At 72.5% G+C, this 55,741-nt stretch carries 53 protein-coding genes and 1 pseudogene (1 of these 54 only partly in view); 26 read left to right on the top strand and 28 right to left on the bottom strand.

Annotation, left to right across the window (positions count from 1 at the left end):
* Positions 1-331: the 5' portion of a 4'-phosphopantetheinyl transferase family protein gene (locus KY5_RS02190; RefSeq protein ID WP_418952733.1), read on the bottom strand. Its footprint begins 395 nt before the window's first position; 331 of the gene's 726 nt are visible here — the first part of the coding sequence; the start codon lies at positions 329-331; the stop codon falls past the left edge of the window.
* Between the two features lie 130 nt (positions 332-461).
* On the opposite strand from KY5_RS02190, the gene KY5_RS02185 reads away from it, so the two are divergent.
* The 3 genes from KY5_RS02185 (at position 462) to KY5_RS02175 (ending at position 4,171) form a co-directional block, all read left to right on the top strand.
* Positions 462-1,088 (top strand): YigZ family protein, encoded by a 627-nt coding sequence (locus KY5_RS02185; RefSeq protein ID WP_098240568.1) that lies wholly within the window; start codon positions 462-464, stop codon positions 1,086-1,088.
* 181 nt (positions 1,089-1,269) lie between these two features.
* Positions 1,270-2,688: a lipase family protein gene (locus KY5_RS02180; protein WP_159072464.1), complete on the top strand. Its 1,419-nt coding sequence runs from the start codon at positions 1,270-1,272 to the stop codon at positions 2,686-2,688.
* Positions 2,689-2,728: 40 nt separating this feature from the next.
* The gene (locus KY5_RS02175; RefSeq protein WP_098240566.1) at positions 2,729-4,171 is read left to right on the top strand and encodes a hypothetical protein; all 1,443 of its coding nucleotides are present in this window, start codon (positions 2,729-2,731) and stop codon (positions 4,169-4,171) included.
* Positions 4,172-4,197: 26 nt separating this feature from the next.
* On the opposite strand, the gene KY5_RS02170 is transcribed toward KY5_RS02175, so the two are convergent.
* Positions 4,198-4,938, bottom strand: a complete 741-nt coding sequence (locus tag KY5_RS02170; RefSeq protein ID WP_098240565.1) for a 1-acyl-sn-glycerol-3-phosphate acyltransferase — start codon at positions 4,936-4,938, stop codon at positions 4,198-4,200.
* 109 nt (positions 4,939-5,047) lie between these two features.
* Between KY5_RS02170 and KY5_RS02165 the strand changes: the two genes are divergently transcribed.
* The 4 genes from KY5_RS02165 to KY5_RS02150 all read left to right on the top strand — a co-directional run bounded on the left by KY5_RS02165 (position 5,048) and on the right by KY5_RS02150 (position 11,051).
* Entirely contained in the window at positions 5,048-5,305 is a 258-nt protein-coding gene (locus KY5_RS02165; RefSeq protein WP_098240564.1) for an acyl carrier protein, read from the top strand.
* Between the two features lie 20 nt (positions 5,306-5,325).
* A complete protein-coding gene (locus tag KY5_RS02160; protein ID WP_324959497.1) occupies positions 5,326-6,504 on the top strand; it encodes a beta-ketoacyl-[acyl-carrier-protein] synthase family protein in 1,179 nt (392 codons plus the stop codon).
* 198 nt (positions 6,505-6,702) lie between these two features.
* The gene (locus tag KY5_RS02155; RefSeq protein ID WP_098240562.1) at positions 6,703-7,866 is read left to right on the top strand and encodes an exonuclease SbcCD subunit D; all 1,164 of its coding nucleotides are present in this window, start codon (positions 6,703-6,705) and stop codon (positions 7,864-7,866) included.
* Positions 7,863-11,051, top strand: a complete 3,189-nt coding sequence (locus KY5_RS02150) for an AAA family ATPase (RefSeq protein WP_098240561.1) — start codon at positions 7,863-7,865, stop codon at positions 11,049-11,051. Before KY5_RS02155 ends, KY5_RS02150 begins: the two co-directional genes overlap by 4 nt.
* Before the next feature lie 21 nt (positions 11,052-11,072).
* Here KY5_RS02150 and KY5_RS02145 read toward each other — a convergent pair whose 3' ends face one another.
* Both KY5_RS02145 and KY5_RS02140 read right to left on the bottom strand, forming a co-directional pair.
* Positions 11,073-11,519 carry an Lrp/AsnC family transcriptional regulator gene (locus KY5_RS02145; RefSeq protein WP_098240560.1) on the bottom strand — a complete coding sequence of 149 codons (447 nt, stop codon included), beginning with the start codon at positions 11,517-11,519 and terminating at the stop codon, positions 11,073-11,075.
* Positions 11,520-11,672: 153 nt separating this feature from the next.
* Positions 11,673-12,413: a S1 family peptidase gene (locus KY5_RS02140; protein WP_234362580.1), complete on the bottom strand. Its 741-nt coding sequence runs from the start codon at positions 12,411-12,413 to the stop codon at positions 11,673-11,675.
* 575 nt (positions 12,414-12,988) lie between these two features.
* Between KY5_RS02140 and KY5_RS02135 the strand changes: the two genes are divergently transcribed.
* Both KY5_RS02135 and KY5_RS02130 read left to right on the top strand, forming a co-directional pair.
* On the top strand, positions 12,989-13,447 hold the full coding sequence (locus KY5_RS02135) for a rhodanese-like domain-containing protein (RefSeq protein ID WP_098240558.1): 459 nt from the start codon (positions 12,989-12,991) through the stop codon (positions 13,445-13,447).
* Between the two features lie 322 nt (positions 13,448-13,769).
* Positions 13,770-14,615, top strand: a complete 846-nt coding sequence (locus tag KY5_RS02130) for an SDR family oxidoreductase (RefSeq protein WP_098240557.1) — start codon at positions 13,770-13,772, stop codon at positions 14,613-14,615.
* Between the two features lie 39 nt (positions 14,616-14,654).
* Here KY5_RS02130 and KY5_RS02125 read toward each other — a convergent pair whose 3' ends face one another.
* Together KY5_RS02125 and KY5_RS02120 are read right to left on the bottom strand one after the other, a co-directional pair.
* Positions 14,655-16,367: a DUF885 domain-containing protein gene (locus KY5_RS02125; RefSeq protein ID WP_098240556.1), complete on the bottom strand. Its 1,713-nt coding sequence runs from the start codon at positions 16,365-16,367 to the stop codon at positions 14,655-14,657.
* Between the two features lie 32 nt (positions 16,368-16,399).
* Entirely contained in the window at positions 16,400-16,915 is a 516-nt protein-coding gene (locus KY5_RS02120; RefSeq protein ID WP_098240555.1) for an Lrp/AsnC family transcriptional regulator, read from the bottom strand.
* Positions 16,916-16,975: 60 nt separating this feature from the next.
* On the opposite strand from KY5_RS02120, the gene KY5_RS02115 reads away from it, so the two are divergent.
* Positions 16,976-18,262 (top strand): trans-sulfuration enzyme family protein, encoded by a 1,287-nt coding sequence (locus tag KY5_RS02115; RefSeq protein WP_098247017.1) that lies wholly within the window; start codon positions 16,976-16,978, stop codon positions 18,260-18,262.
* Here KY5_RS02115 and KY5_RS02110 read toward each other — a convergent pair.
* Together KY5_RS02110 and KY5_RS02105 are read right to left on the bottom strand one after the other, a co-directional pair.
* Entirely contained in the window at positions 18,213-19,670 is a 1,458-nt protein-coding gene (locus KY5_RS02110) for a GNAT family N-acetyltransferase (RefSeq protein WP_098240554.1), read from the bottom strand. The two genes, KY5_RS02115 and KY5_RS02110, sit on opposite strands and share 50 nt — an antisense overlap.
* A 135-nt stretch (positions 19,671-19,805) precedes the next feature.
* Positions 19,806-21,386: an alkaline phosphatase D family protein gene (locus KY5_RS02105; RefSeq protein WP_098240553.1), complete on the bottom strand. Its 1,581-nt coding sequence runs from the start codon at positions 21,384-21,386 to the stop codon at positions 19,806-19,808.
* A 197-nt stretch (positions 21,387-21,583) separates the two neighbouring features.
* On the opposite strand from KY5_RS02105, the gene KY5_RS02100 reads away from it, so the two are divergent.
* Positions 21,584-22,252 carry a maltokinase N-terminal cap-like domain-containing protein gene (locus KY5_RS02100; RefSeq protein ID WP_098240552.1) on the top strand — a complete coding sequence of 223 codons (669 nt, stop codon included), beginning with the start codon at positions 21,584-21,586 and terminating at the stop codon, positions 22,250-22,252.
* Between the two features lie 63 nt (positions 22,253-22,315).
* Positions 22,316-22,726: a VOC family protein gene (locus KY5_RS02095; RefSeq protein WP_098240551.1), complete on the top strand. Its 411-nt coding sequence runs from the start codon at positions 22,316-22,318 to the stop codon at positions 22,724-22,726.
* Between the two features lie 48 nt (positions 22,727-22,774).
* Here the strand turns inward: KY5_RS02095 and KY5_RS02090 are convergent, their stop codons facing one another.
* Positions 22,775-23,605: an alpha/beta fold hydrolase gene (locus KY5_RS02090; RefSeq protein WP_098240550.1), complete on the bottom strand. Its 831-nt coding sequence runs from the start codon at positions 23,603-23,605 to the stop codon at positions 22,775-22,777.
* Positions 23,606-23,778: 173 nt separating this feature from the next.
* Between KY5_RS02090 and KY5_RS02085 the strand changes: the two genes are divergently transcribed.
* Positions 23,779-24,657 carry an RNA polymerase sigma-70 factor gene (locus KY5_RS02085; RefSeq protein ID WP_418952732.1) on the top strand — a complete coding sequence of 293 codons (879 nt, stop codon included), beginning with the start codon at positions 23,779-23,781 and terminating at the stop codon, positions 24,655-24,657.
* Between the two features lie 295 nt (positions 24,658-24,952).
* Positions 24,953-25,714 carry a GntR family transcriptional regulator gene (locus KY5_RS02080; RefSeq protein WP_098240548.1) on the top strand — a complete coding sequence of 254 codons (762 nt, stop codon included), beginning with the start codon at positions 24,953-24,955 and terminating at the stop codon, positions 25,712-25,714.
* 96 nt (positions 25,715-25,810) lie between these two features.
* Here KY5_RS02080 and KY5_RS02075 read toward each other — a convergent pair whose 3' ends face one another.
* From KY5_RS02075 to KY5_RS02065, 3 genes are all read right to left on the bottom strand, one after another.
* Positions 25,811-26,968, bottom strand: a complete 1,158-nt coding sequence (locus KY5_RS02075) for an ROK family transcriptional regulator (protein ID WP_098240547.1) — start codon at positions 26,966-26,968, stop codon at positions 25,811-25,813.
* Between the two features lie 121 nt (positions 26,969-27,089).
* Positions 27,090-27,752, bottom strand: coding sequence for a response regulator transcription factor (locus tag KY5_RS02070; RefSeq protein WP_055544435.1), 663 nt, complete (start codon positions 27,750-27,752; stop codon positions 27,090-27,092).
* Between the two features lie 14 nt (positions 27,753-27,766).
* A complete protein-coding gene (locus KY5_RS02065) occupies positions 27,767-28,984 on the bottom strand; it encodes a sensor histidine kinase (protein WP_098247016.1) in 1,218 nt (405 codons plus the stop codon).
* A 109-nt stretch (positions 28,985-29,093) separates the two neighbouring features.
* Here KY5_RS02065 and KY5_RS02060 point away from each other — a divergent pair, with 109 nt between their 5' ends.
* The 3 genes from KY5_RS02060 (at position 29,094) to KY5_RS02050 (ending at position 31,308) form a co-directional block, all read left to right on the top strand.
* The gene (locus KY5_RS02060) at positions 29,094-30,026 is read left to right on the top strand and encodes an ATP-binding cassette domain-containing protein (RefSeq protein WP_098240546.1); all 933 of its coding nucleotides are present in this window, start codon (positions 29,094-29,096) and stop codon (positions 30,024-30,026) included.
* Positions 30,027-30,028: 2 nt separating this feature from the next.
* Positions 30,029-30,775, top strand: coding sequence for an ABC transporter permease (locus tag KY5_RS02055; protein ID WP_098240545.1), 747 nt, complete (start codon positions 30,029-30,031; stop codon positions 30,773-30,775).
* A gap of 62 nt (positions 30,776-30,837) precedes the next feature.
* On the top strand, positions 30,838-31,308 hold the full coding sequence (locus KY5_RS02050) for a hypothetical protein (protein WP_098247015.1): 471 nt from the start codon (positions 30,838-30,840) through the stop codon (positions 31,306-31,308).
* A 7-nt stretch (positions 31,309-31,315) separates the two neighbouring features.
* On the opposite strand, the gene KY5_RS02045 is transcribed toward KY5_RS02050, so the two are convergent.
* The 5 genes from KY5_RS02045 to KY5_RS02025 all read right to left on the bottom strand — a co-directional run bounded on the left by KY5_RS02045 (position 31,316) and on the right by KY5_RS02025 (position 38,569).
* Entirely contained in the window at positions 31,316-32,362 is a 1,047-nt protein-coding gene (locus KY5_RS02045) for an enoyl-CoA hydratase/isomerase family protein (RefSeq protein WP_199842898.1), read from the bottom strand.
* 47 nt (positions 32,363-32,409) lie between these two features.
* Entirely contained in the window at positions 32,410-33,402 is a 993-nt protein-coding gene (gene meaB / locus KY5_RS02040; protein WP_098240543.1) for a methylmalonyl Co-A mutase-associated GTPase MeaB, read from the bottom strand.
* Positions 33,403-33,423: 21 nt separating this feature from the next.
* On the bottom strand, positions 33,424-35,625 hold the full coding sequence (scpA, locus tag KY5_RS02035; RefSeq protein WP_098240542.1) for a methylmalonyl-CoA mutase: 2,202 nt from the start codon (positions 35,623-35,625) through the stop codon (positions 33,424-33,426).
* A complete protein-coding gene (locus tag KY5_RS02030; RefSeq protein WP_098240541.1) occupies positions 35,625-37,472 on the bottom strand; it encodes a methylmalonyl-CoA mutase family protein in 1,848 nt (615 codons plus the stop codon). Before KY5_RS02030 ends, scpA begins: the two co-directional genes overlap by 1 nt.
* A gap of 296 nt (positions 37,473-37,768) precedes the next feature.
* On the bottom strand, positions 37,769-38,569 hold the full coding sequence (locus KY5_RS02025) for a GNAT family N-acetyltransferase (protein ID WP_098240540.1): 801 nt from the start codon (positions 38,567-38,569) through the stop codon (positions 37,769-37,771).
* Positions 38,570-38,899: 330 nt separating this feature from the next.
* Between KY5_RS02025 and KY5_RS02020 the strand changes: the two genes are divergently transcribed.
* Together KY5_RS02020 and lysA are read left to right on the top strand one after the other, a co-directional pair.
* The gene (locus KY5_RS02020) at positions 38,900-39,319 is read left to right on the top strand and encodes an SAV_915 family protein (RefSeq protein WP_098240539.1); all 420 of its coding nucleotides are present in this window, start codon (positions 38,900-38,902) and stop codon (positions 39,317-39,319) included.
* Between the two features lie 24 nt (positions 39,320-39,343).
* Positions 39,344-40,846, top strand: coding sequence for a diaminopimelate decarboxylase (gene lysA, locus KY5_RS02015; RefSeq protein WP_234362579.1), 1,503 nt, complete (start codon positions 39,344-39,346; stop codon positions 40,844-40,846).
* A 77-nt stretch (positions 40,847-40,923) separates the two neighbouring features.
* Here lysA and purB read toward each other — a convergent pair whose 3' ends face one another.
* The gene (purB, locus tag KY5_RS02010; RefSeq protein ID WP_098247013.1) at positions 40,924-42,366 is read right to left on the bottom strand and encodes an adenylosuccinate lyase; all 1,443 of its coding nucleotides are present in this window, start codon (positions 42,364-42,366) and stop codon (positions 40,924-40,926) included.
* Between the two features lie 157 nt (positions 42,367-42,523).
* Between purB and KY5_RS02005 the strand changes: the two genes are divergently transcribed.
* Positions 42,524-42,745 carry a DUF4287 domain-containing protein gene (locus KY5_RS02005; protein ID WP_098240538.1) on the top strand — a complete coding sequence of 74 codons (222 nt, stop codon included), beginning with the start codon at positions 42,524-42,526 and terminating at the stop codon, positions 42,743-42,745.
* Here KY5_RS02005 and KY5_RS02000 read toward each other — a convergent pair.
* Together KY5_RS02000 and KY5_RS01995 are read right to left on the bottom strand one after the other, a co-directional pair.
* Complete coding sequence (locus tag KY5_RS02000) at positions 42,742-43,521, bottom strand: SGNH/GDSL hydrolase family protein (RefSeq protein ID WP_098240537.1); 780 nt, start codon at positions 43,519-43,521, stop codon at positions 42,742-42,744. The genes KY5_RS02005 and KY5_RS02000 overlap by 4 nt on opposite strands.
* Before the next feature lie 53 nt (positions 43,522-43,574).
* A complete protein-coding gene (locus tag KY5_RS01995) occupies positions 43,575-44,045 on the bottom strand; it encodes a MarR family winged helix-turn-helix transcriptional regulator (protein ID WP_098240536.1) in 471 nt (156 codons plus the stop codon).
* 119 nt (positions 44,046-44,164) lie between these two features.
* On the opposite strand from KY5_RS01995, the gene KY5_RS01990 reads away from it, so the two are divergent.
* The 3 genes from KY5_RS01990 to KY5_RS01980 all read left to right on the top strand — a co-directional run bounded on the left by KY5_RS01990 (position 44,165) and on the right by KY5_RS01980 (position 45,752).
* On the top strand, positions 44,165-44,758 hold the full coding sequence (locus KY5_RS01990; protein WP_098240535.1) for a YczE/YyaS/YitT family protein: 594 nt from the start codon (positions 44,165-44,167) through the stop codon (positions 44,756-44,758).
* A 12-nt stretch (positions 44,759-44,770) separates the two neighbouring features.
* On the top strand, positions 44,771-45,343 hold the full coding sequence (locus KY5_RS01985; protein WP_098240534.1) for an NADPH-dependent FMN reductase: 573 nt from the start codon (positions 44,771-44,773) through the stop codon (positions 45,341-45,343).
* 106 nt (positions 45,344-45,449) lie between these two features.
* Positions 45,450-45,752 carry a holin gene (locus tag KY5_RS01980; RefSeq protein ID WP_098240533.1) on the top strand — a complete coding sequence of 101 codons (303 nt, stop codon included), beginning with the start codon at positions 45,450-45,452 and terminating at the stop codon, positions 45,750-45,752.
* Positions 45,753-46,077: 325 nt separating this feature from the next.
* Here the strand turns inward: KY5_RS01980 and KY5_RS43180 are convergent.
* The 7 genes and pseudogenes from KY5_RS43180 to KY5_RS01945 all read right to left on the bottom strand — a co-directional run.
* Positions 46,078-46,155 (bottom strand): annotated as a pseudogene (locus tag KY5_RS43180) (ATP-binding cassette domain-containing protein); the annotation flags it as partial.
* Between the two features lie 61 nt (positions 46,156-46,216).
* Positions 46,217-47,230, bottom strand: a complete 1,014-nt coding sequence (locus KY5_RS01970; RefSeq protein WP_098240531.1) for a hemolysin family protein — start codon at positions 47,228-47,230, stop codon at positions 46,217-46,219.
* Entirely contained in the window at positions 47,227-48,561 is a 1,335-nt protein-coding gene (locus KY5_RS01965; protein WP_098240530.1) for a hemolysin family protein, read from the bottom strand. The genes KY5_RS01970 and KY5_RS01965 overlap by 4 nt, the downstream gene beginning before the upstream one ends.
* Before the next feature lie 176 nt (positions 48,562-48,737).
* The gene (locus KY5_RS01960) at positions 48,738-49,163 is read right to left on the bottom strand and encodes a GNAT family N-acetyltransferase (protein ID WP_098240529.1); all 426 of its coding nucleotides are present in this window, start codon (positions 49,161-49,163) and stop codon (positions 48,738-48,740) included.
* A gap of 74 nt (positions 49,164-49,237) precedes the next feature.
* Positions 49,238-50,128, bottom strand: coding sequence for an LLM class F420-dependent oxidoreductase (locus KY5_RS01955; protein ID WP_098240528.1), 891 nt, complete (start codon positions 50,126-50,128; stop codon positions 49,238-49,240).
* Positions 50,129-50,242: 114 nt separating this feature from the next.
* Positions 50,243-52,807 carry an ABC transporter permease gene (locus tag KY5_RS01950; protein ID WP_098240527.1) on the bottom strand — a complete coding sequence of 855 codons (2,565 nt, stop codon included), beginning with the start codon at positions 52,805-52,807 and terminating at the stop codon, positions 50,243-50,245.
* A gap of 12 nt (positions 52,808-52,819) precedes the next feature.
* Entirely contained in the window at positions 52,820-53,650 is an 831-nt protein-coding gene (locus KY5_RS01945; RefSeq protein ID WP_098240526.1) for an ABC transporter ATP-binding protein, read from the bottom strand.
* A 165-nt stretch (positions 53,651-53,815) separates the two neighbouring features.
* Between KY5_RS01945 and KY5_RS01940 the strand changes: the two genes are divergently transcribed.
* The 3 genes from KY5_RS01940 to KY5_RS01930 all read left to right on the top strand — a co-directional run bounded on the left by KY5_RS01940 (position 53,816) and on the right by KY5_RS01930 (position 54,919).
* Complete coding sequence (locus KY5_RS01940; RefSeq protein WP_098240525.1) at positions 53,816-54,085, top strand: antitoxin; 270 nt, start codon at positions 53,816-53,818, stop codon at positions 54,083-54,085.
* Positions 54,086-54,088: 3 nt separating this feature from the next.
* Positions 54,089-54,460: a fic family toxin-antitoxin system, toxin component gene (locus tag KY5_RS01935; protein WP_098240524.1), complete on the top strand. Its 372-nt coding sequence runs from the start codon at positions 54,089-54,091 to the stop codon at positions 54,458-54,460.
* Positions 54,461-54,556: 96 nt separating this feature from the next.
* Positions 54,557-54,919 (top strand): VOC family protein, encoded by a 363-nt coding sequence (locus KY5_RS01930; RefSeq protein WP_234362578.1) that lies wholly within the window; start codon positions 54,557-54,559, stop codon positions 54,917-54,919.
* 38 nt (positions 54,920-54,957) lie between these two features.
* Here the strand turns inward: KY5_RS01930 and KY5_RS01925 are convergent, their stop codons facing one another.
* The gene (locus KY5_RS01925) at positions 54,958-55,629 is read right to left on the bottom strand and encodes a class I SAM-dependent methyltransferase (RefSeq protein ID WP_098240522.1); all 672 of its coding nucleotides are present in this window, start codon (positions 55,627-55,629) and stop codon (positions 54,958-54,960) included.
* Positions 55,630-55,741 lie beyond the last annotated feature (112 nt).

Here is a 55,741-nt window from a genome sequence, read left to right as displayed (position 1 = left end):
AGGCGACCTCCGCGGCCCGCGCCACGACCGCGGCACGGTATCCGGCGCAGTGCGTCATGCTGCCGACGACGCCGTCGGGCCAGCGCGGCGCGCCCCGCTGTCCCGGCAGGATCGGCGCGGGCGGTACTCCGATGCCGGCCAGCGCGGTACGCGCGCAGTGCCGCACGGTGGTGAACTCGTCGCGCCGCTTGGCCACCGAGTTCGCGACGACGGCCGCCTCCTCGGGGAAGAGGACCGCGTCGGGCGGGTCGACCCTGGTCTCGACGACGGTGACGGGCACGGCGCTGAGCAGGGCTGCCAAGAGGCCCGAGGAGTCCGGGACTTGGCGCACGGGTATCGAGGGTGACGTCACAAGGGATCACCGTACCCGGCGGCCGTCACGCGCGCGTGAACGGCGGCCCGCACCGCACGGCGGCCCGCCCGGGTCGGGGCGGCCCCTGCCGAGCGCCTACGCTGGCCTGATGCAGGACGAGTACCGCACAGTGGCCCGCGAGGGCGTGCACGAGATCGAGATCAACCGCTCGCGCTTCCTGTGCGCCCTCGCGCCCGCGGCCACCGAGCAGGAGGCCCAGGACTTCGTCGCGCGGATCCGCAAGGAACACCCGACCGCGACCCACAACTGCTTCGCGTACGTCATCGGGGCCGACGCCGCCGTCCAGAAGGCGAGCGACGACGGCGAACCCGGCGGCACCGCGGGCGTCCCCATGCTGCAGATGCTCATGCGCCGCGACATGCGCTACGTCGCCGCGGTCGTGACCCGCTACTACGGAGGGGTCAAGCTCGGCGCCGGGGGCCTCATCCGTGCCTACGGAGGAGCGGTCGGCGAGGCCCTCGACACCCTCGGCACCGTCACCCGCCGCCGCTTCCGCCTCGCCACGGTCACGGTCGACCACCAGCGCGCGGGCAAGCTCCAGAACGACCTGCGCTCGGCCGGGCGCGAGGTGCGCGACGTCAACTACGGGGAGGCGGTGACGATCGAGATCGGCCTGCCCGACGCCGACGTGGACACCTTCCGCGGCTGGCTCGCCGACGCCACGGCGGGCAGCGCGGTGTTCGAGCTCGGGGGAGAGGCGTACGGGGACGCGTGAGCGGGCCCGCGAGATCCACCGGCACACCGGCACCATCACCCCAACCGTGCCGCTGATCCACCGGCTCGACCAGTCCGTCATGCACCCGAACGGCCGCCGCGGCCCTGCCCCTCGGCGGAACACCGGATCTACTGAAAAGGACCTGGTGAAGTCCCCGGCGATCCGGAGCAAGGTGGGCGTGATGACGGCCGATACGGCAGGCGAGGTGGCTGAGCGGACCCCGACGGGAGCGCCGTACGTCACCACCGAGGAACGGCGCACCGACCCCGACCTGCTGAGGGAGGCATCGGTGCTTCTGGCGGATGCGGCCCTGGCTGCGCGGAGGTCCGGCGCGGCGCTCACCGCGGCCTGCGCCAGCTGGCAGTTCGGGGTCCGGGCGGCTCGCCACCCCATGTGGGGTCTGGCCACGGCGCTGGCCGCGGGCCGTGCCGTGACGAACTCGGCGGGCCTCGGATTCGGCGCCAACGGAGGCCCGGTCGGTGAGCTCGCCCGGTCCGTGGCCACCGTCAGCCGACACAGAGCGGCCTCCGTGAGGATGGCGGTCGAGGCCTTCGCCCTCCGAATAGAAGCCGCCACCGCCGAGCACCCCAACTTGGCCGTGCCGCAGGCCAAGCACCTCACGGACGCCATCGTGGCCGGCCGCAGAATGGAAGCACTGCGTGCCGCGCGGGAGTTGATACAGCTGCTCGGTGTCACCCGCTCTCTCACCACGCTCAGCCCCGTGCTGATGGAGCTGCTCGCGATCCTCGCGCTCCTCGACGAGAACCCGACCAACGACAGCTTCGCCTGGGTGACCCTGGCCGGTGGCACACCCACCACCGAGCCACTGCTGGGGCTCCCCAGCGAACTGCTCCAGCGCCTCAACCAGGGCAAGGGCACGGCCGAGCGCACCGAAGCAGACGCTCTGCTCGCTCGCGTCCTGGAGCGCTCCGGCAACGACATCGTCCGGTACATCGACGACATCTCCGCCCTCGGCAACCACGGCCTCGCCCTGCTGCGCCGCGTCCACTGTGCGGACGGGTCGGAGCGCTTCGTCCTGCTGCTGCCCGGCACCAGCTTCGGGCGTCTGAGGAACAGCAGCCCGCAGGATCTCGTCGGGGCGTTCGACGGATTGCTGCGCACCGACACCACGTACACGCGCTCCGTCAAGCATCTCCTCGTGCGCGCGGGGGTCCCCGAGGGCGCCGAGCTCATGGTCGTCGGGCACAGCCTCGGGGGCATCACGGCCATGAACCTGGCATCCGATCTGGACTTCGTGTCCACGTACCGGCTCAGTCATGTGATCGCCGTCGGCTCGCCCATCGACACCAAGCGCGCAGTCGATCGCACTGTCCAGGTCATCAGCCTCGTGAACAAGCACGACGTGATCCCCGGCCTCGACGGGCGCGGACCGGCCACGGCCCTCGACATCCCCGAGAGCTGGCTCGAACTGACCTGGGTGGACGAGACGTACGACTACCCCCTGTCACACGCACCACAGGCGTACGCCAGCACGCTCCGTGGTGCACAACTGCGACACCGCGCGCAGGTGAACGAGCTGATCACGGCGTACGACGGGGAGATCGTCGGCAATCAGCCCTACCTGCTGTTGGACAAGTGAGCCCCGCGGTGGTCCGCCCTCGCCTCCCAGGAGATCCGCGATGAACGCCAGTGACATCACGACCGCATTCCGGCTGCCCACCAGGGCTTGGCCCCTGGAGAACGCCCTGGTCAGCGCGGCCTTGGCTGCCCAGCGCATCTCGTGGATCGACGCCCCGGCCCGGGCGCTGGGACTCAAGGTGTTCACCCGGCAGTACCTGACGCGCCAGGTCCTCGCTCAGTTGCGGCGGACCTCGCGCGGTCGGCCGATCCTGCTGCACACCGCGTTCGGCACGTTCGTGACGCCGTTGACCGCCGAGGACGCGCGGAGCCTGCTCGGCCAGGCTGAGGAGGCCGGGGCCCGAGGTGCCGTCACCGGTCTGACCGCGCACGGCCGTCGGCTGCGGCTCACGGCGCACACTCCGCTGCCCGTCACCCTCGGGTCTCTGAGCGCCCGGGTGCGGTCCGTCGCCGCAGAGGAGGCCCAGGAGCTCCTCGCCGCCCGGGGCGTCGGCTCCGCCCTGGACCGGGCCGACTGGTGTGCCGTCGCCCGTCGGCTCGCACGACGGATCGTGCTCGGTGAGGCGGCAGCCGACGACACCCTCGTCGGCGACATCCTCGATGCGACTTCGCGCGCGGCGGACGCCACCGAGTACGCCGCTCGCCTCGCCGCCCTGCGCCGACGCCTCGAGCCGTACGTCCAGGACGCCGCCCCGGAGTCGCTCGCCGCCGCGGTCCCCGACGACAGCACGAGGGAAGGCGTGGTCGAACACGCTCTGGAGGCCGTCACCCAGGTGCTGACCGACACGGTCCCCCAGGCGCTGGCCCTTGCCTCGGTTCTTCCCGTCGCGCCCGCCACCGACCGGGCCGAGCAAGCGGTGACCGCGGCACTGCGCCGCTATCCGCCCCTGTCCGCCACGGTGCACGAGGTCCGTGTTCCGTTCCCGTGGCGCGGCATGAGCATCGACTCGGGCACCGAGATCCTGTACGCGACCGCCTGGCTGCGTGACGGGGACGAAGCGCAGGGGCACCACGACGAGGCCCCGTCGGCATCGCTGTGCGCTGCTCCCGCACCCTGCACCTCAGCGGAACTGGCCGTGCTGGCCGCGGGCGAACTCACCCGCGCCCTCATGCGGCACGCCGAACCCGTCGTGCGCGCCCCTCGGATCGACCCCGACGCGCTGCCCGCCGATCTCCACGCCGACTCGCTCGACCTCGCTCTCACAGATGTGGACCGGAACGTGTCCGACGGGGCGCCCGCCCCAAGAGTGGGAGCGTCCGCCCCTCTTGCGGGGGCCGGGCTCACCCGCCACGCCGCCCTCACCTCCGACAGCGCCCGCAGTCTCGCGGAGCACGCCCGACAGCTCGCGGACTGTGCGAAGCAGCCCGGCTGGAATCACGACGCCTTCGGGGAGCAGTGCCGGATGACGTTGCTGGCCCATGCCGAGCGCTGCGCCCGCGCGGCCGCGGACGTGGACCGTGCCGCCCGGTGGCTCGCCAGGTGAGAACGTCGTCCACCAGCTGGGACTCATCACCAGAACGGGTTCGTCCGGCGACGCACGTCCCGGTCGACCATGCTCTGCACGGTCACCCAGGCCGCGTCGCACAACCGGCGCGTAGCCGCGGATCGTTCGGCGAAGGAGTCGGGGGGCGGGGGAGCGGGAACCGGTTCGCCCACGGTGATGCGCCATTTCGCCGGGAGGGGCAGGAGCGTCGTGACGGGAAAGTAGGGAAGATCGAACCGGCGGGCCAGCGACGCGATGCTGCCCAGTTTCGGATATGTCTCCTCGGCCCCCACGATCGACACCGGAATGACGGGCGCACCGGTCTGCATCGCGGTGACCGCGAACCCGGGACTGAACGGCCGCAGACGATAGCGCTGCGAGAAGGGCTTGCCCACTCCGCTGAGTCCCTCGGGGAAAACCCCGACGAGATTCCCTTCGGTGAGCCGGTCACGGCCCATTGTCGGATCGTCGGCGAACGCACCGTGATGGCGTGCGTACGAAGCCACCGGGGGCAGTCGGAAAACGACGGGCGACGCGTAGAAATAGACAGGGCGCCGCAGTTCTCGGTGCAGCAGATGATGCAGGACGAGTGCGTCCAGGCCCCAGGCACCTGAGTGATTGGCGACGAATATGGCGGGCCCGCACTCCGGGACGTTGTCCATCCCTGACACCTCGACCCGCAGGTAGTCGTCTGCCAGCCAGGCCAGCACACCGCTCAACGCATTGGTAGCGATCTCGTCGAGTGATCGGGGGTTCGATTCCACCATAAGATCCCACTTTCTACTGAAAGCGGGTGGTCGCAAGAGTACGGAAGCCAATCAGGTGGTTCCTTTAAGTGTCCACCCGATTCAGGACTTATCCCCGAGGGAAGGCGCCATGAATTCCTCCACTCCCCCCTCTGCGCCCGCGACGACGGACTTGATCGCCAACCTGCTCGTCGACAAATTCCAGGTCGACAGGGCGGACATCAGCACCGACACCCCGATGACTGACCTGCTGACCGACTCGTTGATGGTCGTGGAGATGGCCATCACGCTCAAGGACGAACTCGGCGTCAGCACCACCGAGGATGAACTGCGCCAACTCACCTTCGGCGCATTCGCGGCCCGCATCGACCAGCGGCGCATCGGATGAGCCGGAGCCTTGATGTCATCGTGACCGGGCTCGGTCTGGTCACCGCGGCGGGCCCAGACACGGAAGCCACCTGGGCCGCCATCCGCGCGGGCCGTGCCACGGCCCGGCGGGATCCTGAACCGGGGGAGCTGCCGATCTCCTTGAGCTGCCGCGTCGACCTCGCGGACAGCACGCCGCGCCACAGCCCGGCCCTGCGGCTCGACCCCTGCGCGCGCATGGGGCTGACCGCCGTCACCCAAGCCCTGGAACGGGCGAAGATCGACCCCGCCGACTGGGACCCGGCCCGCGTGGCCATCGTCACCGGCTGCTCGCTCGGCGGCATGCACACGGCGCAGGTCGCCGCCGCGAGGCTCGCCGCCGACGGCCCGACGAGCGTCTCGCCCTACTTCCTCACCGGCTACCTGATCAACATGGTGTCCGCCACCGTCGCCCTGCACCTGGGCGTACGGGGTCCGGTCCTGAACGTCGCGACCGCGTGCGCCTCAGGGACCACCGCCCTCGGCACGGCCCGGGACCTGCTCGCATCGAACCAGTGCGACATCGCCATCGTGTGCGGCGCCGACGCGGCCGTGACCCCGGCCGTCGTGACCGGCTTCGCCCAGCTGGGCGCGCTGTCCGACCGAGGCTCTCGCCCGTTCGACACGGCACGCGACGGATTCGTCATCGCCGAGGGCGCGGGAGCCCTGGTCCTCGAGCGGCCCGAGCACGCCGCCGCCCGCTCGGCGCCACACCTGGCACGCCTCATCGGGTATGCGGCGACCACCGACGCCCATCACCTCGTCGCACCTCACCCGGAAGGGCGGGAGGCCGAGCGAGCCCTGCGGGCCGCGCTCGCCGAGGCAGGCATCGGCCCCGGCGACGTCGGCCACGTCAACGCGCACGGCACGTCCACACCTCGTGGCGACGCCGTGGAAGCGTCCCTGCTGGCCCGGGTCTTCACACACAGCCCACCCGTGACCTCCGCCAAGGGCACCCTCGGCCACACCCTGGGCGCGGCAGGGGCGATCGAGGCGGCCCTGACCGTCCTCGCTCTGCGCGAGGACACCGTTCCCCCCGTGGCGGGCCTGACGGAACCCGACCCGGCCTTCGCCATCGACCTCGTCACCGGGGCGTGCCGACAGCACGAGAACGACATCGCCGTCAGCAATTCCTTCGGTTTCGGTGGACACAACGCGGTCGTAGTCCTGGCGAAGGCATGAGCGGCTGTGCGTCATCGGCCCCCCCGGTCGCAGACCTAGCGGTCGGCGGGCCCGCCCGACAAGGCCGTACAAGCGAGGTTCGTGATGGGCAGGGTGCTGACGGGCGATAGCGTAGTGGGTGAGGTTGGCGAGGCCGGTGCTGGTTTGGTGCTGGGGCCAGGGGCGGATTGAGGAGAACATGCAGGTCGGAGCGGTACGTTGAGGATCCTGCACACGTCCGACTGGCATCTGGGGCGATCGTTCCACCGCGTGAACATGCTCGATGCCCAAGCCGCGTTCATCGGCCACCTCGTCCGCACCGTGCGGGAGCGGGAGGTGGACGCCGTCGTGGTGTCCGGTGACGTGTACGACAGGGCGGTGCCGCCGCTCGCCGCCGTCGAGCTGTTCGACGACGCGCTGCACCGCCTCGCCGACCTCGGTGTGCCGACGGTCATGATCTCCGGGAACCACGACTCCGCGCGGCGCCTCGGCGTCGGCGCGGGTCTCATCGACCGCGCGGGCATCCACCTGCGCACCGACCCCTCGGCCTGCGCCGAGCCCGTGGTGCTCGCCGACGCCCACGGGGACGTCGCGTTCTACGGCCTGCCCTACCTGGAACCCGCCCTGGTCAAGGACGAGTTCGGGGTGACGAAGGCGGGCCACGAGGCGGTGCTCGGCGCGGCCATGGAGCGCGTCCGCGCCGACCTCGCCACCCGCGCGCCCGGCACCCGCTCGGTCGTGCTCGCGCACGCCTTCGTGACCGGCGGACAGGCCAGCGACAGCGAACGGGACATCACGGTCGGCGGAGTCGCCGCCGTGCCCTCCGCGGTCTTCGACGGCGTGGACTACGCGGCGCTCGGCCACCTGCACGGCAGCCAGACGCTCGACGCGCGCGTGCGCTACTCCGGGTCCCCGCTGCCGTACTCGTTCTCCGAGGCCGACCACCGCAAGAGCATGTGGCTCGTCGACCTCGGCCCCGAAGGGGACCTCACCGCCGAGCGCGTCGACTGCCCGGTGCCGCGCGCGCTCGCCCGCGTCAGAGGCACCCTGGAGGAGCTGCTCGCCGACCCGGAGCTCGCCCGCCACGAGGACGCCTGGGTCGAGGCGACCCTCACCGACTCGATCCGCCCCGACGACCCCATGGCCCGGCTCTGCGAGCGCTTCCCGCACACCCTCAGCCTGGTCTTCGACCCGGATCGGGCACCCGACGACCCGGACCTCTCGTACGCCCGGCGCCTCCAGGGCCGTAGCGATCAGCAGATCGCCGAGGACTTCGTGGTCCACGTGCGCGGCGCGGGGCCCGACGAGCAGGAGCAGGCCGTGCTGCGGTCGGCCTTCGACGCCGTCCGCACCGACGACACGCTCCAGGAAGTGGCCCGATGAGACTGCACCGGCTGCGCCTCACCGCCTTCGGCCCCTTCGGCACCACCCAGGACATCGACTTCGACGAGCTCTCCTCCGCCGGACTCTTCCTGCTGCACGGCCCGACGGGCGCGGGCAAGACCTCCGTCCTCGACGCCGTCTGCTACGCGCTGTACGGCTCGGTGCCGGGCCCCCGGCAGGGCAGCGGCGGCCAGGGCATGGGCCTGCGCAGCGACCACGCGCGACAGGGCACGCGCACCGAGGTGTGCCTCGAACTGACCGTCGCCGGTCGCCGCATCGAGGTCACCCGGCAGCCCCCGTGGGAGCGCCCCAAGAAGCGCGGCACGGGCACCACCACCGAGAAGGCCCAGAGCTGGCTGCGCGCGTACGACCCCGAGGCGGCGGAGGAGGGCGGCGCGGGCTCCTGGAAGGACCTCAGCCGCTCCCATCAGGAGATCGGCGAGGAGATCACGCAGCTGCTCGGCATGAGCAAGGAGCAGTTCTGCCAGGTCGTGCTCCTGCCCCAGGGCGACTTCGCGCGGTTCCTGCGCGCCGACGCGGAGGCGCGCGGCAAGCTCCTCGGACGGCTCTTCGACACGCGCAGGTTCGCCGCGGTGGAACAACGTCTCGCCGAGCAGCGGCGCACCACCGAGGCCGAGGTCAAGGAGGGCGACGCCGCGCTCCTCGCCGACGCCCACCGCATGCAGCAGGCGGCCGACGACGGCCGCCACGGTGCCGAGCTGCCGCTGCCCGACGTGGCACCCGGCGACCCGGGCCTCGCGGCCGATGTGCTCACCTGGGCCGCCGTCGCCCGCACCAGCGCCCGCGAGCGCCTCACCGTCGCGCACTGCGCGCTCACCGCCGCCGAATCCGCCCAGGCCGCCGCGGCACGCGGGCTCGCCGACGCACGCGAACTCGACCGGCTCCAGCGCCGGTTCACCGAGGCCACGGAGCGCGCGGAGCACCTCGACGCGCGCGCGGGCGAGGTCCAGGAGCTCCAGGAGCGCCTCGACCGGGCCAGGAAGGCGGAGCAGGTCGCCCCCGCGCTCGGCCTGCGCCAGTCCGCGGAGGCCGAACACCGCCGCGCCGCGCACGACGAGGCACGCACGCGTGCCCGCCTTCCCGAGACCTTCGCCGACTCCGATGCGACGGGTCTGGCCGCCGCCGCGCGCAAGGCCGCCGAGGAACTGGGCGGCCTCGCGGGCGCCCGGCGCGCCGAGCACCGGCTCGCCGAGATCGGCACCGAGCGGGCCGCCGTCGAGCGTGAGGAAAGGGCCGACGACGAGCTGCTCCAGGAGGCCACCGGCTGGCTGGCGGGATGGGAGGCGACCCGCGCGGCGCTCCAGGAGCGCATCGAGGCCGCCCAGGAGTCGGCGACCCACGCCGAGCGCCTGGCGGGCCGCGTCGAACCGGCGCAGGCCCGTCTCGACGCCGCACGCCGACGCGACCGGCTCGCCCAGGACGCGGCGAGCGCACACGATCGCGCCCTCGCCGCGCGCGAACGCTCCACCGCCGCCCACGAGCACTGGCTGGCCCTCAAGGAGCAGCGCCTCAACGGGATCGCGGCCGAGCTGGCGGCGCACCTGACCGACGGCGAACCGTGCGCGGTGTGCGGCGCGACCGAGCACCCGGACCCCGCCCGGAAGATCGCGGGCCACGTCGACCGCGGCGCGGAGGAGGCGGCGCTCGCCGCCCACCGGCGCGCCGACGAGGAGCGCGCCGCCGCCGAGCGCGCTCTGGGCGACGTACGCGAATCACTGGCGGCGGCGACGGAGGCGGCGCGGGGCGCGGCGGCATCGAAGGAACCCGATGCCGCGACCGGTCCGGACGACGCGACCGGTCCGGACGACGCGGCCGGGACCGTGGCGTCGGCGGCGGACACGTCGGTGGCGGACACGGAGTCGGCGCGCGCGGAGGGCAGCACGCGGGAGCCCGGCGAAGAGCCGTCCGTGGCCGAACTCGCCACGGCCCTCGACGCGTTGCGCCGCGCGCACGCCGAGGCCCGCGACCGCGCCTCGGGGCTGCACGCGGCGCGCGAGGCCCTCGCCCGTGCCGAGCGCGAGTACGACCGCAGGCTCGCCGGACAGCAGGAGGCCACCACGCGTGCCGCGTCCCGGGCCACCCTGCGGGACGCCCTCGACCGCGAACAGGAATCCCTGGACGCGGAGTTGACCCGCGCGCGGGGCGCCAGTGGCAGTGTCGCGGCGCGCGCGTCACAACTGGAGCGTCAGGCGGCCCTGCTCACCGAGGCCGCGGACGCCGCCCGCGCCGCCGCCGACACCGCGGAGCGGCTCAAGGACGCGGACGCGCGACTCGCCGACGCCGCCTTCCGCGCCGGGTTCGACACGCCGACGAGTGCGGCCGCCGCCCTGCTCGACGACGCCAGGTACAGCGAGATCCAGCACCGCATCGACGCCTGGCGCAACGAGAGGGCCGCGGTGCGCGCCGTCCTCGCGGAGCCCGACACGGCCGCCGCCGCGCGGCAGCCCGCAGCCGATCTCGCGGCGGCCGGCACCGCGGCCGAGGCCGCCGGCCACCGCCTGCGCGCCGCCGCCTCCGGACGCGACGCGGCGGCGGCCCGGTGCGCCGAACTCGACCGGCTCTCCGCCCGCGCCGCCGCTCAGACGCGCAGGCTGGCACCGCTGCGCGCGGCGTACGACCGGGTCGCGCGGCTCGCCGGTCTGGCGGCGGGCACCTCGGCGGACAACGAACGCAGGATGCGCCTGGAGTCGTACGTGCTCGCCGCCCGGCTCGAACAGGTCGCCGCGGCCGCGACCGTCCGGCTGCGCCGCATGTCCTCCGGGCGCTACACCCTGGTCCACTCCGACGACCGTACGGGGCGCGGCCGTTCGGGCCTCGGCCTGCACGTGGTCGACGCCTGGACGGGCCGTGAACGCGACACGGCGACGCTCTCCGGTGGTGAGACGTTCTTCGCCTCGCTCGCGCTCGCCCTCGGCCTCGCGGACGTGGTCACCGACGAGGCGGGCGGTGTCCGGCTCGACACCCTCTTCATCGACGAGGGCTTCGGCAGCCTCGACGACCAGACGCTCGACGAGGTCCTCGACGTCCTGGACTCGCTGCGCGAGCGGGACCGCAGCGTCGGCATCGTCAGTCACGTCGCGGACCTGCGGCGCCGCGTGCACGCGCAGTTGGAGGTCGTGAAGGGGCGGGCGGGCTCGGTGGTGCGCCAGCGGGGCGGGGCCTGAGGCGGGCGGAGGACTTCCCGGTCAGCGGCCGAGCGGGCGGCGCGGCAGGGGAGAGGAGTAGACGACGCTCGTCGTCACCGAGCCGAGTGCGCCGATCTTCCCCGAGACCTCTTCGAGGTGCTGCATCGAGCGCGCGGTGACCTTGATGACGAAGCAGTCGTCGCCCGTGACGTGGTGTGCCTCGAGGATCTCGGGGGTCGCGTCGACCAGGTCGTGGAACGGCTTGTAATGGCCGTTGGGGTAGCGGAGCCGCACGAAGGCCAGGATGGGCAGGCCGAGCCGCTCCGGATCGATCACGGCCGCGTACCCCTGGATCACCCCCGCCTCCTCCAGGCGCCGCACGCGCTCGGTGACGGCGCTCGGGGACATCGAGACGGCGCGCGCGAGCTCCGCGTAGCTGGCGCGGCCCTCGCGCTGAAGGACGTCGAGGATGCGCCAGTCGGTGGCGTCCGTGGAATAACCGGTCATCCCGGAGAGGTAACAGGGAAATCCCCGGCCGGACAAGGGGGGTGCCGGGGAACGGTCCCGCTCGTCCGCATTTCGCCCGCCGTGCCGCGTGTCGCCCCCGCGCGGTCGGAGTGCGGGGGCGACGGTACGGCCCTGTCGGGCGCGTGAGTCCGGTCAGACGCCCGCGACGCTCTGGATCCAGGAGCGGTACGCCGTCACGTTCGTGTACGCGGTCGTGGTCTGGCGGTCGCTGGTGGAGGCGACGCCGACCTGCGCGCCGCCCGCCATCATGGGACCGCCCGAGTCGCCGCCCGCGGTGATGCCGTCGCCGCGCCTGGCGCAGATGGCGCGGCCGCCGTAGGCGTCGGTGCAGCCGCCGGTGACCACGACGTTGGCGACCTTCAGGCGCTGGGACTGGCAGTTGATCTCCGGGCTGCACTGGGAGGTGGCCCCCCAGCCGTAGACCTGCACGGTCTGGCCCACCTGGACCGAACCCGGATTGCCCAGTTGTGCGTAGGTGCCCGGCACGGAACGGTCGAGCTGGACCAGGGAGAGGTCCGCGGTCGAGTGGCTCTGGACGCGGATGCCGTTGGCCACCGTGCCGCCGGACGTCTGGTCGAGGCTGCCGATGCGGAACGAGAGGCCGCCGCCGCTGACACAGTGCTTCGCGGTGAGGATCCAGGTCGGGGCGACGATCGTGGCGCTACAGGTCTGGCGCCCGTTGGAGAAGAGCCTGGCGGCCCAGGGGGCGTTGCTGGCGTAGCCGCCGCCGATGATCGGCTGGGGCGAGTTGACGGACGCCGCGCGGGGCGCCTGTGTGTCCGCCGCGCCCTGGGCGGCGGCGGTGGGGGCCCCGAGGCCGAGTACGGCGAGTGCGGTGGCCGCGATCGCGGGGGCGAGTCTGGGTATTCGCACGTTCGTCTCCATTGTGTGGGGATGGAACTGTGTGAGGGTGGAACGTCCTGGGGTGAGGACAGAACCGCATAGGTATGCGGCACTGGTGCACGCGCGGAAGGCGAGTGTGTCCTGTCGCGTGCATGCCATCTCTGGCTGGGGTGAATCTGGCAGAGGAGCCGTCGGCGGCGCAAGAGGTAGGCGACTGCCCGAATTTCGTCGTTCCGTTGGCCGGGAGGGCGCGCGGCCGATTCGGCGATTCACCGCGAGACGGCATGCGACGGCGACCCCGGGCGGCGTGGAGCCACCGTGTGGGCTTGCGCATCGACGTATGACCAATCGGTTCTGGTCTGGACCATTCTCAATGGAGCCGGTGCTTCCCTGGCAACTGTCTTTCGCGACAAACCTGTTGGCCCCCGGGTGTCCGCTCCCACGCTCCGCGAGGGCCCGACAGGGCCGTGCGCGCGCCCGCGCGGCGACTCGCCGTGAATCACCCATGAAGGGGTGGCGACTCACCGGGAAATCCCCGGTGGCATCGTCGGGATGCCGGGGATCGCCCCTTCAGGGTTCCGGCCGCCGACCGTAGATTTTTCGCCATGAACAACACGAACACGCAGTTCAGCAGCCCTTCCGCCGCCGCGGCGTACTTCGGCGCGAGCCTCGTCTTCCACGCCGACGTCTCCGATGTGGCGTCCGCGCTCGCCGCCGGTGGCGACCCGGGCTTCGTCGTGATCGACACCCGGTCCACCGCGTCCTGGGACCAGGGCCACGTCCCCGGCGCCCTCCACCTGCCCACCGCGCTCATCCCCGAGCAGGCCGACGCGCTGCTCGACAAGTCGGTGCCGGTGATCACCTACTGCTGGGGCCCCGGCTGCAACGGCGCGACCCGTGCGGCGCTCGCCCTCGCGCAACTCGGCTTCCAGGTCAAGGAGATGCTCGGCGGCTTCGAGTACTGGGCCCGCGAGGGCTTCGAGTTCGAGACGTGGGAGGGACGTGAGCAGCGCACTCCTGACCCGCTCACGGCGCCGGTCGACGCCGAGGACTGCGGCTGCTGAGGCGGGCGGGGCGCCGGGACGGGAGGACACGGCGTGTCGGCGCACCAGCCCACCGCCGCGCAGCCCACCGCCGCGCAGCCCACCGCCGCGCAGGCTTACGCCGCGCAGGCTTACGCCGCGCAGGCTTACCTCGCGCAGGCCGCGGCGTGCATACGCCACGGCACGCCTACGCCGCCCACGCTCATGTCACGCACGCCCACGCCGAGGCACGCCCAGGTAGCGGTGTCCGAGTGTCATGAGCCCATGAGCCCCCCCCACACACACACATCCACCACGAAAAACGCCGTGCGATGCGCAGCGCACGCGCGCATCATGGTCTGTCATGCCGCACCTCCCTCACCCCACAGCCGACCAACTCCGCCGCGATCCGCTGCCGCTGCGCGGGCGCACCGCGCTCGTCACCGGCGCCAGCAGGCGTGGCGGCATCGGGTACGCCGTCGCGCGGCGGCTCGCCGCGTACGGAGCCGGTGTCTATCTGCACCACCACGTTCCGCACGACGCCGCGATGCCCTGGGGCGCCGACCGCCCCGAGGACGTCGTCGAGGGGGTGCGCGAGGTGCTCGGAGATCCGGAGGCGCCGGTCCTCGCGGGGCCCGGTGACCTGACGGAGGCCGACGCCCCTGCCCGGCTGATCGAGACCGCCGCCGACGCGCTCGGCGGTCGGCTCGACATCCTCGTCGCCAACCACGCGCTGAGCGGCCGCGACGGCGAACTGGCCGAGATCGACGCCGCCATGCTCGACGCGCACTGGGCGGTGGACACCCACTCCGTGATCCTGCTCGTGCAGGCGTACGCCAGGCTGCGCGCGAAGCTCCCGTCCCGTACGCCCGGCGGACGGATCGTGATGATGACGTCGGGGCAGGACATCGCGGGCGGCATGCCGGGCGAGGTCGCCTACGGCCTGCAGAAGGGCGCGCTCGCCTCGGCGACCCGCACCCTCGCGACCACGCTCGCCGAACTCGCCGTCACGGTGAACTGCGTCAACCCCGGCCCCGTGGACACGGATTACCTCACCGGTGACGACTACGCGGCGGTCCAGGCACGGTTCCCCGCGGGCCGCTGGGGCATGCCGGACGACCCGGCCCGGCTCATCTCCTGGCTCGCCACGGACGAGGCCGCCTGGATCAGCGGGCAGGTCATCGACTCGGAGGGCGGCTTCCGCCGCTGACGCCCCTCGCCGGGTGGGCGAGGGACGTCAGCGCGGCACTCACAGCGCGGAGAGCTCGTCCACCAGATCGTCGAGGCCCAGCGAGCCCTGCGAGAGCGCGGCCATGTGCCAGGCCTTGGCGTCGAACGCGTCGCCGTGCCGCCGCCGGGCGTTCTCGCGCCCGAGCAGCCAGGCCCGCTCGCCCAGCTTGTAGCCGATGGCCTGCCCGGGGATCGTCAGATAGCGGGTCATCTCGCTCGCCACGTACTCCGTGGGGCGGCTGCAGTGCGCGTCGTAGAACTCCTGGGCGAGATCGGGGGTCCAGCGCTCACCCGGGTGGAAGGGCGAGTCCGCGGGGATCTCCAGTTCCAGGTGCATGCCGATGTCGACGATGACCCGCAGCGCGCGCGTCATCTGCGCGTCGAGGTAGCCGAGCCTGCGCTCCGGGTCCGTGAGGAAACCGAGCTCGTCCATCAGCCGCTCCGCGTACAGCGCCCAGCCCTCCGCGTTGGCGCTGACGATGCCCACGGTCGCCTGGTAGCGGGAGAGGTCCGCAGCGACGTGCGCCCACTGGGCGATCTGCAGGTGATGTCCTGGCACGCCCTCGTGGTACCAGGTGGAGACGAGGTCGTAGACGGGGAAGCGGGTCTCGCCCATGGTCGGCAGCCAGGTGCGGCCGGGGCGTGAGAAGTCCTCGGAGGGGCCCGTGTAGTAGGGCGCGGCCGCGCCGCCGGGCGGGGCGATGCGCGACTCCACCGTCCGCACCCGCTCGGCGAGTTCGAAGTGCGTGCCGTCCAGCTCCCTGATCGCCTCGTCCATCAGCTCCTGGAGCCAGGCCCTGGTCTCTTCGACGCCCTCGATGTGCGTCCCGTGCTCGTCCAGGTGCGCGAGCACCACCCAGGGCGTCGCCGCGCCGGGCAGGATCTTCTCGCCCTCGGACCGCATCTCGCCGAGCAGGCGGTGGAACTCCGCCCAGCCGTACGCGTACGCCTCGTCGAAGTCCAGGTCGGCGCCGTTGCACTCGCGGGACAGGCGGGCGTAGCGCTCGCGGCCCACGATGTCGGGGGCGCCCTCGATGGCGGGGGCGTACACGTCCCGCATCCAGTCGCGCAGCGCCACGACCGCCGCGGTGGCGTCCCGCCCGGCCGCGTCGAGCTCCGCGCGCAGCGCGTCGGGCCCGGTGGCGGCGAAGTCCTCGAACCAGCCTCGGCCGTCCGCGCCGCCGGGGCCCGCCCACTGCGTGAGCTGGTCGATGAAGGTGGCGGTGGGGCGGGGGGCCGCGAACAGCTTCCGCTCCAGGCCGAGTGCGAGCGAGGCGCGGTACGCCTCGTACGCGGCGGGCACGGCCCGCAGCCGTTCGGCGACCGCCGCCCAGTCCTCCTCGGTGTCCGTGGGCGTCACGGTGAAGACCTCGCGCACCTGATGCGGCACGGTGTGCAGATTGCCGACCGCGCGCAGCCCTTCGTCGGCCTCGTGCACGGCGAGCTGCGCGGTGAGCCGCTCGCGCAGCAGTCGGCCGCACCGGCGCTCGATCTCGCTCTGCGCGCCCGGCTCGCGCTCCGCCTCGTCGAGCCGCGCCAGGGTCGTCCGCGCGAGCCGCGCCAGCGCCTCCTGGCCCTCGGGAGAGGGATCGGGCAGCCTGCGATGGCTCTCCTTGACGCCGAGGAAGGTGCCGGTGATCGGGTCGAGCGCGATGAGTTCGTCGACGTAGGCGTCGGCGACGTCACGGGGGAGCGGGGCGGTGTTCGCCTGCGGGTTCTTCGTGGCTGCCATGCGGACATCCTCGTACGGCGAGGGGGTGTGCGTCACCATGATTGGTCGGAGGATTCACGGGCGCCGACGGCTTCGGCGTCCGGCGGAAGCAGCGGGCCGCACGCCCATTGCTGGAAGATCAACCGGGTCTCCACGCGGGCCACTTCGCGCCGCGCGGTGAACTCGTCGAGCACCAGCCGCTGCAGATCGGCCGGGTCGGCCACGGCGACATGCACGAGAAAGTCCTCAGGACCCGTGAGGTGGAACAGCGAGAGCGCCTCGGGCAGCGCTCTGATCCGGTCCACGAACGGCCCCACGAGATCACGGCGGTGCGGGCGCACCTGCACCGAGAGCAGTGCTTCGAGGCCGCGCCCGAGCTTCGCGGGGTCGAGCCGCAGCTGATGTCCGAGAATCACTCCCGAGCGCCGCAGCCGCGTCACACGATCAAGACAGGTCGACGGCGCGACGCCGACCTGCGCGGCGAGATCCCGGTAGGTGGTCCGGGCGTCGTTCTGCAACAGCCGCAGGATGTGGAGATCCACCGGGTCGAGTGCGACAGATTCGGCCATCGGCCGAACGTAGCACGGTACTTGACCCTCGGGACCCGGGCGATGTTCAGGCTGTGCGGCATGGAAGCGAACACGAACACGGCACGGCGCCCCACCACCGATGGCGGCGCCCTGGCGACGGCGGTGGCCACGAGCACCCGCCCCTCGCGTGCCCTGGCCACCGAGGCCGTGCACGCCGGACGGGACGACCTGGCCGAACTCGGCCTGCACGCCGCGCCGATCGACCTCTCCACGACCTACCCCTCCTACGACAGCAGGGGCGAGGCCGCCCGCATCGACGCCTTCGCCGCGGACGGCGCGCTGGACGGCGGGCCGCCCGTCTACGCACGCCTCGGCAATCCGACCGTCGCCCGGTTCGAGACCGCGCTCGCCCGGCTCGAAGGCACCGAGAGCGCGGTCGCGTTCGCCAGCGGCATGGCGGCCCTGACCGCGGTGGTCCTGGCCCGTGCGGCGGCGGGCCTGCGCCACGTCGTCGCGGTCCGGCCGCTGTACGGGTGCAGCGACCACCTCCTGACCGCGAGCCTCGTCGGCACCGAGGTGACCTGGGTGGACCGGTGGGACCTCGAGGGCCCCGAAGGGGAGGGCGACGCGGCCGCCGCCATCGCGGCCGCCGTCCGCCCCGACACCGGCCTGGTGATGGTCGAGTCACCGGCCAACCCCACGCTCGCCGAACTCGACCTGTCCGCCGTCGCCCGCGCCTGCGGCGAGGTGCCGCTGCTCGCCGACAACACCTTCGCCACGCCCGTGCTGCAACGGCCCGCCGAGAGCGGCGCCCGGCTCGTGCTGCACAGCGCGACCAAGTACCTGGGCGGGCACGGCGACGTCATGGGCGGCGTGGTCGCCTGCGACGAGGAACTCGCGCGACGGCTGCGCCAGGTGCGGTTCACCACCGGCGGGGTGCTGCACCCACTCGCCGGCTATCTGCTGCTGCGCGGCCTGGCCACGCTCCCCGTACGGGTGCGCGCGGCGTCGGCCAACGCGGCGGAACTGGCACGCCGCCTCGCCGCCGACCCGCGCGTGTCCCGCGTCCACTATCCGCGGCTCGGCGGCGCCATGGTCGCCTTCGAGGTGCACGGCGACCCGCACGAGGTGATCGCGGGAGTACGCCTGATCACCCCGGCGGTCAGCCTCGGCAGCGTCGACACGCTCATCCAGCACCCGGCGTCCATCAGCCACCGGGTCGTCGACCCGGCGGACCGGCGCGCCTGCGGGGTGAGCGACCGGCTGCTGCGCATGTCGGCGGGGCTCGAGGACGTCGATGACCTCTGGCGCGACCTGGACAGGGCACTCGGACCTGTCAGCGGTCCGCCTGCTGGCGTTCGTGGTCGTACGGCAGTCGTGAGTTGACCGGCGTGGTGTCGAGGCGGGCCGTGATCACCAGCGTGCCCTCCTCGATCTGGTAGTCGAGCGGCAGGCCGAGCCCGCGCATCGCCGCGACCATTCCCGTGTTGGACGCCTGCGTCACCGCGTACACGCTGTCGCAGCCCGCCTCGACCGCGAGCGTCACCAGACGGCCGAGCAGCAGGCCGCCGATGCCGCGCCGCTGCCAGTCGTCCTCGACGAGCAGCGCGATCTCGGTCTCGTCGCCGTCCCAGAGCAGGTGGCCGATGCCGACGACGCGCCCCGACGCGGTCTGCACCGCGAGGGTGCGGCCGAACCGGGGGCTGAGCAGGTGGTGGAGGTAGCGGTCGGCGTCCTGGACCGGGCCGTGGTAGCGCAGGGCGAGCGTGCGGGGCGAGCAGCGGTCGTGCATGGCCTTGGCGGCCTCGACGTCGGCGGTGTCGGCCCGCCGCACGGTGATGGAGTTGCCCTCCGGCAGCGTCAGCACGTCCTGGCCGCGCGGCATGCGCGGTCCGAGCCGCGTGTCGAGGTCGACCAGGGCCCGCGCCCGCGCGAACTCCGTAGGGGTGAACGGCAGATACGGCCGCTCCACGGTGATCACTTCGCCCTCGGGGCCCTTGAGCCGCAGCAGGGTCCCTTCGAGCGCGCCGTCGACGGGCGTGCCGTGAGCGGGCGCGGCCTCGTCCTCGCGCGTCGCGGACCGCGCGCCCGCGGGCGAGGAGCGGATGGTGCAGCGGCCCAGCAAGTGACGCAGTGCGAGCGGCAGTTCGGCGGCATCCAGGGCGGTGCGGGTCGCCAGGCCCAGGACGCGGGTGGGCGCGTCGACGAGGTCGTGCGCGTCGGCGCGCTCGATCCAGGTCCCCGTGCCGCCCGCGTGGGCGAGTGCCCGGGTGATCTCGGCAGCGGACAGCGCTTCGGGCGCGCGCAGCAGGAACTCGTCGACGGTGCCTTCGGCCAGCGGGTGGGCCTGGAGGCTGAGGATGTCGACGTGCCGTTCGGCGAGCGTCACGCACAGCGCGGCGAGCGAGCCCGGCTCGTCCCGGACGGTCGTCCGCATCCGCCAGAGCGTCGTCGCCCCCGACGGTTCACCGAGGCTTCCCGGAGCGGCGGGGGACGGCGCGTGCCCGGCCTGCTCCGCGGCTGCGGGCGGCCGGGCGCCGGTATCGTGCGGGGGCGGCGGGGCATGGCCGTGGCGCCGTGCCCACCAGGTGTGGAACCCGGCCGTGGCGAGCAGCACCACGGCCGAGATCGCAAGCAGGGCGGGTCCGTCGGGCCCGTGCCCCACCATGTTCGCGACCGCGTCCGCCACCGCGACGGCGGTGAACAGAGCGGCCAGTTCGACCACGTCGCGCCGCCAGTGGTGGACGGGGCGGCCGTGTTTGGTCCGGGTCACATCAGAGAGGTCAGCTCGCATACGGCCACTGTGGAGGACCGGTGTTGCGTGATCACGAACGTCCTGTGACCGATGGGTAAAGAGGCATTTTGCCGCTTTGCTTCTTATTTGCCTGGCGTCGATGCGCCGCCCGGGTCTCCCCAACCGCCGGGGCCTCTACTGCCCCACACGCCCCGGCTGTAGCTCCTGGGTGAACAGCACGCCGCCGCCCTCCTGCCGCAGTCGCACCGTCAGCACCCCGCTGTCACCGTCGATGTCGACCTCGCCGAAGTACTGCGGCGTCTCGGCGGGCGAGGTGTTCGCGCGGCTCGGCGCCTTGATGAACGGCTGCTCGGGGCCGAACGTGCCGTCGAGCTTCGTCGCGGGGAAGCCACCGGCGGCCAGCGGTCCCGACACGAACTCCCAGAACGGCGCGAAGTCCTTGAAGGCCGCGCGCGAGGGATCGTAGTGCTGGGCCGACGTGTAGTGCACGTCGGCGGTCAGCCACAGCGTCCCGGTGACCTTGTGGCGCTTGATATGCCGCAGGAGCTCGGCGATCTGCAGTTCACGGCCGAGCGGGGCGCCCGGGTCGCCCTGGGCCACCGCCTCGAAGTTGGCGCTGCCGTCGGGCACGACGAGCCCCAGCGGCATGTCGGACGCGATCACCTTCCACACGGCGCGCGATCGCGACAACTCCCGCTTCAGCCAGGCGAGCTGGCGCGCGCCGAGGATCCCCGTGGTGTCGTCGGGCTGTCTGCCGGGCGAGTTGGCGTTGCGGTACGAACGCATGTCGAGCACGAACACGTCGAGCAGCGGTCCGTGCCGCAGCACGCGGTACACCCGTCCGTCCTCGTCGCCGGGCGGCAGCGTCGAGACGGGGAAGTACTCGCTGAACGCCCGCAGCGAACGCTCCGCGAGGACGTCCACGTTCTTCTCCGTGTAGCGGGCGTCGCTGAGGATCTGCCCCGGGTACCAGTTGTTGTGCACCTCGTGGTCGTCCCACTGGACGATGGAGGGCACCTGGGCGTTGAACCGGCGCAGGTTCTCGTCGAGCAGGTTGTAGCGGAACGCCCCGCGGAACTCCGCGAGCGACTCGGCGACCTTCGACTTCTCCTCCGTGGTGACGTTGCGCCACACGGTGCCGTCGGGCAGCGTCACGCTCGGCAGGATCGGCCCGTCCGCGTAGATGTTGTCGCCGCTGCACAGGAAGAAGTCGGGGTCGCGCCTGCGCATCTCCTCGAAGACGCGGTAGCCGCCCCGGTCCGGATTGATGCCCCATCCCTGTCCCGCGATGTCGCCGGACCACAGGAAGCGCACGCCGTCCTTGCGGCCCTTGGGGGAGGTGCGGAACGTGCCGGTGACCGGCTGGCCCGTACGGCGGGGATCGTCCGGATCCGCGAGGAGTACGCGGTAGTGGATCTGCTCACCCGCGGGCAGGCCGCGCAGGCGCGTGGTGCCCGTGAAGTCCGTGTCGGGGCCGAGCAGCGGGCCGTGCCAGCGGCGCGGATTGCGGAACGACTCGGTGGCCGACGTCTCCACGATCATGCGCGCGGCCCTGTCGGAGCGCACCCACACGAGCCCCGCGTGCGCGGTCACGTCCCCGGCCTGCACGCCCCAGCCGGCCTTCGGGCGACCCGAGAGGGCGAGCGAAGGGGCCGCCCCGGCCAGCGCGGGCACGGCGAGCGCCGCGGGAACGGCGAGCGATCCGCGCAGCACGCTGCGGCGACGGGGGGACGGGCTCGGCTGACGGTGTGACATGAATGCGCCTCCAGTGACGGGTGCGACCAGTGTGCGGTGGGCCGACGGGTGATGCGCCACAGCGCCCACGCGAAGCACAAGTGAACAACTCATGGCGGCTCCAGGGGAACCGCCGCGCGTGGCGGATGCGAAGGTGTGATCGTCCGTGCCTGTCCAGAGCCCGCCGAGGGCCCGCCCGGGGAAAGAGATCATCCGCGATGGCCGTCATCCACCACACCGTCCTGAAGCCGACCAAACGGGAACTGCTCACCTCCTGGCTGCCCTCCCGTCCGTGGTACCGGGGCGGCGCGGGCGCACCGGAGCTGGCGAAGGCCGGTGGCTTCCGGCTCGACGACCCGCGGGGCGAGGTCGGCATGGAGTTCGTCGTGGTCACCGACGGCGCCGGGCCCGTCCCTGTCACCTACCTGCTGCCCCTCACCTATCGCGGTGCCCCGCTGGAGGGTGCGGAACACGCCCTGGTCGGCACGATGGAGCACGGGGTGCTCGGGCGGCGCTGGGCGTACGACGGCTGCTACGACTCGGTCCTCGTCGAGCAGTTGTGGGCCCTGGTCGAGGGGCGGGTGCGGGCGCAGGACCAGAACACGAGCGACGTCGTCGACCAGGAGGTCATCAGCTCCTGCTCGGCGGCCGAAGCTCCCGTCGCCAGGGACCTCGCCGCGATCGTCGCCGAGGGCTCCGAAAGCACCGAGCTGACCGCGCGGGACGGCGGGCGTCTCAGCCTGCACCGGATCCTGCGGCCCGCCCCCGAAGGATCGCCGCTCGCCGCGCGAGGGGCGAGCGGTCATGTCACGGGTGCCTGGTCGGCGCCGGACGGGACCCGCGCGCGGGGGCTGTTCGCCACGCTGTACGCCGCCGGTGGCGCGTAGCCGGTGATGTCTAAGCTCGGCGCACGGCACGTCACGGGGCGTGCCCGAGAGAAGGAGCACGCCGTGCCCGTCAACGGTCAGAGCCACATCCGCATAGCCCGCCCCTCGCGCGACCTCGCCGCGGCCGAGCGCTTCTGGGCCGAGGGGCTCGGGCTGAGCGTGGTCTGGCGGTCGGCGGGCGGGCAAGCCCACGGGGAGCACGACCTGTTGATGCTGGGCTGGCCCGACGCCTCCTGGCACCTCGAACTCGTCCACGACGCGACCGCGCCCGTCGAGCCGGTGCCCACCGAGGAGGACCTGCTCGTCGTCTACGTGGACGAGGAGGTGCCCGAGGACCTGGTGGTGCGCCTCGAGGAGCACGGCGGCAGACGCGTGCTCTCGCCCAACCCCTACTGGAACGAGTGGGGCGTCACGATCGAGGACCCGGACGGCTACCGCCTGGTCCTCTCCCGGCGGGGCTGGTCCAACTCCTGACCACGCCGGGGGCGTTGCCGCACGGCGACGCCCCCGACCGCGCGCCGGTCAGCGGCAGGTGTCCAGGATGACCCGGGCGACCAGGGCCGGATCGTCGTTCATCGGCACGTGCCCGCAGCCCGGCAGCCGGACGAGGCGCGCGCCGGGGATGGTGTGCTTGGCGCGGATGCCCTGGCGGCGCAGCAGCAGCCGGTCCTTGGTGCCCCAGGCGACGGTGACCGGGATGTCCGGCACGTCGTCCTGGAAGAGGACGTCGCGCCCCGCGGCCAGCGTCTCGTCGAAGCCCGTGGCGGCGCGCAGCGCGAGGGTCTCCTCGACCACGGCCTCCGGCGAACGGCGCCAGGGCCGGGCGTAGATGGTGCTGGTCAGCGCGGTCCGCCCGGCCGCGGAGCGGGAGAGCCGCTCGATGGTGGGCCGGGGCAGCAGGCGCGCCCCCTGACGCATCGCGAGGAGTGTGCCGAAGGCGTACCGGCGCTCGGCCTGGGTCCAGAAGCCGCCGGGGGAGAGCGCGGTGACCGAGCGCACGAGCTTGTCCCTGCCCAGCTCCAGGGCGAGCAGCCCGCCGAGTGAGTTGCCCGCCACGTGCGGCCGTTCGACCTCCAGCGCCTCGCAGAGCGCGCCGAGCGCCGCCGTCACCGTGGCGAGGTCGTAGGGCACTCCGTCCGGCAGCGCGGCGGACTCGCCGAAGCCCGGCAGGTCCACCGCGATGACGTCGTGTTCGGCGGCCAGGATGTCGATGACCGGGGACCAGGCCTGCCAGTGGTGGCCGATGCCGTGCAGGAGCAGCAACGGCTCGCCCGCGCCCGCCCGTTCGTAGGCGACGGTCATCTCCCGGGGACCGCCGGGCGATGCGACGCTGAAGGACACCTGTGCGGCCATGGCTGCTCCTGTCCCCGTCCCTGGACGACGGTTCCTTAGACGTGATGTCAGCAACAATTACCGCTCAGTAGGCTCCACTTCAAGAGGGCGGCCGGATGTGCTGTGCGCCGCACCGGTTTCACCTGGACAGGGGGTGTTCCGTCGGTTGGGATGGAGGGGTGGTTAACGACAGCATGACCGAGGTCTTCGAAGAGCACCGTCCCGTCCTGATGGGCGTCGCCTACCGCATGCTCGGCCGGGTGGCCGACGCGGAGGACGTCGTCCAGGACGCCTGGCTCCGCTGGTCGACCGTCGACCGCGGGGAAGTGCGCGAGCCGCGCGCCTACTTGGTGCGCGTCACCACCCGCCTCGCCATCGACCGGCTGCGCCACCTCCAGTCCCGGCGCGAGTCGTACGTGGGGCCCTGGCTCCCCGAGCCGTACGTCACGGACTTCGGCGCCAAGGTCCCCGACACCGCGGAACGGGCCGTGCTCGCCGAGTCCGTCTCCCTCGCGGTCCTCGTCGTCCTGGAGTCCCTCTCGCCCCTGGAGCGCGCCGTGTTCGTGCTGCGCGAGGCCTTCGGGTTCCCCTTCGCCGACATCGCGCAGACCCTGGACCGCAGCGAGGCGGCCGTGCGGCAGCTCGCGGGGCGGGCCCGCAAGCACGTCGAGGACGGCACGCCGCGGTATCAGGTGGACCCCGTCGAACGCCGTGATCTGACCGAGCGCTTCCTCGCGGCGGCGACGGAGGGCGATCTCGACGGGCTGATGTCGCTGCTCGCCCCGGACGTCACCCTGGTCGGCGACAGCGGCGGCAAGTCCAGGGCGCCGCTGCGGGTCATCGAGAGCGCCGACAAGGTGGGCCGCTTCGTCCAGGGCGCCGCCCGCAAGGGGATCACCGAAGGGGCCGCCGTGGAATTCCGCTTCGTGGAAGTCAATGGCGCCGAGTCCCTGCTCGTCACCGTCGACGGCAAGCCGGACAGCGTCCTCCAGTTGGAGGTCGCCGACGGGCGCGTCCAGCGCGTGTTCATCGTCCGCAATCCGGACAAGCTCGTGTCGTTCGTTTCGGAGTAACCCCAGGAAATATCGCCTACCAAGGGATCAATCGGTACGAAGTGAGCCCCTGCCGCGTCGGTGGGGGCTCACTTTCGTGCCCATGGTGCGTGCGTGGCTGGTTACGCCCGCTTGGCCTCCCGCGAACAGCGCGTGAATGCTCTGTGGCATCACCCCTGTGCGGGCTGTAACGGACCGAGGATTGGTCTTGACCAAGGGTGGGTGCGGCTTTATGGTCGCAGAGATAGTGCAGGAACCTTTAATAAACAAGGGCGCTTAAACGCCGCCGGTTGCACGGCGATTGCGGAGGATCAGGGTGGGGACCACGCAGCTCGAAACGGTGCCGGAGCCGAAGTACTGGCATCTGAAGACCGTGCTCAGTGAGGCGCTCGACTCCGAGTTCGCCGTGGGGGAGATCCTGCCCAACGAGCGCGACCTCGCCGCCCGGTTCGGTGTCGCCCGCGCCACGCTGCGCCAGGCACTCGAACAGCTCGAGCTGGAAGGCAGGCTGCAGCGCCGCCGCGGCGTCGGCACGACCGTCGCGCCGCCGCGGATGGGCGTGGCCGTCGGCTCCGCGCAGGGCACGTGGCCCGGCGCCGTCGGTGACGCCTGGCAGCCCGCGGACTGCGGCCCCGCGGTCCCGCCCGCGGACGTGGCACGCATGCTGGAGACGCTCCCGGAGGAGCAGGTGCACAGGGTGCGCCGCACCCGCGTCTCGCACGGCCAGCCCGTCGCGGCCGAACTGCTCTACGTGCCCACGTCGTCCGTCCCCGAGCTGACCGGGATCGACGCGCCGTCCGGCGCGGCACGCGCGCGTGCGGTGCTGCGCGAGCTGGCCGGGCTCGGACTCGAAGGGCAGGACAGGGCCGTCGAACTCGGCTCGGCCCGCGCGGACGACGCCAAGGCGCTCGACCGGCTCCCCGGGGCACCCGTCCTCGTCGTGACGACCCGCTTCTTCGCCGAGGGCCGCACGGCCGCCGTCTCCGTGGCCACATACCGCGCGGACACCTGCCGCCTCACCTTCGGCGACTCCGGAGGCGTGGAGATCCACCACGGACCGGAGCGGCACGCTTCCTGACGTCCTCGGTGCCGACGTCCTCACGGGCGTCGGCCCGGCACCCCGCGCCCGGCCCCGTGCCGGGCGCTTCGTGTTTCCCGCTGCCCAGGGCCCCGCTCACCGGCGTGCGGTGACGGTCCCCTCGACGGCGAACAGCTCTTCCTCGACGTGGTCGAGCGCGAGCCGCAGCGCCCCCGTCGCCACCGCTGCCTCGCCGAGCAGCGAGAGCGCGACACGCGGCGGCCGCAGGCAGTAGCGCGCCAACTCGCGGTGCAGCGGCTCCAGTACGCCGTCCAGACCGGCGGCCCAGCCGCCCACCACGACCAGCTCGGGGTCCAGGGCGAGCACCAGGGCGGCCACGTCGTGCACCAGCCGCTGGATGAAGCGCTCCACGGCCGCCTGCGCCCGCTCGTCGCCCTCGCGCGCGTGCGCGAAGACCTCGGCCACGGCGTGCTCGTCCAGCGGGTGCAGCGGCTCGTCCGTCGTCGAGAGCAGCGTCTCCGGAGTGACCTCGCGGCCGAGCAGGTGCAGCGCGCCGATCTCCCCGGCCGCGCCGCCGTAACCGCGGTGCAGTCGGCCGCCGATCAGCGAACCGGCCCCCGGGCTCAGACCCGCGAGGACGAACACCACGTCGTCGGTGTCGGTCGCCACGCCCTTCCAGTGCTCGGCCACCGCCGCCGCGTTGGCGTCGTTCTCCACGAGCACCGGGCACTTGAACGACCGGCGCAGGCGTTCGCCCAGCGGCAGCCCCGTCCACTCGGGCAGCGCGGTGCCCAGCCGTACGGTGCCGTCGACCTCGACGATGCCGGGGCTGCCGACCCCGACGGCGCGCAGCGAGCTGCGGGCGATCCCCGCGCGGCGCAGCAGGTCGGCGACCACGGTGCGCAGCCTCTCGAGCCGCTCGTCCGCGGGTGCGGCCTCCGACACGTCCTTCGAGGCGGTGCCGAGGATCTTGCCGTCGAGGTCGGAGAGGGCGGCCGCGACACGGTGCGGGCCGATCTCCAGACCGAGCAGATGCCCCGCCTCCGCCCGGAAGCGGAACTTCCGCGCGGGCCGTCCCTGACGTCGTGCGCCGCTCTCCTCGGCGTCGGACTCCACCACGAGCCCGGCCTCGATGAGCCCCTCGACGACTCCCTCGACGGTGGGCCGGGAGAGTCCGGTCACGCGGGTGATCTCCGTGAGCGTGGCCAAGTCCGCGGCGCGCAGTGCATGCAGCACCACCGCGGAGTTGATCCGACGCAACAGAGAGGGGTCCCCGCCGGTCAGCTGCCCCAACGTCCGTCCTCCCAGCTCGTGCGCATGATGGCCGGATCGTACTCGCAGGGCGTGGCCGCGGCGAGTGCCGGGCTCGCCTTCGTCCCGTGCGCCGGTCCCATCCGGACGCGGTCCGCGTTCCTCATCCCGGCGCGACGAAACCGGACTCGTAGGCGGCGATGACCGCCTGCGTCCTGTCCCGTGCCCCCAGCTTGGCCAGGACCGAGCTGACGTGCGACTTGACGGTCTCCGTGCCGACGACCAGACCGGAGGCGATCTCGGCGTTCGAAAGCCCTCGGGCCATCAGGCGGAGCACCTCCGCCTCGCGCTCGGTGAGCGCCGCCTTGTCCAGCGCGGCCCTGGCCTGCGGATTGCCCCGCTCCGCGCCGTACTCACCCGCGAGCTGGCGCACCGCGGCGGGGAAGAGCAGCGACTCGCCCTCGGCGACGAGCCGCACGGCGTGCACGATCTCCGCGGGCCTGGCCCGCTTCAGGAGGAACCCGTCGGCTCCCGCGCGCAGCGCCTCATAGACGTACTCGTCGTTCTCGAAGGTCGTGATCACCAAGATCTTCGGCGGGTCCTGGACCGTGCGCAGGACGGCCCTGGTGGCCTCGATGCCGTCGAGCAGCGGCATGCGTACGTCCATCGCGACGACGTCGGGCCGCAGCTCGCGGACGAGGGGGATCACCGCCGCGCCGTCCGCCGCCTCGCCGACCACCTCGATGTCGGGCTGTGCCGCGAGGACCGCGCGCAGACCCGCGCGTACGAGGGGTTCGTCGTCGACCAGGAGCACTGTGACCGGCATCCGGTCAGCCTAGATCACACCAGGGGTAGCTCGACGTGCACCTGCCATTCACCGTCGTCGGGGCCCGTGGTGGCCCGCCCGCCGAGCAGCGTGGCCCGCTCCCGGATGCCCCGCAGACCGCTGCCGCCGCGTCCGGTGACGCCTGCCGAGGGCGGTGGGAGCGGGTTGCGTACGTTCATGACGATGCGGGCGTCGTCGACGGCTATGCGCAGGCGCACCGGCACGGGGCCCGAGTGGCGCAGCACGTTCGTCAGTGCCTCCTGGAGCATGCGGTAGCCCTCGCGCGAGACCGGACCCGGCAGCCGCTCCACGGGGCCCGTCACCGCCACGTCCACCTTCGCGCCCGAGGCGCGGGCCGAGTCGAGCAGGCGCTCGGCGTCGGCCAGGGTGGGCCGCCCGCTCACCGGCTTCTCGTCCTCCCGCAGCACCCGCAGGACGCGCTCCAGGTCCTCCAGCGCCGCCCGGCCCGTCTCCTCGACGGCCTCCAGGGCGCGCTCGGTGAAGGCCGGATCCGCCGCGGCGCGCGCGGCGCCCGCCTGGACGACGGCGACGGTCAGCGCGTGCCCGATGGAGTCGTGCAGCTCGCGCGCGATGCGGTTGCGTTCGAGGAGTTGCTCGGTGCGTTCCTCCAGGGCGGCGAGACGCTCGGCGGGGGAGGGGCCGAGCAGACGGCGGGCGGCCAAGGCCATCAACCGGCCCGAGTACACGATCACCGCGAGCTCGGCCAGGACGAAGAGGGCGCTCAGCGGCAGGGCGCCCCAGCCGTGGCCGGGGATGCGGAAGAGCAGACCGTCGTCCTCCGGTGCGTCGTCGGCCGCGCCCAGCAGTGCCAGCGACGTCCCGAGAAGCTGCCCCGTCAGCAGGGCCATGGCGCAACCGCTCTCCAGGCGGAGCACGAGCCAGACCGCCGTCCTGGCCCGGTCGCGCCACGAGGCGGACGGAGCCTCCGAGACGCCCGCGTCCTGCTCCTCGCCCTCCACGCGCGCGTGCGGGCCGGGGAAGAGCATCAGCCGAGCTTGCAGTCCCTCGGCCCGTCGCGTGGCGGGCACCATCGCGGCCGCCACAAGGAGCGGAACGGGGACGACGACGATGAGCAGCCAGTCGGCGAACGTGGGGCTCGAGAGCCCCGGATAGATCGCGCCGATGACCCAGGCGACCACCGAGCCCAAGAGGATGTGCAGAAACCGCGTATAGGTGACCGCACGCGTCAGAGGTCTCAGGAAGCCGGGCATGGCGTCATCGTGCCAGGCGCACCGCGCCACCCGGCTCCCCCGTGAGAGGGAGACGATCTCCCCGGGCGGGGGAAGACCCCGGGTGGGGGCGGCGACGAGGCTGATGCCCATGACCAGCATCGACGTCCAAGACCTCACCAAGGTGTACGGCACGACCCGGGCCGTGGACGCCCTCACGTTCGGCGTCCGCCCCGGCCGGGTCACCGGATTCCTCGGTCCCAACGGCGCCGGCAAGTCCACCACCCTGCGCCTCGTCCTCGGCCTCGACCGCCCCACCTCGGGCACGGCCACCGTCGGCGGCCGCTCCTACGCCGCCCTCGAAGACCCGCTGCGCCACGTAGGCGCGCTCCTCGACGCCCAGGCGGCGCACGGCTCGCGCTCCGCCCGCGGCCATCTGCTCGCCCTCGCCGTCAGCAACCGCCTGCCCGCGCGCCGCGTGGACGAGGTCCTGGAGGAGGCGGGGCTCGCGTCCGTGGCCAATCGCAGGATCAAGACCTTCTCGCTCGGCATGCGCCAGCGCCTCGGCATCGCGGCCGCGCTCCTCGGTGACCCCGGCGTGGTCATGCTCGACGAGCCGTCCAACGGCCTCGACCCCGAAGGCATCATCTGGATCCGCGAGTTGATGCGACGCCTGGCGGGGGAGGGCCGCACGGTCCTGGTCTCCAGCCACCTCATGAACGAGACCGCCACGTTCGCCGACCACCTCGTGGTCCTCGGCAGGGGCAGGCTCCTCGCCGACACGCCCATGCGGGAGTTCATCGAGGGACACAGCCACCCGCGCGTGCGGGTGCGCACCACGGATCCCGACGCGCTGCGCGGCGTCCTCTCGGGCAAGGGCTACGTCCTGGGAGAGGCGGAGAACGGCCGGTGGACGGTGGAGGGCGCCAAGGCCGAGCAGGTCGGTGCCATCGCCGCGCGCGCCGGCATCCCCGTCCTGGAACTCGCCGACGAACAGGCATCCCTGGAGCAGGCCTACCTCGCTCTCACGGCCGACGAGACCCAGTTCGCGGCCACCGCACCCACGACCCGCCAGGAGGTCTGACCATGGCGCACACCGCCGCACTGCCCGTCGCCCACGCCGAGTGGCTCAAGATCAAGTCCCTGCGCTCCAGCATCGGTTCGCTGCTCGCCGTGTTCCTGGTCAGCGTCGCCATCACCACACTGGTGTTCGCCACCGTGGGCAAGGCCGAGGCGGACAACGCCGACGCCGAGCCGCTGTTCGGCGCCTTCTACGCCTTCAACTTCGGGCAGATCGCGGCCATCAGCTTCGGCACGACCGCCGTCTCGTCGGAGTACACGAGCGGGGCCCTGCGGATCTCGCTCGCCGCCGTACCGCGCCGCGGGCTGTTCTACGGGGCCAAGATGGCCGTCGTAGGTGGCCTCGCGCTGCTGGTGGGACTCGTCACCAGCTTCGGGACCTTCCTGGTCGGCCAGGCATTCCTGGGGGAGTACGCGATCGGACTCGGCCACTCCGGTGCCGTGCGGGCCTGCGTCGGCGGCGGCATCTACCTGGCACTGATGACGCTCCTCGCGGCGGGCCTGACGGCCGTGCTGCGCAGCGGAGTCGCCGTCCTGAGCGTGCTCATCCCCTTCACGCTGATCGTGTCGTTCGTCGTCGGCGACGTGGCGAGCGGCGTCGCGGCCTTCCTGCCCGACAAGGCGGGCCAGCAGGTCCTCCACGAGGATCCGACGGGAACCCTCGGGCCCTGGACCGGACTTGCGGTGACGGCCGCCTGGACGGCCGCGGCGCTGATCGCGGGCTGGTGGGCGGTGCGGCGCCGTGACGCGTGATCCGTCGCGGAGGCACTGAGGGACATGACCGATTGTCAGTGGCGCCCGCTTTACTGGACGTCATGAGGACCGCACAGCATCTCGCCGCGATCGACCTGCTGCGCTCCCGGGAGTTCCCCGCGGAGCACGGCAGGTCGGAGCGCGGCTCACAGGGGCCCGGGTACCACATAGCGGAGTTACTGACGAGCGACCCCTTCTGGGAGGACGACGGCACGCGCTGGGAGGCGACAGAGGAGCAGTTCGAGGCCGAGCGCGACGGCCTCGCGGTGCTCCTCGCCGACCGGTGGGGGCCGCCCCAGACCTTCAGCCTCCAGAGCCTGTTCGACCGCGTCGTGGACGCGGACTTCGGGGATCAGCGTGACGGGGGAGCGGACGAGGCGATACCGGAGCCGTGGGCGCAGTTGAGCGCGTCCGTGCCGGACCTCCACCTGTGGCGGGTCGACGGGCGCTGGATAGCCCTCGGCGTCTCGCAGTGGGACAAGGAGCAGCCGTTCCAGCTCCTCGCGGTGGTCACCGAGACCGACCCGCCGTGAGGTCCCGTCAGGCGCTCGTGCCGACGGCGGGTTCCTCGAAGTAGCGGGCCACGTCCGCGTCCGTCACCTGGGAGAGCTCGGCGGGGGACCAGCGCGGGGCGCGGTCCTTGTCGACGACCTGCGCGCGGATGCCCTCGGGCAGGTCGGGCGAGGCGAGCGCGGCACAGGACACGCGGTACTCCTGCGCGAGGACGGCCTCCAGGGACGGCAGCTCGCGCGCCTTGCGCAGGGCGGCGAGGGTGACCTTCAGCGACGTCGGCGACTTCGCCAGGATCGTCTCGGCGGCCTCCTTCGCGTGCCGGTCACCGAAGGCGTGCAGGCGCTCGACGATCTCCTCGACGGAATCGGCCGCGTAGCAGTGATCGATCCACTCGCGGCGCGCGGCCAGTTCGCCCGCCGGGGGCGCCGTCGCGTACTGCCGTACGGCGTCGGCCGCGGTGAGGTCGGAGAGGGCCGCGGTGAACTCCGCGAGGCGCGCGGAGGGCACGTAGTGGTCGGCGAGCCCGCACAGCAGCGCGTCGCCCGCGCCCACGGCCGAGCCGGTCAGCGCCAGATGCGTGCCCAACTCGCCGGGCGCGCGCGTCAGCAGATAGGTGCCGCCCACGTCGGGTACGAAGCCGATGCCGGTCTCGGGCATGGCGACCCTGGAGCGTTCGGTGACGACGCGCACGTCGCCGTGCGCGGAGACGCCGACGCCGCCGCCCATCACGATGCCGTCCATCACCGCGACGTACGGCTTGGAGTAGCGGGCGATACGGGCGTTGAGCCGGTACTCGTCGTGCCAGAACGCGGCCGACGCCGCCCGGCCGCCCGCCCTGACGTCGTCGTGGATGGAGCGGATGTCGCCGCCCGCGCACAGCCCGCGCTCACCGGCGCCGGTGAGCACCACCGTGGCGACCGAGTCGTCCCGCTCGTACGCGGTGAGGGCCTCGTCGATCAGGCCGACCATCGCGTGGTTGAGGGCGTTGATGGCCCGCGGCCGGTTCAGGACGATGTGCCCGGCGCGTCCGGCGCGGCGCAGCAGTACGGGGGCTTCGCCGGGAGTGGCGTTCATGGTGCGGGTGGCTCCGTTCATGTGGGGCGTGCCTAGGGGGGGCGCGGTCAGGGGCGGTCGCCCTGAAACGCGTCGAGGATCCGCTCGGCGGCCGACGTCGCCGTCAACGTGCCCTCCCGGACGCGCTGTTCCAGCTCGGGCGCCACCCGCTGCACCTCCGCGTGCCCGAGCAGCCTGCCGAGCAGTTCGTCGCGGACCATCGCCCAGGTCCAGTCGACCTGCTGGTCACGGCGCTTGGCGGCCAGACGGCCCGTCGAGTCGAGCAGCGCGCGGTGCTGCTCGATCCGCTCCCAGAGCGTGTCGAGGCCGCTCGACTCGCGGGCGCTGCACGTCAGCACGGGCGGGGTCCACGCGGCGTCCGCCGGGTGCATCAGCCTCAGCGCGCCCGCCAGTTCACGTGCCGCCGAGCGCGCGTCCCGCTCGTGCGGTCCGTCCGCCTTGTTCACGGCGATCACGTCGGCCAGCTCCAGGACGCCCTTCTTGATGCCTTGGAGCTGGTCACCGGTGCGCGCGAGGGTGAGCAGCAGGAACGTGTCGACCATGTTCGCGACGGCCGTCTCCGACTGCCCGACGCCCACGGTCTCCACGAGCACCACGTCGTACCCCGCGGCCTCCATCACCACGATCGACTCGCGGGTCGCCTTGGCGACACCGCCGAGCGTCCCGGCGGAGGGCGAGGGCCGTACGAAGGCTGCTGGGTCGAGCGAGAGCCGTTCCATCCTGGTCTTGTCGCCCAGGATGGAACCGCCCGTGCGGGTGGACGAGGGGTCCACGGCGAGCACCGCGACCCGGTGTCCGAGCGCGGTGAGCATCGTGCCGAGCGCGTCGATGAACGTGGACTTGCCCACGCCGGGCACTCCGCTGATGCCGATCCGGCGCGCCCGCCCGCTGTGCGGCAGCAGCTCGGTGAGCAGCCGCTGCGCCAGTTCCCTGTGCTGCGGCCTGGTCGACTCGACGAGGGTGATGGCGCGCGCGACGAACGCGCGCTTCCCGTCGAGGACGCCCTTCACATACGTGTCGATGTCGATCGTCACAGCCATGGGATTGAGGAACTCACCGACTCACAGTTCGTGGCCGAGATCGGCCGCCAGGCGCTTCACCAGGTCGTACGCGGCATCCGGGATGACCGTGCCGGGCGGGAAGACCGCCGTGGCACCCGCTTCGTGCAGCGCCTCGACGTCCTGCGGCGGGATCACTCCGCCCACCACGATCATGATGTCCTCGCGGCCCTCGGCGGCGAGCTCCTCGCGCAGCGCGGGGACCAGGGTGAGGTGCCCCGCCGCGAGCGAGGAGACGCCCACGATGTGCACGTCCGCCTCGACGGCCTGCCGCGCGACCTCGGCGGGGGTCTGGAACAGCGGGCCGACGTCCACGTCGAAGCCCAGGTCGGCGAAGGCGGTGGCGATCACCTTCTGGCCCCGGTCGTGACCGTCCTGGCCCATCTTGGCGACCAGGATGCGGGGCCTGCGGCCCTCGGATTCCTCGAAGGAGTCCACGAGGGCGCGGGTGCGCTCGACGGACGGCGACTGGCCTGCTTCGGTGCGGTACACACCGGAGATCGTACGGATCTGGCCCGCGTGCCGCCCGTAGACCTTCTCCAGTGCGTCGGAGATCTCACCGACGGTGGCCTTGGCGCGGGCCGCGTCGACGGCGAGCGCGAGCAGGTTGCCCTCCAGGCCGGGGCCCGAGCCGCGCTCGGCGGCCGAGGTGAGGGCGCGCAGGGCGTCCTGGCAGGCGTTGTCGTCGCGCTCCTCGCGCAACCGCCGCAGCTTGGCGATCTGCTGGGCGCGCACCGAGGAGTTGTCGACCGCGCGGACCTCGATCTGCTCGTCGCTGTCCACGCGATACTTGTTGACGCCGATGACGGGCTGGCGCCCCGAGTCGATGCGCGCCTGGGTGCGGGCCGCCGCCTCCTCCACGCGGAGCTTGGGGATGCCCGCGTCGATGGCCTGCGCCATGCCGCCCGCCGCCTCGACCTCCTCGATGTGCTGCCAGGCGCGGCGGGCCAGGTCGTACGTCAGCTTCTCGACGTAGGCGCTGCCGCCCCACGGATCGATCGAGCGCGTGGTGCCCGACTCCTGCTGGATCAGGAGCTGGGTGTTGCGGGCGATGCGCGCGGAGAAGTCGGTCGGGAGCGCGAGCGCCTCGTCCAGGGCGTTGGTGTGCAGCGACTGGGTGTGGCCCTGGGTCGCCGCCATCGCCTCGACGCAGGTGCGCGTGACGTTGTTGAACACGTCCTGCGCGGTGAGCGACCAGCCCGAGGTCTGCGAATGGGTGCGCAGCGAGAGCGACTTGGCGTTCTGCGGGTCGAACTGCTTGACGAGCTTCGCCCACAGCAGGCGCGCCGCGCGGAGCTTGGCGACCTCCATGAAGAAGTTCATCCCGATCGCCCAGAAGAACGAGAGGCGCGGCGCGAACGCGTCCACGTCGAGCCCGGCCTGCTGCCCGGCCCGCAGGTACTCCACGCCGTCGGCGAGGGTGTACGCGAGCTCCAAGTCGGCCGTCGCGCCCGCCTCTTGGATGTGGTAGCCCGAGATCGAGATGGAGTTGTAGCGCGGCATCTTCTGCGAGGTGTACGCGAAGATGTCGGAGATGATCCGCATCGAGGGCTTCGGCGGATAGATGTAGGTGTTGCGGACCATGAACTCTTTGAGGATGTCGTTCTGGATGGTCCCGGCCAACTTCTCGGGCGCCACGCCCTGTTCCTCGGCGGCCACGATGTAGAGCGCGAGCACGGGGAGCACCGCGCCGTTCATCGTCATCGACACCGTCATCTTGTCCAGCGGGATGCCGTCGAAGAGCTGCCGCATGTCGTAGATGGAGTCGATGGCGACGCCCGCCATGCCGACGTCGCCGGTCACGCGCGGGTGGTCACTGTCGTAACCGCGGTGCGTGGGCAGGTCGAAGGCGACCGAGAGGCCCTTCTGCCCGGCTGCGAGGTTGCGCCGGTAGAAGGCGTTGGACTCCTCGGCGGTGGAGAACCCCGCGTACTGCCGGATCGTCCAGGGCTGGTTGACGTACATCGTCGGATAGGGGCCGCGCAGATACGGGGCCACGCCCGGGTACGTGCCGAGGAAGTCCAGGCCCTCCAGGTCGGCCCCGGTGTACAGCGGCTTGACCGCGATCCCCTCGGGCGTCTCCCACAGCAGGTCGCTCTCGGACCTGCCGGTGGACTCCTTGACGGCGGTGCGCCACTGCTCGTGAGAGCCCTCGGCGTCGGCGCCGGGCCCCAGGTCGATGGAGGAGAAGTCGGGGATGCGCATTACGCCACTCCCATGCGGTCGAGGGTGGAGGAGAGCACGGCCACGGCGTCGCAGCCCGCGAAGACGTACGCGTCGACGTCGGCGTACTCACCGCGCCCGGCGAGGAACACCCGCTCGGCGCCCGCCGACTTGAGGGCCCGCGCGACCGCTTCGGCCTGCTCGGCGTAGAGCGCGTCGCTGGAACACACGCACGCCACCGTCGCGCCGCTGGACCTGAACGCGTCGGCGGCCGTCTCCGGGTCCACCGTCGCAGGGTCGTGCACGGCCTCGATGCCGCCCGCCTGGAAGAGGTTGGCCGCGAACGTCGCCCGCGCGGTGTGCGCGGCGGCGGGGCCGAGCGCCGCGAGGAACACGCGGGGCCGGGTGCCGGTCTTCGCCAAGTGCGCGTCGGAGCGGGTGCGCAGCTCTTCGTACGCCTCGTCGCGGCGCACGCGGGGCAGCCCCCCGGTGGGCGCCTGCGGAGCTGCCTCCCGCTCCACGGGGCGCTCGGTGAGCTGGGGGAACTCGCTGATACCGGTGATCGGTTCGCGCCGCTTGGCCAGCTTCTTGCGGCGCTCCGCCCAGGTGGCCGCCAGGCGCTCGCCGACCAGGCCGGAGCGCAGGGCCGCCGCCTGGCCGCCCGCGCGCTCGATCTCCTGGAAGAACTCCCAGCCCGCGTGGGCCAGTTCGTCGGTGAGGCGCTCCACGTACCAGGAGCCGCCCGCGGGGTCGATCACCCGCGCCAGGTGCGACTCGTCGATCAGGATCGTCGAGGTGTTGCGGGCGATGCGGCGCGCGAACGCGTCGGGCAGCCCGAGGGAGTGGTCGAAGGGCAGGACGGTCACGGCGTCGGCGCCGCCGACGCCCGCGCTCAGGCAGGCCACCGTCGTGCGCAGCATGTTCACCCACGGGTCACGGCGGGTCATCATCACCGGCGACGTCACCGCGTGCTGGCGCTGCGCACCGGCGTGCGGCGCGCCGCACGCCTCGGCGACCCGGGCCCAAAGGCGGCGCGCCGCCCGCAACTTGGCGATGGACAGGAACTGATCGGCCGTCACCGCGTAGCGGAACTCCAGCTGCGCGCAGGCCTCTTCGACCGAGAGCCCGGCGTCGGTCAGCTCACGCAGGTAGGCGACGCCGGTGGCCAGCGAACTGCCCAGCTCCTGCGCGGCCGAACCGCCCGCCTCGTGATAGGGCCCCGCGTCCACGACGAGCGCCCGCAGCCCCGGGTACTCGCGCCCGCAGAGCCTGGCCAGCTCCACCGCGGCGGCGGGGTCCACCTGCTCGCCGGTGCGGGCCTCGTGGCCGAGGACGTCGGCGCCGAGGTTGCCGTGCGCCGACTCCTTCGAGACGCCCGCCGCCTCGTACAGACGGAGCAACTCGCGGGCGGCGGAGTCGAATTCGGCGCCCGCGTCGAGCGCGATGGGCGCGAGGTCGAGGAAGACGCCGTCGAGGGCCCGCGCCAGGCCGGACACCGGGATGCCGCTCGCGCCCACGCTCAGCCAGAGCGAGGTGACGCCGTGCTCCAGATCGCCGAGTACGGCGTCGTTCGTGCGGGCGGGGTCGGTGCCCGCGTGCCGCTGCCGCACGTCCCAGCCCGCGGCTGCGTTGCCACCGGCCGTGCCGCCCCGTACGAAGGGGGCGAAACCGGGGTGGCCCGCATCGGGCGCGGCGTCGTGGGAGGTGTACAGGGGGCGGGTGGTGAGCCCGTCCTCGAGTGCGGTGGAGAGCGCTTCCTCGGCGGCCGTGCCCGATACGTCCTTACCCGACTTGCGCAGCACGCCTTCCACCAGGCGCTGCCACTGCTCATGGGTCGCATCAGGGAACTCGGCGGCCAGGGAAAGCCCGTCGTCAGGCAGGACCGTCATGCCCCGATGCTAGGACCCAACCCCTGGCACGCGGTGCCGAAAAGGGCTGTGACCTTGCCCTCTTCTGAACTCCCTTGATCTCGAACGGGCGGACGGCTATTGCCTGCCCGGGGCTTCTACCGGCACATTTCGGCCCAGACGGTGATGCAGCGGCAGTGCCGACGGAGCCCCTTTGGGGTGGCACTCGAATGGCTTAGGGGCTGCCTTAGGGGAGGGTCAGCGATGCTGAAGGGGCGGGTCGGCCGGAGATCAGGGGTGCGTCGGGGAACGGGTAGGGGGCGCGGCGCGGAGCGGGTTCACACCGCGGTGCGTGATGCCGGTCGGGGCACCCGAGGCGGCCGGACGGAGGGGTTCCCCGTGGCGTACTGGACGTACTCCCGGTGCAACCGGAAGCCCGCCGTCCAGCCGAGCAGACGGCTGGGCCGGTTGTCGCGCCCGCAGGACCAGCTCGCGGTGCGCCCCCGCGCGGTGATGTCCGCGCACAGCGCCGTCACACAGGCCAGCGCCAGACCCTCCCTGCGGCGTTCGGGCGCGGTGAGCACGGCCACGTCCTCGTACGTGCCGCCGACGAAATAGCCGCAGGCGACGGCCGCCACCCGGCCCGCCCGGTCGAAGGCGCCCCAGGCGTGCCCGGAGGCCGCGAGCCCCGAGGGGCCGCCCCAACTGCTGTGGATCCACGCGCTGTCGTCACCGAGGGCGGTGAGGGCGTCGGCGTCACGCGGCTCGACGCGCCGCACGGTCACCCCGCGCGGCGGACGCGGCGCCGCCACCGGCTCGCGGTGGACGTACACCATGCGCTCCACCGGTACGAGGCGGTCGAACGCGGCGCCGAGCACGGGAAGGAAGCGCACCGGAGCCTCCACGCGGCTGCGCGCGAAGGGCGCGAGGAGGCTCGGGGTGAGGCTGTGGGGATCGCCGCCGAGCAGTACGTGGCCCGCGCACGAGACGGCCGCGACGCGCGGAGCCACGGCGTCGTCCACCCACCAGTCGCCGACGCCGCCGGCGGCGACGTGCTCGGGCACGGAGGCGGGCCCGGGTTCCCCCGTGGTGAACCAGCGGTAGACCGCGGGCAGCGGCTGCTGGGGAAGCTGAAGCATGGGGGCTCCTCCGGAGTGAGACCTTCGAGTGAACTGGGCGTGCCACCGGCCGACCCCTGAACGGCGGCCCGTCTCGGCGTCGGCGGGTTCCCGTCCCGACCGACATCCAACTGGCCAGGGGGCGCGGGCTCAAGAGCGAGGCGACGGCTTTGACGCCGCACTGACGACCGAAGGGCCCCGGCGACAGCATCGCGTCAGGGCGGGGCGCCCCCGCGTCAACGTCGCGTCATGGAGGGTCGGTTGGCACCTCGTGCCGGGCATAACGTCACTGTATGCCGCAGGCCGCCGATGCGACCTGCGGCGCCCGACCTGTCTCCATCGGAGGAACCCATGGCAGAGCTCCCGTGCGGCGAGGACCCCGAGCCCTGTGAACCCGGCCCGGCCGGGCCGCTGTTCGTCCCCGTCCGGCCGGGACCCGCGGGCTGTGTGGCCCGCCTGTTCCGCACGGCCGTCGGCGGGCGCACCGCCGTCGCCTTCACCACCGAGGCGCGCCTCGGCGCGGCCCTCGGCGACACACAGCCGTGGATCCGGCTTTCCGCACCGGCGCTGCGGGCACTCGTCGAACCGCTCGGCGTCGGCGACGTCACCGTCGATCCACGGCTGGCCGCGCATCGCGTCGGACCGCCCCCGCTGCGGCCCGGCGAGCGCTGTGCCACCGCGTGGCGCGATCGGGACCCGCAGACGGCGGGCGCGCCGCGCGTGAGCGGAACGGCGGCCCTGGTGGGCGCGCCGACCCTGTGGATCGGCTGAGGCCGAAGCGAAAAGAGACCTGTCATGACGACCCTGCACGTACCTCCGTTCCCTGTACCGCTCCCTCAACCGGTGGCGCCCGACCCCGTCGGCGACCTCTCCCCGTCCGAGCCCGCACCCGAGCCCGCACCCGAGCCCGCACCCGAGCCCGCGACCGAGCTCCCGTCCAAGACCTCGTCCGAGCAGGCGTCCGGCTCCGTGTCCGGCTCCTCGTCCGACTGCCCGTCCGACGAGGAGCTGTCCATCTGGCCCGCCTCCACCACGCCCCTCGCGCGCGGTGACCTCTCCGTGGGCGGCGTCCCGGTCACCGAGGTCGCCGATCGCTTCGGCACCCCCGCCTATCTCCTGGACGAAGGCGAGGTGCGCGCCCGCTGCCGCGCGTACCTGCGCGCCTTCCCCGAGGCCGAAGTCCTCTACGCCGCCAAGGCGTTCCTGTGCCGCGCGATGGCGCACTGGATGGACGAGGAGGGCCTGGGCCTGGACGTCTGCTCGGCCGGTGAGCTGGAGCTCGCCGTCACGACCGGGTTCCCCGCCGAACGCATCGTGCTGCACGGCAACGCCAAGAGCCCGCACGACCTGGCCGCCGCGCTCCGGCTCGGCGTCGGGCGCATCGTCATCGACAGCGCGTCCGAGATCGCCCGTCTCGCCGCCGCCGTGCCGACCGGCAGCAGGCAGAAGGTGATGGTCAGGGTGGTGCCCGGCATCGCGGCGGGCGGGCACGTCAAGATCCGCACGGGCACCGACGACCAGAAGTTCGGCCTGTCCCTCACGGACGGCTCCGCGCAGCACGCCATCGCCCGCATCCTGGGCCAGCCCGCGCTCGAACTGGTGGGCCTGCACTGCCATCTGGGATCACAGATCACCACGGAGAAGCCGTTCCTCGCCGCGGTGCGCAGGCTGGTCGGCCTGATGGCGCGGGTCAAGGACCAGCACGGCGTCACGTTCCCCGAGCTGGACCTCGGCGGCGGCCACGGCATCGCCTACCGTCCCGGCGAGGACGCGCTCGACATCGCCTGTCTCGCCCGCAAGGTGCGGGCCGAGCTGATCGAGAGCTGCGCGGCGGCGGGACTCACCGTCCCGCGCCTGATCGTGGAGCCGGGCCGCGCGATCGCGGGCCCCTCCGGAGTGGCCCTCTACCGGGTGCTCGCGGTGAAGCGCACCGCCCACCGCACCTTCGTCGCCGTCGACGGCGGCATGAGCGACAACCCGCGCCCGGCGCTGTACGGGGTGCGGTACGAGCCCCGCCTGGTCGGCCGGAGCACCACGGCCGAGGCCGCGCCCGTGACCGTCGTGGGGCGGCACTGCGAGGCGGGCGACATCCTGGCGACGGACGTGCCGCTGCCGGGGGACGTACGACCGGGGGATCTGCTGGCCGTCCCGGTCGCCGGTGCGTACCACCTGTCGATGGCCTCCGGTTACAACCTCGTGGGCCGCCCGCCGGTGGTCGCGGTGGCCGAAGGACACGCCAGGCTGCTGGTCCGGCGGGAGTCCCTGGAGGACTTCCGCAGCAGGGACGTGGGCCTGTAACGCGGAAACGCGACGGCGGCCCCGGGGCACGATGCCCCGGGGCCGCCGTCGCGTGGATCCGTGTGGTGGTGGAACCGTCAGAGAATCGCGCCCGGCGCGTACGCCGCGGCCTCGGGGTGCTCCTTCAGGAGCGCCTCGATCCGCGCGACGACCACGGCGACCTGGTCGCTCGCGGCACCGGTGAAGGACAGCTTGTCGGCCATCAGCTCGTCGAGCTGCGCGCGGTCCAGCGGGATGCGGGAGTCGGCGGCGAGCTTGTCGAGCAGTTCGTTGCGCTCGGCGCCCTGCTCGCGCATGGCGAGCGCGGAGGCGACCGCGTTCTCCTTGATGGCCTCGTGGGCCTCCTCGCGGCCCACGCCCGCGCGCACCGAGGCCATCAGGACCTTGGTCGTGGCGAGGAAGGGGAGGTAGCGGTCCAGCTCGCGCGCGACGACGGCGGGGAAGGCGCCGAACTCGTCGAGCACGGTCAGGAAGGTCTCCAGGAGACCGTCGAGCGCGAAGAACGCGTCGGGCAGCGCGACCCGGCGGACGACGGAGCAGGAGACGTCGCCCTCGTTCCACTGGTCGCCCGCGAGCTCGCCGGTCATCGAGGCGTAGCCGCGCAGGATGACGGTGAGGCCGTTGACGCGCTCGCAGGAACGGGTGTTCATCTTGTGCGGCATCGCGGACGAGCCGACCTGGCCCGGCTTGAAGCCCTCGGTGACCAGCTCGTGCCCGGCCATCAGGCGGACCGTCTTGGCGATCGAGGACGGCGCGGCCGCGACCTGCACGAGCGCGGTGACGACGTCGTAGTCCAGGGAGCGCGGGTAGACCTGGCCGACCGAGGTGAAGGCCGTCTCGAAGCCCAGGTGCGAGGCGATGCGCTGCTCCAGGTCCGCCAGCTTCGCGGCGTCGCCGCCGAGCAGGTCGAGCATGTCCTGGGCGGTGCCGACCGGGCCCTTGATGCCGCGCAGCGGGTACCGGTCGATGAGCTCGTCGAGGCGGCGGTAGGCGACCAGGAGCTCGTCGGCGCCGGTCGCGAAGCGCTTGCCCAGCGTGGTCGCCTGGGCGGCGACGTTGTGCGAGCGGCCCGCCATGACCAGCTCGGCGTACTCACCGGCGAGCTTGCCGAGCCGGGCGAGGACCGCGACCGTGCGGTTGCGAATCAGTTCGAGGGAGAGCCGGATCTGCAGCTGCTCGACGTTCTCGGTGAGGTCGCGCGAGGTCATGCCCTTGTGCACGTGCTCGTGCCCCGCGAGGGCGTTGAACTCCTCGATGCGGGCCTTCACGTCATGGCGCGTGACCTTCTCGCGCTCGGCGATGGAGGCGAGGTCGACCTGGTCGAGGACGCGCTCGTAGTCGGCGATGGCGGCGTCGGGGACGTCGATCCCCAGGTCCTTCTGCGCGCGCAGCACGGCGAGCCAGAGCTGACGCTCCAGCTTCACCTTCTGCTCGGGCGACCAGAGGGTGGCGAGCTCGGCGGAGGCATAACGTCCGGCGAGGACGTTCGGGATACGGGGCTTTGCGGGCGCGGCAGTCACGTGCACGGAGTTTACCTGGCCTCCGACCTGCACTTTGACCGTCCCTACAGCCCGGCGGGCGCGGCTCCTTGGAGCATCGTCCAGAGCGGCTCACGCAGCGTCGGCCCTCGACCACTGGGCGCAGCGCGTTGTCAGTGGCGGGTGCCATGCTTCGATCATGACTGAACCTGTGAAGGGCCCCGCCAGCTACTTCCCGTCGATCGAGAAGAAGTACGGCCGGCCGATAGCCGAGTGGAAGACCCTCGTCCGCGCCTCTCCCCTGACCAAGCACATGGAGCTGGTGGGCTGGCTCAAGACCGAGCACGGGATGGGGCACGGCCACGCCAACGCCCTGGTCGCCCACACGCTCGCGGAGGAGGCGGAAGGCGAGCGCGCCTAGGGCAACGGGCCGTCGTACGGCAGCAGGTCGGGCCGCTTGGGCGGGCGTCCGTCGCCGGACGAGCGGCCCGTGAGGCGGCGGCCGATCCACGGCATGAGGTGCTGCCTGGCGAACCGCGCGTCGGCGACGCGGCGTGCGGCCCACCGGGGCGGCAGCGCGGCGGGCAGCGGGGTGCGCCAGTCGTCCTCGGGCGGGTAGCCGAGCGCCTGCCAGACGGCCTCGGCGACCCTGCGGTGGCCTTCGGCCGTGGGGTGCAGCCGGTCCACGTCCCACATGCGCTGGTCGCCGAGCACGGCCGCGCCGTACAGGTCCACGACCACCGCGCCGTGCCGTGCCGCCAGGCCGTCGAGGTGGTCGAAGAGCTCCTCCATGCGCGGACGGAAGCGTTCCATCACCGGGCCGTTGCGACCGGGGCTGCGCATCAGGACGAGCTGTTTGCAGGCGGGGGCGAGACGCTCGACGGCCTCGTCGAGCAGGCCGCGCACGCGGTGCATGTCGCACTTGGGGCGCAGCGTGTCGTTGAGCCCGCCCACCAGGGTGATCACGTCGGGCTGCATGGCGGCCGCGACGTCCACCTGTTCCGCGACGATCTGACCGATGAGCTTGCCGCGCACCGCGAGGTTCGCGTACCGGAAACCGGGCGCCTCGGCGGCCATCCGGCCGGCCAGGAGGTCGGCCCAGCCGCGGTAGCTGCCGTCGGGCAGCAGGTCCGACATGCCCTCGGTGAAGGAGTCGCCCACCGCGACGAGACTGGTGTAATTGGCATTCATCTGCATGGCGGAAGCGATCGTATCCCGCCGGGGCGCGGCGTGGACGGGGACCGCGGGTCTCAGTCGGTGCCGGGTTCGGTGAGCCGCGCCACCACCGTCTCGGCGGCGCCCGCGAACGCCTCGATCTGCTCGGGGGTCAGCAGGTCGATGAAGTGCCTGCGTACGGACTCCACGTGCGGCGGTGCCGCCGCCTCCAGGGTGCGCAGGCCGTCGTCGGTGAGGACGACGACCGCGCCCCTGCCGTCCGTCGCGCACTCCTCGCGCATCACGAGTCCGCGCTGCTGCATGCGGGAGAGGTGGTGGGAGAGGCGGCTGCGGGACCAGAGCATGCGGTCCGCGAGTTCGCTGACGCGGCGGCGGTGGTCGGGGCTGGCGCCGAGGTTCGACAGCACGTCGTAGTCCGGCTCGGAGAGGGCGCTCTGCCGGTTGAGGTCGCGCGCGAGCTGGGCGTTGAGCAGCAGGAACATGCGACGGTACGCCTCCCATGCGCGCTGCTCGGAGTCGGTGAGCCAACGGGGTTCCCGGGTCATGCGTCCCAGCGTAGCGAAAGTTTGATTGACATGTCACTCACTCGGCTCCTACCGTGGCGAAGAAGTGAGTGACACGTCAATCACCTGATGGGCGTGTTCCGAGGGGGCGGGAGTCGCCGATGTGGGCACGGTCGATGAGCCTGCTGTTCGGGCTCGTTCTGTTCGGCGTGAGCGTCGCGTTGATGGTCGCCGCGGATCTCGGCCTCCCGTCCTGGGACGCCCTGCACCAAGGCGTGGCGCGCACTACGGGGCTGCCGTTCGGCTGGGTGGTGAACATCGTGGGCGCTCTGGTGCTCCTGGCCTGGATTCCGCTGCGGGTCCGCCCCGGCGTCGGCACCCTCTGCAACGTCGTCGTCGTCGGACTCGCCGCCGACGCGGCACTCGCCGTCCTTCCCGACCCGGGCGCCCTCGTCGTACGGATACCGCTGCTGCTCGTGGGCATCGGGCTCAACGCCCTGGCCACCGGGCTCTACATCGGAGCGGGTCTCGGGCCCGGACCGCGCGACGGCCTGATGACGGGGCTCGCACGGCGCGGCGTCTCCATCCGGGTCGCCCGCACCGCGATCGAGGTCGGAGCCCTGGCCGCGGGCTGGCTCCTCGGCGGGACGCTCGGTGTCGGCACGGTGCTGTTCGCCGTGGCGATAGGCCCGCTCGCCCAGCTCTCGATCCGCCGCTTCTCGACGCCGCCACCCCGTTCCGTCACCACCACGTAAAGGATCAGCACGATGCCTCGTCTGTACGTCGTCTCCGCCAGCACCCGGTCCACCTCCGCCGGGCGCCCCCTTGCCGCCTGGATCCGCGAACTCGCCTCGGCACGGGACGAGTTCGACACGTCCTTGATCGACCTCGGTGAGATGGCGCTGCCGTTCTTCGACGAGCCGGAGCATCCTGCCGAGGGGCGCTACGTCCATCAGCACACCAAGGACTGGAGCGCGGCGGTCGACGCCGCGGACTGCTTCGTCTTCGTGATGCCGATGTACAACGGCGGCTTCACCGCACCGCTGAAGAACGTGATCGACTATCTCCATCGGGAGTGGCAGGGCAAGCCGGTGGGCCTGATCAGCTACAGCGCGGGCAGCTCCGGCGGGGCCCCGGCCGTCGAGATGATCCGGCCGGTGCTCGAAAGGGTGGGCCTGCGGGCCGCGGCGAAGGCGCTGTCGATTCCCGGCATCGAGGAGCGGATCGGCGTGGACGGCCGGTTCCTCGGCACGGAACCGATCGCGGCGGAGGCCGGCGAAGTCCTGGACGAGGTGGCGCTCCTGGCCACCGGGGTGACCGCTGACGCGGCCACACGCTGAGCCCGGGCGCCCCGAGGTGCTCAGAGGCCGCGCGGAGGCGCTGGGCAGAAGGGCGTGACGGCGGTATGCCATAGGCACGCCGTCGTCACGAGAGAGCGAGCCAGCCATGTGGACCGCAGCCTTCTGGAAGGCCACCGCGGAGCGTGCGATCCGCACCTTCGCCCAGGCGCTCGCCGCCGTCCTGGTCGCGGGGGCGACCAGCCTGCTCGACGTCCCGTGGGGCGCCGCCTTCGCGACGGCGGGCCTCGCGGCGGTCCTCGCGGTCCTGACGGCGGTCGGCGCGTCCGAGGCGGGTGCGAAGGGGCCCGGCATCACCGAGCGCCCGACCACTCCGGCACCGATGCCCGCGGCCTCGACGCCGACGGCGGGTGGTCCCGGGGCGGGTGGTCCGGCAGCGGGTGGGGTGTGACTGGCGCGGTGTGCTTCGGGCGGGTGGGTTGGGTAGTCGGTAGCGGTCGCCGCCCGGTTCTGGCGGTGGGCGGCGTGTCCGGGGTGGGGGTGAAGGGCGCTGGCATCGCCGGGTGCCCGACCCTTCGGCGCTGAGGCCCGGGGGCCGCTCGCCCGTCGGCGGGCGGACCCGCGACGTCGGACCCTGCCGCGGCGGGGCGTGGCACCGAGGCGCTAGCCCCGCCGCACCGGCCCCACCCGCCCCGATTCCGCCCGCACCTCGTCCCCGCGGAACCGCTCCCGGAGCCTGCGGTCGTGGGAGACGATCACCACGTTCCCGCGTAGTTCAGACGCAGCAGCGTCGACTTGCCCGAGCCGTTCTCGCCGATGACCCCGGCCCGCTCGCCGGGGCGCACCGCGAGGGAGGCCGTTCGAGGCGGGCATCCCCCTCGGGTCGGGATTCGGATTCGCATCCGTACGAGCGACTCACACGGGCTGGCCGAAGAGCTCCCTCAGCACGTCCTCCATCGTGACCATCCCGGCGAGCCTGCCGTCGGAGCCGAGCACCGCGGCCACGTGCGTACGGCTGCCGCGCATGGCGGTCAGCACGTCGTCGAGCGGCGTCGCCTCGCGGACCTGGGCGATCTTCCGCATGTCGGGGACCCGGAACGGCAGATCGCGTGGCGAGCGGTCGAGGGCGTCCTTGACGTGCAGGTAGCCGACGATCCTGCGGCCCTCGTCGACGACGGGGAAGCGCGAGAACCCGGACTCGGCCGAGAGCTGTTCGAGCTGCTCGGGAGTGACGCCCACGCGCGCGTAGACCACGTCCTGGAGCGGCAGCACCACGTCCCTGACCGGTCGGCGGCCCAGTTCCAGGGCGTCGTGCAGCCGCTCCTGCGCGCGGTCGTCGATGAGTCCCGCGTCGCTGGAGTCCTTGACCATGCGGGCCAGCTCGTCGTCGGAGAAGCTCGCGGACACCTCGTCCTTCACCTCGACGCGCAACAGCTTCAGCAGGCCGTTGGCGAACGCGTTGATCGCGAAGATCACCGGACGCAGCGCCCGCGCGAGCGTCACCAGGGGCGGCCCGAGCAGCAGTGCCGTGCGCACCGGCTCGGCCAGCGAGATGTTCTTGGGGACCATCTCGCCGAGCAGCATGTGCAGATACGTCGCCACGGTCAGCGCGATCACGAAGGAGATCGGATGGACCAGGCCGTGCGGCACGCCCACCGCGTCGAAACCGGGCTCCAGGAGGTGCGCGATGGCCGGTTCGGCCACGATGCCGAGCACGAGGGTGCACAGGGTGATGCCGAGCTGCGCCGCGGCGAGCAGCGCCGACACGTGCCGCAGCCCCCACAGCACGCTCTTCGCGCGCTTGTTCCCCTCCTCCGCGTACGGCTCGATCTGGCTGCGGCGTACGGAGATGAGGGCGAACTCGGCGCCCACGAAGAAGCCGTTCACGACGAGCGTCGCGAGGCCGATCAGCAACTGGACGGCGATCATCGGGCATCCTCCTCCGGCTCGTCCGCGGTCAGGGGGGCGTGCAGCAGCACGCGCGCGGCGCGCCGCCCGGAGGCGTCCACCACGTCGAGCCGCCAGCCGCCGACCTCGATGGTGTCGCCGACGGCCGGGATCCTGCCCAGCTCGGTGGCGAGGAGTCCGGCGAGCGTCTCGTAGGGGCCTTCGGGCGTCCGCAGGCCGACCCGCGCCAGCTGGTCGGTGCGCGCGGCTCCGTCGGCGGAGTAGAGCGTCCTGCCGTCGTCGTCCGTGCCCGCGGCGGCGATGTCGGGCGTCTCGTGCGGGTCGTGCTCGTCGCGCACCTCGCCGACGACCTCCTCGACGATGTCCTCCAGGGTCGCGACCCCCGCGGTGCCGCCGTACTCGTCGATGACCACGGCCATCGTGCGCTTGCCGGAGAGCCGGTCGAGCAGCCGGTCGACCGTCAGCGTCTCCGGTACGAGCAGGGGCTCGCGCATCAGCTCGGCCACGGGGTAGCGGTTCCTGCGCTCGGCGGGCACCGCGAGGACGTCCTTGATGTGCGCGACACCGACCACCGAGTCGAGGTTGCCGCGGTAGACGGGGAAGCGGGACAGGCCGGTCGCGCGCGTGGCGTTCGCGACGTCCTCGCAGGTGGCGTGCACGTCGAGGGCCATGACCTGGACGCGCGGCGTCATCACGTTCTCCGCGGTGAGATCGGCCAGGTTCAGCGTGCGCATGAACAGCTCGGCGGTGTCCGCCTCCAGCGCGCCCTCCTTGGCGGAGTGGCGGGCCAGGGCGATCAGCTCCTTGGGTCCGCGTGCGGAGGCCAGCTCCTCGGCGGGCTCGATGCCGAAGAGGCGTACCGAACGGTTCGCGGTGTTGTTCAGATGCGCGATGAAGGGCCGGAAAGCGGCGCTGAACAGGCGCTGTGGCGTCGCCACCCGCTTGGCGACCGCCAGCGGCGACGAGATCGCCCAGTTCTTGGGGACCAGCTCGCCGATGACCATCAGGAAGACGGTCGAAAGGGCCGTGCCGATGACCAGGGCCACCGAGGAGGCGGCCGACGACGGCACGCCGAGGGCGCGCAGCGGGCCCGCGATCAGCTTGGCGATGGACGACTCGGAGAGCATGCCGACGACCAGATTGGTGACGGTGATGCCGAGCTGGGCGCCGGAGAGCTGGAAGGTGAGGTTCTTGACGGACTTGAGGGCGCCCGTGGCGCCCCGCTCGCCGCGTTCGACGGCCCGCTCGAGTTCGCTGCGCTCGACCGTCGTGAGGGAGAACTCCGCCGCGACGAAGACCCCGCACGCCAGGCAGAGCAGCACCGCCACGAGGAGCAGGAGCACTTCGGTCATCGGGTCACCTCCGTCCCATGATCGGGCAGGGGCGGGAGGAATGCGCGATGTCGGGTACTGGGAGGCTCGCCCATGGGCGGACGCTCACACCTTTCCGTGGAGACGAGTGGTCCCACCATGTTAATTCCCCTGCGGGGCCGCCCCCGCGCCCCGACGGGACCGGGGCCCGGCCGCCCTCAGCCGTCGAGCGGCTTGACCCACCGGCTCCACTGCGGCTCCGGCGCGTAGCCCGCCGCGCGCCAGGCGTGCTGGGCGAGGCCGTTGCGGTCCAGGACCATCGCGTCGCCGCGGCGCCCGCCGAGCCGTACGAAACGCTCCTCCGCGGCGGCGAGCAGCGCCGCGCCCACGCCCCGGCGGCGGTGGTCGGGGTGCACGGCGAGGCGGTAGAGGTGGCAGCGCCAGCCGTCGAAGCCCGCGATGACCGTGCCCGCGAGGTCGCCGCCGCGCTCGGCGAGGATCAGGGCCTCGGGGTCCCGGTCCACGAGCCACTCCACTCCGGAGCGGTCGTCGCTGATGCTGGTGCCCTCCGCGGCCACCTTCCAGAAGGCGAGCACGGCATCGAGGTCCTCGGGCGTCGCGGCCCGTATCCGAAGATCGTCCATGCGGGCATCCCATCACCGGCAGGGGCCGCGCACGCGGAATTTCCAGCATGCGGACAGCGGGGGAGCCACGGTGGTCAGCTGCCCGCCAGTTCCTCGATGACAGGACCGAACGCCTCGAAGTACGGCTCGAGGACCGTGATGTACGAGAAGCCGTACCGCTCCCGCTGGGCGCGCAGCTGATCGGCGATCTGACGCACGGTGCCGATCAGGAGGAGGGGGAGTTCCAGCGCGGTCTCCTCGGTGAGGTGGGGGATGTAGTCCACGACCGGGCGGATGGCCGCGCGGCGGTCGTCGGTCACCTCGACCATCTGGACCAGCAGGTTCAGCTCGGCGGGTTCGGCCCGGTCGGCGGCGAAGCGGTGGTAGGCGGCGAGCCGCCCGTCCAGCTCTTCGGCCGTGAGGTGGAGCAGCTTCCCGCTGTCGTCGCCCGGGACCGACCTGGCCCCGGTGAACGCCGCGATGTCGGCGTGTTCCGCGGCGAGCCGCAGCATGCGGTCGCCGTTGCCGCCGATGAGCAGGGGCGGCCGGGGCTTCTGGAGCGTCGGCGGCTGGTGCTCATCGGAGGCGAGGAGCGCGGTCAACTCCTCGACGGTGCGCCGGAGATGGCCGACCCGCTCGCCCGGTGTGCCCCAGGGCAGACCGGCCGCGTCGTGCTCGGGTTTGACGTAGCCGGTGCCGAGGCCGAGTTCGAGCCGACCGCCGGTGAGGGCGTCCGTGGTGGCCACGTCGCGGGCCAGGAGCGCCGGGTTCCAGAAGCCGGTGTTGAGGACGAACGTGCCGACCCTCGGCCGCTCGGTGGCCTCCGCGGCGGCCACGAGCGTGGGGAACGGCGCGGGCGCCCCGAGGTGGTCGGGGACGAGGAGCACGTCGTAGCCGAGCGCCTCGGCCTTGCGGCACTTCTCGCGCCAGGCGTCGCCCGTCGTCAGGCCGACCAGATTGACGCCGAAACGGAATGGTCGGGTCATGAACTCTCCTCGCACGTGGGCTACTTGAAGGCTGCGGGCAGTCCATCACCGGGCCCGCCCGGCCGCCATCGATGTCGTACGAAGCCGGTGGCGGCCGCCGCTTCGCCCCTCACTTCACTCGTGCGCGATGGCCGCGAGCACGTTCATGCGCGAGGCGCGCAGCGCGGGCAGCAGTGCCGCCGCGAGTCCCACGACGACGGAGCCGATCACCACCGCGACGATCGTGCTCCACGGGATCGCGAGTTCCTTCATCCCCTGGAGCGCGAGGACCTGTTGCACGGCGACGCCCCAGACCAGGCCGAGCGCGAGCCCGAGCAGCGCGCCGAACACCGCGATGACCACGGATTCCAGGCGGATCATCCGGCGCAGCTGACGCCTGCCGAGGCCGATGGCGCGCAGCAGGCCGATCTCGCGGGTGCGCTCCACGACGGACAGGGCCAGGGTGTTGACCACGCCGAGCACCGCGATGACGATCGCCAGGCCGAGCAGGGCGTAGACGAGGTAGAGCATCACGGCGATCTGCTGGCGGATCAGCTCCTTGTAGTCGGCCTGGTCGCGGACCTGGACCTGCGGATAGGGGTCGAGGGTCTTCTCCAGGCGGTCGCGCAGGGTGTTCGCGTCGGTGCCGGAGGCCGCGTTGACGTACAGCGCGGAGTCCTGGCCGCCCGGCACGTACTTCTCGACCGTGCCGAACCCGACGAAGAGACCGCCCTCGACGCCGAAGCCCTCGGCCGTGTCCATGTCGGTGAGCGCGCCCACCGTCAGCTTCGTGGTCTGCTTGCCGGGGAAGGTGGCGGAGAGCTCCTGGCCCATGCGGACCTTGTGCTTCGCCGCGAAGTCCGCGTCCATGCCGATGTGTCCCGCGGCGAGTGCGGCGCGCGAACTGCCCTGCGCGTACGAGACGTGGATGACGTCGTCGAGCCGGGGATCGTAGCCGGACGCGGCCGTCTCGACGTCCTTGCCGTCGGGCATCGCCAGTTTGAGGGGCGTGAAGCGCTGGCGTACGACGAGACCCGCACCCTCGGTGTCCTTGACCTTCCCCGTGATCTCCTGCGGGAACGGCATGAACTGGCTGTTCTGCACGACGAAATCGGCGCCGAGGGTCTTGTCGATCTGCCGGTCGAACGACTTGGTCATCGACGCGCTCGCCACCGAGAGACCGCCCACCAGGGCGAGGCCCACCATCAGCGCGGCGGCCGTGGCGCCGGTGCGGCGCGGATTGCGCAGCGCGTTGCGCTGGCTCATCCGGCCGATCGAACCGAACACGGTGGGGAAGGCGCCGCCCAGGACCCGGATGACCGGGCGCACCAGGAGCGGGCCCGCGATGACGGTGGCGATCAGGGTGAGCACGACACCGAGCCCCAGCAGCGACGCCGCCGACGAGGTCTTCTCCGCCCGCGCGCAGCCCACCAGAGCGGCTGCCCCGGCCGCGCCGACGAGCGCGCCCGCCACCGCACGGACCCTCAACGGCCGCCCCACACCGGCGATCTCGGCGTCCGCGAGCGCGGCCATGGGCGAGACGTGCGCGGCCCGGCGCGCCGGTAGGTAGGCGGCGACGAAGGTGACACCGACCCCGACGACGTACGAACTGACCGGCGTGGCCCAGCCGACGACCATCTCCGTGGACTTCAGGTTCATTCCGAGCAGGCCCATGAGCTTGATGAGCCCGAGGGCGAGGCCGATGCCGAGGGCGAGGCCGAGCGTCGAGCCGACGAGCCCGAGCAGCAGCGCCTCGACGAGTACGGAGCGGCGCACCTGCCTGCGGTCGGCGCCGAGCGCGCGCAGCAGGCCCAGTTCGCGGGTGCGCTGCGCGATCAGCATCGAGAAGGTGTTGACGATCAGGAAGATGCCCACGAGCACGGCGACACCGGCGAAGCCGAGCATGACGTACTTGATGACGTCCAGGAAGCCGCCGAACTCCGATGCCGCGGAGTCGGCCTGTTCGTCGGCGGTCTTCAGGTCGTAGCGCGAGCCGAGATCGGCGGCGATCCGGTGCTTGAGCGTCGTGTCGCTCACGCCGTCGGCTGCGGTCACCGAGATGCCCGTCGCCACGTCCGTCGAGCCGAGGAGTTCGCGCTGGGCCGTCGCGGTGTCCAGGAAGACGAGGGCGGCGCCGGGATTGGTGGTGGTGAAGGTGGCGATGCCGACGATCTCGACCTTGAACGAGCCGGGACGCGCGAGGACAGTGAGGGTGTCGCCGATCTCCACGTTCTTCTTGTCGGCCGTGTCCGCGTCGATCATCGCCTGGCCGGGGCCGCGCGGCGCGTGGCCCGAGGTGAGCTCGACGGGGCTGCGGTCGCTAGCGTACCAGTTGGTGGCGATGGTGGGCGCGCCGGTGGTCGGTCCGACCGATTCGTTCTTCCGGTCGACGACCGTGATGTTCTCGACCTCCGCGTCGAGGTGCGCGTCCGCGACACCGGCGACCTTCGCCACCCGCGTCCGCAGGCTCGCGGGCACCGTCGGCGTCTGTCCGGAGGGCACCGCCTCGTCGAGGTCCTCCTTGGCGGAGACCGTCACGTCGGCGGCCGTGGACGCGAAGAGCCGGTCGAACGTGCGCGTCACGGTGTCCGAGAAGATCAGGCTGCCCGCGACGAACGCGACCGAGAGGATGACGGCAAGGGCGGAGAGCATCAGCCGGCCCTTGTGCGCGAGGAAGCTCCTGAGCGTCGCCTTCAGCACGGCGCCCCCGCCTCAGCCCTGCTCGGTGGCGCTGTCGGCCGGGCCGTGGGGCGGCCCCGGTGCCACGGCGTGCAGCGCGTCGAAACGCTTCATGCGCTCCAGGACGCCGTCCGCCGTCGGCCGGGCCATGTCGTCCACGATCCGTCCGTCGCCGAGGAAGAGGACCAGGTCGGAGTGGGCGGCCGCGCCGGGGTCGTGGGTGACCATCACGACGCTCTGACCGAGCTTGTCGACCGCCTCGCGCAGGAAGCCGAGCACTTCGAGCCCGGCGCGCGAGTCGAGGTTCCCCGTCGGTTCGTCGGCGAAGATCAGCTCGGGCTTCGAGGCGAGCGCACGGGCGCAGGCCACACGCTGCTGCTGTCCGCCCGAGAGCTGGGCAGGACGGTGCTCGAGACGGTCCCGCAGGCCGAGGGTGTCGATGACGTGCTCCAGCCACGCGCGGTCGGGGCGCTGTCCCGCGATGTCCATCGGGAGCGTGATGTTCTCCAGGGCGTTGAGCGTGGGGATGAGGTTGAAGGACTGGAACATGAAGCCGATGCGGTCCCTGCGCAGCCGGGTCAGCTCGCGCTCCTTGAGCCCGGTGATCTCGGTGTCACCGAGCCACACCTGGCCCGCCGACACGTTGTCGAGCCCGGCCAGGCAGTGCATCAGCGTGGACTTGCCCGAGCCGGACGGCCCCATGACGGCGGTGAACCGCTCGCGGGCGATGTCCACGTCGACCGAGTCGAGGGCGAGCACCGTCGTCTCGCCCGATCCGTAGGCCTTGGTCAGACCGCGGGTGCGCGCGGCGATGGCGGTGGGCCCCGAGTGCCCGGTGAACGGTGCCGAAGCAGGTGTGGACAAGGCCGCCTCCTGGGTTGTGGCCGTCCCGACTCCCGTAATCCCGCCGAGAGTAGTGGGGTGCGCAGGGTGTCCGGTATCCCTCCGAGGTCGTGGCCCGAAACCTATGTAAGGGGCAAGGTTCTGGCGCTCTTGCCGGTGCTAGCGTTCCGGCGCTAGCTTGATGGCATGGCGAAGACTCAGCTGAACGTGCGGGTGGACGAGGACACCGCCCGGGCCGCGCGGGAGCGCGCCCTGGCCCGAGGCATGAGCGTGAACCGCTACATCGAGGAACTGGTCAAACAGGACGCGGGCGAACTGGGACACACCTTCGTCGAGGCCGCTGCCGACTTCATGAAGCAGTACGAATCCGTCTTCGCCGAGGAGTTCGGCGCGGAGCGCGAGGGCAGCCGCCCCCTCGGTGAGGGCAGCCGCCCGGTGCGTGAAGGCCGTCGCTGAACGTTGAACCTCAGAATCGATCTTGCCTGGCTGCTCATGATCGCCGAACACAAGACGCCCGGAGACCCCCAGGTCACCGACTGGGGAGCCCTCGTCGCCGCCATCAGCAGGCACGAGGCCGAGATATTCGGCATGCCCGTCTACGAGACCCCGCACGACCGCGCCGCGGCGCTCCTACAAGTGCTGCTCCACATCCCCGCGCTCGAACGCTCCAACGCGCTCTTCGCCTCCTCCGTCGCGTACGCCTACCTCGTCTCCAGCGGCCTCAAGGTCGTCACCTCGCCCGAGCAGGTGCGCGATCTCGCCCGCCTGGTCAAGGAGGACGGCGCGAGCGTGCACGCCATCGCGGACCAGCTGCGGCTGTGGAGCCTGTGAGCCGCCGAGCGGCCCACCGATGAGTTGTCGCCGCCGCGGGGGTCAGTACGGATGACCGGCCGCGCGCCTGCGGCACCCGTCCGTCGGAGGAGAAGCATGCCCACCGCCATCCAGCCCATCATCGCGACGCCCGACGTCGACCGCCTCGTGACCTTCTACCGCGAACTCCTCGGCGCCGATGAGGCCGAGCGCTTTCCCGAGGACGGCGAAGTCTTCTTCGTGCAGCTGACGCTCGACGGCGCGGAGCTCGGCGTCGTCGCGAACGCCGACGCCGAGACCGGCGCACCCGGCCGAGTCCTCCTGAGCGCGATGGTCGAGGGCGTGGACGACCTGCTCAAGCGCGTCGAACCCCTGGGCGGCACGGTGTCCGGGGAGCCCAACGACATGCCCTGGGGCCAGCGCGTCGCGCACATCAAGGACCCGGACGGCAACGTGGTCAATCTCTGCCAGGCCCTCTGAGACCCGGATCCGCCGGGACAGGGCGCGCGTCCCGGGCGTCAGGCGGCGTCCGGGCGGCGTGCCGTGCCGAGCACGCAGTACGACGTGGGCAGGCGCGGGCCTCTCGCCGGCACCAGGAACCGCCGGTGCGCGCCGAGTTCGAAACCCGCTGCGCGCAGCGCCGCCAGGGGGTCGCGCCCGACGTGGCAGCCGCCGAACAGGGGCGGCCACACCGTGCGGTCGAGGACGCGCTGGGCCGCCGACATCAGCGTGCCCGGCGCCTTGCCGTGCTCGAAGAAGCGGAGCTCGCCGCCCGGCCGCAGCACCCGGCGGATCTCGCCCAGCGCCCTCGGCACGTCGCGCACGCTGCACAGGACGAGCGAGACGACGGCGGCGTCGAACGCCTCGCTCTTGACGGGCAGTGCCTCCGCCGCGCCCGGCACGACGTCGACCGGCACGTCGGCACGCAGTGCGGCGGCGACCGCCAGCCGCCGCAGCAGGCGTTCCGGCTCGATCGCCACGACCTCGGAGACCGCGCCCGGGTAGTACGCGAAGTTGAGCCCGTTGCCCGCGCCGATCTCGATCACCCGCCCGGACAGCCCGGCGAGCAGCGCCTTGCGGTGGGCGCCGATCACGGGCTCGGCCGCCACGCTCTGCCGGGCGTAGAAACGGGCGAAGACGGGGTGGTGCACGATGTCCCGTGACACGGGCCTGGGGGAGCGCGGCGACATGAACCCTCCTCGACGGAGCGAGCGGATACCGCCATGGTGCCCCGAGGGCGGGCATTCCTCTCCCGCCCGAGGCGGGGAGCCCCTGTGAAGGAGTCCCGCTGAGGGAACCCTG

The organism is Streptomyces formicae (assembly GCF_002556545.1).
Lineage (GTDB): Bacteria > Actinomycetota > Actinomycetes > Streptomycetales > Streptomycetaceae > Streptomyces > Streptomyces formicae_A.
Note: the sequence above shows the minus strand (reverse complement) of the source record. Positions and strands in the feature narration are given on the sequence as shown.

Coding starts and splice junctions, on each gene's coding strand:
- KY5_RS02185 (WP_098240568.1), top strand. CDS start 462: ATGCAGGACGAGTACCGCACAGTGGCCCGCGAGGGCGTGCACGAGATC.
- KY5_RS02180 (WP_159072464.1), top strand. CDS start 1,270: ATGACGGCCGATACGGCAGGCGAGGTGGCTGAGCGGACCCCGACGGGA.
- KY5_RS02175 (WP_098240566.1), top strand. CDS start 2,729: ATGAACGCCAGTGACATCACGACCGCATTCCGGCTGCCCACCAGGGCT.
- KY5_RS02170 (WP_098240565.1), bottom strand. CDS start 4,938: ATGGTGGAATCGAACCCCCGATCACTCGACGAGATCGCTACCAATGCG.
- KY5_RS02165 (WP_098240564.1), top strand. CDS start 5,048: ATGAATTCCTCCACTCCCCCCTCTGCGCCCGCGACGACGGACTTGATC.
- KY5_RS02150 (WP_098240561.1), top strand. CDS start 7,863: ATGAGACTGCACCGGCTGCGCCTCACCGCCTTCGGCCCCTTCGGCACC.
- KY5_RS02145 (WP_098240560.1), bottom strand. CDS start 11,519: ATGACCGGTTATTCCACGGACGCCACCGACTGGCGCATCCTCGACGTC.
- KY5_RS02135 (WP_098240558.1), top strand. CDS start 12,989: ATGAACAACACGAACACGCAGTTCAGCAGCCCTTCCGCCGCCGCGGCG.
- KY5_RS02130 (WP_098240557.1), top strand. CDS start 13,770: ATGCCGCACCTCCCTCACCCCACAGCCGACCAACTCCGCCGCGATCCG.
- KY5_RS02125 (WP_098240556.1), bottom strand. CDS start 16,367: ATGGCAGCCACGAAGAACCCGCAGGCGAACACCGCCCCGCTCCCCCGT.
- KY5_RS02120 (WP_098240555.1), bottom strand. CDS start 16,915: ATGGCCGAATCTGTCGCACTCGACCCGGTGGATCTCCACATCCTGCGG.
- KY5_RS02115 (WP_098247017.1), top strand. CDS start 16,976: ATGGAAGCGAACACGAACACGGCACGGCGCCCCACCACCGATGGCGGC.
- KY5_RS02110 (WP_098240554.1), bottom strand. CDS start 19,670: ATGCGAGCTGACCTCTCTGATGTGACCCGGACCAAACACGGCCGCCCC.
- KY5_RS02105 (WP_098240553.1), bottom strand. CDS start 21,386: ATGTCACACCGTCAGCCGAGCCCGTCCCCCCGTCGCCGCAGCGTGCTG.
- KY5_RS02100 (WP_098240552.1), top strand. CDS start 21,584: ATGGCCGTCATCCACCACACCGTCCTGAAGCCGACCAAACGGGAACTG.
- KY5_RS02090 (WP_098240550.1), bottom strand. CDS start 23,605: ATGGCCGCACAGGTGTCCTTCAGCGTCGCATCGCCCGGCGGTCCCCGG.
- KY5_RS02085 (WP_418952732.1), top strand. CDS start 23,779: ATGACCGAGGTCTTCGAAGAGCACCGTCCCGTCCTGATGGGCGTCGCC.
- KY5_RS02070 (WP_055544435.1), bottom strand. CDS start 27,752: ATGCCGGTCACAGTGCTCCTGGTCGACGACGAACCCCTCGTACGCGCG.
- KY5_RS02065 (WP_098247016.1), bottom strand. CDS start 28,984: ATGCCCGGCTTCCTGAGACCTCTGACGCGTGCGGTCACCTATACGCGG.
- KY5_RS02060 (WP_098240546.1), top strand. CDS start 29,094: ATGACCAGCATCGACGTCCAAGACCTCACCAAGGTGTACGGCACGACC.
- KY5_RS02055 (WP_098240545.1), top strand. CDS start 30,029: ATGGCGCACACCGCCGCACTGCCCGTCGCCCACGCCGAGTGGCTCAAG.
- KY5_RS02050 (WP_098247015.1), top strand. CDS start 30,838: ATGAGGACCGCACAGCATCTCGCCGCGATCGACCTGCTGCGCTCCCGG.
- KY5_RS02045 (WP_199842898.1), bottom strand. CDS start 32,362: ATGAACGCCACTCCCGGCGAAGCCCCCGTACTGCTGCGCCGCGCCGGA.
- meaB (WP_098240543.1), bottom strand. CDS start 33,402: ATGGCTGTGACGATCGACATCGACACGTATGTGAAGGGCGTCCTCGAC.
- scpA (WP_098240542.1), bottom strand. CDS start 35,625: ATGCGCATCCCCGACTTCTCCTCCATCGACCTGGGGCCCGGCGCCGAC.
- KY5_RS02030 (WP_098240541.1), bottom strand. CDS start 37,472: ATGACGGTCCTGCCTGACGACGGGCTTTCCCTGGCCGCCGAGTTCCCT.
- KY5_RS02025 (WP_098240540.1), bottom strand. CDS start 38,569: ATGCTTCAGCTTCCCCAGCAGCCGCTGCCCGCGGTCTACCGCTGGTTC.
- KY5_RS02020 (WP_098240539.1), top strand. CDS start 38,900: ATGGCAGAGCTCCCGTGCGGCGAGGACCCCGAGCCCTGTGAACCCGGC.
- lysA (WP_234362579.1), top strand. CDS start 39,344: ATGACGACCCTGCACGTACCTCCGTTCCCTGTACCGCTCCCTCAACCG.
- KY5_RS02005 (WP_098240538.1), top strand. CDS start 42,524: ATGACTGAACCTGTGAAGGGCCCCGCCAGCTACTTCCCGTCGATCGAG.
- KY5_RS02000 (WP_098240537.1), bottom strand. CDS start 43,521: ATGCAGATGAATGCCAATTACACCAGTCTCGTCGCGGTGGGCGACTCC.
- KY5_RS01995 (WP_098240536.1), bottom strand. CDS start 44,045: ATGACCCGGGAACCCCGTTGGCTCACCGACTCCGAGCAGCGCGCATGG.
- KY5_RS01990 (WP_098240535.1), top strand. CDS start 44,165: ATGTGGGCACGGTCGATGAGCCTGCTGTTCGGGCTCGTTCTGTTCGGC.
- KY5_RS01985 (WP_098240534.1), top strand. CDS start 44,771: ATGCCTCGTCTGTACGTCGTCTCCGCCAGCACCCGGTCCACCTCCGCC.
- KY5_RS01980 (WP_098240533.1), top strand. CDS start 45,450: ATGTGGACCGCAGCCTTCTGGAAGGCCACCGCGGAGCGTGCGATCCGC.
- KY5_RS01970 (WP_098240531.1), bottom strand. CDS start 47,230: ATGATCGCCGTCCAGTTGCTGATCGGCCTCGCGACGCTCGTCGTGAAC.
- KY5_RS01965 (WP_098240530.1), bottom strand. CDS start 48,561: ATGACCGAAGTGCTCCTGCTCCTCGTGGCGGTGCTGCTCTGCCTGGCG.
- KY5_RS01960 (WP_098240529.1), bottom strand. CDS start 49,163: ATGGACGATCTTCGGATACGGGCCGCGACGCCCGAGGACCTCGATGCC.
- KY5_RS01955 (WP_098240528.1), bottom strand. CDS start 50,128: ATGACCCGACCATTCCGTTTCGGCGTCAATCTGGTCGGCCTGACGACG.
- KY5_RS01940 (WP_098240525.1), top strand. CDS start 53,816: ATGGCGAAGACTCAGCTGAACGTGCGGGTGGACGAGGACACCGCCCGG.
- KY5_RS01930 (WP_234362578.1), top strand. CDS start 54,557: ATGCCCACCGCCATCCAGCCCATCATCGCGACGCCCGACGTCGACCGC.
- KY5_RS01925 (WP_098240522.1), bottom strand. CDS start 55,629: ATGTCGCCGCGCTCCCCCAGGCCCGTGTCACGGGACATCGTGCACCAC.